Here is a 57,671-nt window from a genome sequence, read left to right on the forward strand (position 1 = left end):
GCTTCGCATCTTGAAAATAATGAATTTGAAAATAAAAAAATTCTGATTTACTGTGCAAGGGGAGGAAAACGCTCCGAATCTTTTTATGTGATTTTAAGACAGCTCGGATTTGATGTTTACAAATTAAACAGAGGCTATAAGGCATATAGAAAATATGTCAGCGGATATTTACAAAATATTCCGAATAATTTTTTGGTGCTCAGGGGGCCGAGTGGGTGCGGTAAAAGTGAATTATTACAAAATTTAAACCCGAGTCTTGATTTAGAAGGTTTGGCCAATCATTACGGAAGTTCTTTCGGTTCAAAAGGAAAACAGCCTTCTCTTAAGAAAAGTGGATAAAAACGACTCTATTTTTGTAGAGGCCGAAAGTTCCAGGCTCGGAAATTTACTGCTTCCCGGGAATTTGACAAAAAAAATAAAAATTTCCCCTCAAATAGAAATAAACGCCCCTTTGGAAGACAGAATTAAAAGAATTTTGAAATATTACGGAGATATCGATAAAAATGCTTTTAGCGAAAATTTAAATAAAATTAAAAAATATATATCAAATGAAAGTTATAACGAAATATTCAGCAGTTTTGAAAAAGGTGATTTGGAAAAAGTGGCAAAAATATTGCTTGTGGATTATTATGACAAAGTTTATAAAAAAAAAGAATCAGATTGTTTTATTTTAAATACGGATATTGAAACGACACTGAAAAAATTAAAAGAAATAAAAGAAAAATTTGTTAAAATTTTTTAAAAAGGAGATTTATGAAAATAGAAGATTTAGGACTTTTAAAACAGCTTGGATATTCTGAGAATAATATTAAAGAATTGGAAAAAATAAAAGAAAATACTCCAAATTTTAAGAAAATTAAAAATCATTTGGTTTCTTTAAATGATAAATTAAAATATTTAAACGGTTTTATTGCTTTTTCAAATTCTGTGCCGCATTTAAAAATCAAAATTGAAAATAGCGGGGAATTATTAAATGAAGCAAAAGAGATTATTGAAAAATGGGCTAAAAAATATAATGTAATTTTAGAAGAAGTAAAAGAAAATGTTTTTTATATAAAAGGTATTAATTGAACATATTGTTTTTATTGCTAAACTGATTTACAAAAGGTATGATTTTTAAAATTGTATCTTTTGTAATTATTTCATTCCCTTTTTGAATAATTGCAACCGAATTGGATTTAAGGAGGGGTTTTAGCATTCCTGAACCGTATTTATAACTGTTATATACTTCCCATTCTCCGTTTTCATAAAATCCGAGTGCCGTATGGTCTTTTTTTGAATTAACTTTAAAATCGTTTTTGTTTTTTGCAAAATAAGTCTCATGATAATATTTGTCTGCACCGCTCATTTTTCTTAAAACTGGTATTCCTATGCAAAACATATTTAAAAAACTGCTTAAAGGATTTCCGGGCATTGCAAAAATAAATTTTTTACCTATTTTTCCTATCATGGTAGGACGTCCGGGTTTTACCATTATTCCGTGAAAAAATTCTTTTAATCCCAAGGTTTTAAAAACATTAAACATAAAATCTTTTTCCCCGAAACTTATTCCGCCGCTTGTTATGATTACATCATAAAAATTTAGTATATTTTTTATTTCTTTTAATGTTTCTTCGTAAGTATCTGCTACAATTCCGATAATATCGGCATTAAAACTGTATTTTTTTAAGAGTGAATAAATTGAGTAAGAATTGATGTTATATATTTCATCTTCATCGGCTTTTTCATAAGGCTCTTTCAGTTCATTTCCGCTTGAAAGTATGGCAATAGAAGGTTTTTTATATACTTTTATATTTGTAATTCCCTGGCTTGCAAGCAGTGCGATTGTCTCAGGTGTTATTTCTTCGCCTTTTTTTATTAAAATTTCCCATTTTTGGATATCTTCGCCTTTTTTTCTTACATTGGCGCCTTTTTTTATTTCTGGAATTTCAATATATTCACCTGTAACTTTTAAGCAGTTTTCAATCGGAATTACAGTGTCTATACCTTTTGGGATTTTTGCCCCTGTCATAATTTTAACGCATTCATTGTTTTTTATATCAAAATCATCAAATTTATCTCCGGCATAAATAGTTTTTATAATTTTAAATTTTTTTTTGTCTGAATGCTTAAATCCAAACCCATCCATGGCGGAGTTGTCAAATGAAGGGTTGTTTTTAGCGGCTTTTACATCTTCGGCTAAAAAATAACCTAATGCTTCATTTATAAAAACATTTTTGGAAGTTGATAAAAAACTTTCTTTTAAAGAAACTTCCAAAGCCTCTTTATAGGGAATATTATTTAACATTATTTTTTCTTGGATTTTTTTACAGGGGTTACCAGTAAATTTATATAATTTCCTTCAAGTTTAGGCTCGTTTTGTTTTTCAGCCACATCTTTTATCATTTCCCAAACCCTGTTTATAACTTCAAAACCTTTCTCAGGTGTTGCAAGTTCTCTTCCTCTTAAAAAAACTCTTAGTTTTACATGTTTTCCTTTTTCAAGAAAATCTTTTATATGTTTAACTTTATAATTTATATCGTTGTCTTGAATTTTACTTGTAAATTTTACTTCTTTGACTTCAATTTTAACCTGTTTTTTCTTTGCTTCTTTTTTCTTTCTTTCCTGTTCGTATCTGTATTTTCCGTAATCCATGGCTTTAGCAACTGGAGGGTTGGCATTTGGGGCTACGCATACCAAATCAAGACCTTTATTATATGCTGTTTCAAGCGCTTTGGCTGAATCTACTATTTTAGGCTCACCTTGGGTGTCTACAAATCTTACTCTGTCTGTAAAATCAACTACTTCTTCGTTCAATAAAACCTTGTCTTTACTCATAATTTAACCTCGCATAATTTTTTGATCATTTCTACAAATTCTCCTTTGCTTAATTTATATTGTTCTCTTTTTTTTCTGTCTCTTATGGCAACCAAATCATTTTCCACCTCTTCATCACCTATAATTACTACATATCCGACTTTTTGTTTTTCAGCATTTCTTATTCTTTTATTGAGTGAATCACTGCTGTCATAAATTTCGGTAATAATATCGTCATTAAGAAGTTCTTTTTGAATTTCTTTTGCATAATTTACATGATTTTCATTAATTGGAACAAAAATCGCTTTAACAGGGGCTATAAAAGTAGGATATTCGCCTGCATAATGTTCTGTAAGGATTGCTATAAATCTTTCAAAACTTCCTATAATCGCCCTGTGAATCATTACCGGGCGTTTTTTGGTGTTGTTTTCATCAATATAATTTATGTCAAATCTTTCAGGCAGGTTAAAATCTACCTGAATTGTTCCGCATTGCCATTTTCTCCCTATTGCATCAGTAATTTTTATGTCTATTTTCGGACCGTAAAATGCCCCACCGCCTTCGTCTATTCCATAATTTCTGTTAAGTCTGTTTAATGCACCTTTGAGGGCATTGGTTGCTTTTTCCCAGATTTCATCGCTTCCTATTGATTTTTCAGGTCTTGTAGAAATTTCCATTTCATATTCAAAGCCGAATCTTTGCATTATGGCATCTACAAATTCGAGTACTTTTATTACTTCATCTTCTATCTGGTCGTCCCTGCAGAATATATGTGCGTCATCCTGGGTAAATTCCCTAACTCTTAAAAGTCCGTGTAAAACGCCTGATTTTTCGTGTCTGTGGACTGTTCCGAATTCAAAAAATCTAAGAGGCAGTTCTTTATAACTTCTTACTTTATGCCCGAAAATTTTGACATGACTTAAGCAGTTCATAGGTTTAATACCGTATTCTTCCGCCGGTTTGTTGGGGTCGTCGTTTTCAATTTCTGTAAAATACATATTTTCCTTGTAGTTGTAATAATGCCCTGAAATTTTCCACATATGGCTTCTTAGAAGTTCGGGACCTTTTACGGGCAGGTAATTTCTTCTTATATGTGCGGAATATAACAGTTTTTCAAGATTTCCCCTTAGAAGTGTACCTTTTGGCAGCCAAATAGGCATACCCGCCCCGATTTCTTCATCAAACATCCAAAGTTCAAGCTCAGTTCCGAGTTTTCTGTGGTCTCTTTTTTTTGCCTCTTCAAGCATTTTAAGATACTCTTGCAATGCTTCTTTTGTTGCAAAAGCGGTTCCGTAAATTCTTGTCAGCATCTCGTTTTTACTGTCTCCTCCTAAATAGGCACCTGCAACTTTTTGAAGTTTTACGTTTTGAAGGTATTTGGTGTTTGGCACGTGGGGTCCGCGGCACAGATCTTCAAAATCCCCCTGTTTATAAATAGAAACCTTGTCTTCGTTGATCATATCCAGAACCGCCTGTTTCAGTTCATCATCTTTAAATTTTTTTCTTGCCTCATCCATTGAAATATAATATTTTTCAATAGGAATTTTTTTCTTAGCAAGGGCTTTCATTTTCTTTTCAATATTTTTTAAATCTTTATCGGTAATGCTTTCTTCTGTTTTTAAATCATAATAAAATCCGTTTTCTATGCTAGGCCCCACATAAAATTTAGCATCGGGATAAAGCTCTTTTATAGCCTGAGCCATTAAGTGGGCAGCTGAGTGTCTTATAAGTTCGAGTGATTCAGAAGAGTTATCAAAAAATATTGGTTCTAAATTTTCAATACCCATTTCCTGAGCTGTTTGAATATCAATAATTTTATCATTATATTTATAACCGATTATATCGTTATGCATTTTTGTCCTTTGAAGTATTTTGAAGGTTTAATAGTAGAAATAATAATCAAATGTAAAATCCTACTTTATTAATTTTCCATTTTACATTTTTGATTTTCAATTAAATTAACCCCTTTTTTGGTATGAATTTTAACTTAATTAATTTTTAATGTCAACAAAAAATAATGGAGAATGGAGAAATATACCAACCCTACGGTTATTTTGACAATTTGATAATGAGTGAATAGTGAGTAGTGAATGGTAAATAAATGTAAATTTTTTTATAATAATTGGTATTAATAATGGAAAATTAAAAAACGAAAAGTAAAAATTATAAATAGAAAATTTTAATAAAATGTTTTTACATTTATTTTTTATTTCCAATTATACATTTTACATTGAATAAGGTGTCAGAGAAATTTTTGTGTTAAAAAGAAAAATCCCAAAAGAAGGGATTATCCTAAGAATGGATTAGCATAAAGTGCTATTAAAGCAAGTACAAGTGCATAAATAACTTGTGCTTCGATCATCGCTAATGCGATGAACATTGTACCCATTAATTTACCGCCAAGCTGAGGATTTCTTGCAGTACCAGCAATTGTTGCTGCAGCAGTATGTCCCATCCCGATAGCACCACCAAGTGCAGCCAAACCTAAACCTACAACGGCAGCTACTACGCTGTAAGCTTGAATCATAGTAGAATCACCTGCAAATGCAAATGCCAAAAATCCTGCCATTAAAAGAGTGATTTTTTTCATTTTCTTCTCCTGTATATTTTATTACGCTATGTCCGTTCGGCTTGCGTATCCCTACTTATCACACAGCGCATTGCAATTATAAATAAAAATTAATTTTTTTGCAAGGTATGTTTTTTAATAATAAGTATAAATAATTAAAATAAAATATTTTTTCAATTGTTTTTTTAATTAATTTATGATATAATAATCATAGATAAGTTTTACTTATCTTAAGCTTTATTTAAGTTTTAGGCTGTATAATTACACCGAATGTGTATTCATTAGGTTAATGAATGCACACATAAAATTAAAAGGAGAAAACATGAGACGCTTAGCAAAAATGTTGGTAGCTGGAGCGCTACTTGCAAGTGTCACAGCAACAATGGCATTTGCTGATTACAACAAAGGATTTAAGTATTACGAAAAATATGTGAAAAGAATGTCACATATCAAAGGTACTAAATTCCTTAAAATCATAGGTGCTCAAACACCTGATGATATTAATGCATTATTTAAAAATAATGCAAAACCGTTAATTTCTCTACTTGAAAAAAAAGGTCAAAAAAAAGCTGCTAAAGCTATTGAAAAAATCGTTAAAAAACATAAACTTAACGATTTAAAAGACTTTTTGGTAGGAATGGTTAACGGTAAAATTCCAGCTGGCTGATAACGCTTAACAGGGCTTCGGTGAAGCCTTACGTTTTCTTAAATATTTTGATATAATTTTTCCCTTCGATGGAGGGGATGTGATCCCGGTGGACACCCCGGGCTTCAAACCCGGTGGGGCGGCAGGTGACTGTTTGCCCGGAAGGTTCGATTCCTTCCCCCTTCCGCCAAAAAATTATAAATTTTATTTATAAATAATTAGTGTCTGACACTATTGAAATAAAAAAAAAGAGAAAGAAAATTATTTGTGAAAAGTTTTAACTGCTTTTTCTTTAAATTCTTCGATTTTTTGAAGAAGTTTTTTAAATATATTTTCTGTTTTATTGCCGTTTTTAATCTCTTTTTCAAGCTGTGTAATTTGTTCTTTTAACATTTTGTATGTTGTATCGCTTGTGCTTGTATATCCTAAAATTTCAGCTAAAGATAACTGTTTTTTTGCTTCATCCAAATATTTTAAAGCCTGATTTTTGTCTTTTTTAACACTCTCGCTTGCATTTTTAACAAGGGCTTGAGCTTTGATAAGCGGGATAGGAATAATGGTATCTGTTTCTACCAATGTTGAAAGTGCCATTGACAAAACATCTTTTGCTTCTTTGGCTTTTCCTTCATTTATATATTTTAATGCCAAATTAAGAGCAGCCGGATATGTTGCAATAGGTAAATTGATTGTTTTGATCACAATTTCGCTTCTCAGAGAATTTAACACTTCCCTTGCCTGAGGTAATTTATTTTCTGCTACAAGTATTTTTGCTTCACTTGCAAGTTTTTTTACGTCTTTTACATCTCCTTGATATTGATATGCGTTAATTTGAACATCAACAGGTAAAAGATAAGGTGTATTAGGTCTATTTAATAAATCGCTAAGTTCCCCAATAGCTTTTTTTATTGAGTCTTTTGCTTTTTTAGTATTTTTTCCGCTTATATATATTAATGTATCCTGGGTATATTGGATAGCTTTTACCGCTTCATTTGCAAGTTCAGTGTTTTGGGCTTTTTTTTCCGCTTTGATTACGGCTTTTTTACTCACCTGAGCGGTTTTTGCATCTGCGGCTAAACTAGATGATACCAAAATGGAAGCCAATACCACTGATGTTAAAATTCTTTTCATTTTTCCCTCCTAAAGTTTTATTTTTTAGAATTATATAATTTTAGTCGTTTATTGTCAACAATTTTATTTATATTTATTTATATTTTTTAAATACTCGATTATAACTTCTTCGACTGTCGATTTTTTTTGTTGAGGTATATAAACTTTGAAGTATTTATCATCAATATTTTCACCTGTTATAATATGCTTCATAAAAACGGCTTTTAAAAAATTAATTAGTTTAGTTTTGTCTTTTGTCTGATATGAAGGTGATTTCATAGAAGAATATTCTTTTGTTTTAGTGTCATAAAGAATTAAATATTTACATTCTTCAAAATGTGGACAAAATTTTGAAGTCATCCATTCTCCGTCGCTTGTTATAATTATTTTCATAAAAATCCTTTTTTTGATAAAATATTAACAAAAATACCGGCGGTATTTTACAAAGGAAAGAAATGAATCTGTTTAGACAAATTCCAAAAGTGGATAAACTTTTAAAAAATAAAAATCTTCAAGATATTCCAGAGAATGTTTTGCTTTATTCCATACATTCAGTTTTGAATGAACTCAGAGAAAAAATAAAAAATAATAAAATAGATAAAATAGATGAAAATAAAATAATAAATGAAATTGAAAAAAAAGCTTGCGGCATATTAAGCCCTTCTTTAATTAATGTAATTAATGCCACAGGTGTTACAATCCATACAAATCTCGGCAGAAGTTTGATAGATGAAGAGATTTTTGATGAAGCAAAGAAAGTCAGTACGCATTACTGTAATTTAGAATATGATTTGGATAAAGGAAAAAGGGGGGACAGGTATCATCACAGTGCGAAACATTTGAGTTTTCTTTTTGGGTGTGAAGATGCGTTGGTTGTTAATAATAATGCGGCGGCTGTATTTTTGATTTTAAACACATTTGCAAAAGACAAAGAGGTTATAGTGTCAAGAGGCGAACTTGTTGAAATAGGGGGAAGTTTCAGAGTGCCTGAAGTTATGAAAGCAAGCGGTGTAAAACTTGTTGAAGTCGGAACTACAAATAAAACAAAACTAAGAGATTATGAAGAGGCAATCAATGAAAATACAGCAATGCTTATGAAAGTTCACAAATCAAATTATACTATTGAAGGGTTTAGTGAAGAAGTTTATATTGATGAAATTGTCAATCTTTCCCGTAAACATAATCTGCTTGATTATTATGATTTGGGAAGTGCATATATTCCAAAGCTTCCTTACGGACTTTCAAACGCTGAGCCTTCAATTAATGATATAATGAAATTTTCACCTTCACTTATTAGTTTCAGCGGTGATAAACTTTTTGGAGGAGTTCAGGCGGGAATAATTCTTGGTAAAAAAGAACTTATTAATAAACTTAAAAAAAATCAGATATTAAGAATGTTCAGGGTAGATAAAATCACACTCTCTTTAATTCAGGCAACAACTTTAGCGTATATTAAAAAAGAATATGAAAAAATTCCAACCCTCAGACAGATTTTTGCATCTATTGATGAACTTAAAAACAGGGCAAAAAAAATTCTTAGCCTAACACCAGCCCTAAGGGCTAATATAAAAGAATCAAAAACATACGTAGGCGGCGGGACAATGCCAAATAAAGCCATTCCTACCGCGGTAATTGAAATTGAAGGAAATGCTGTGAATTGGGAGAGAAAATTCAGGGAAAAACTTGTTATCGGTAGAATAGAAAATGAACATTTTGTTCTTGATGTAAGAACAATTCAGGATGATGAAATAGAAAAACTTGCAAATATAATAAATGAATTAATAAGCTGTGAGGTGAAACAATGAGAAATATTATTATTGGAACCGCAGGGCATGTAGACCATGGAAAAACATCTTTGATTGAGGCTATGACCGGATATAACGGAGATGAGCTTAAAGAAGAAAAAGAGAGAGGAATTACAATTGATTTAAGCTTTACAAATATGAAAAGAGATGATGTAAATGTGGCATTTATAGACGTTCCGGGGCATGAAAAACTTGTAAAAAATATGATTAGCGGGGCGTTTGGATTTGACGCTACGCTTTTTGCAATAGATGCAAACGAAGGTGTTATGCCGCAGACCATAGAGCATTTGGAAGTACTTGATATTTTAAAAGTTAAAAATATCATTGTGGCTTTGACAAAAATAGATTTGGCAAGTGAAGAGACTATTGAAAAAAGAAAAAAAGAGATAAAAGAATTAATAGCTAAATTTAAGAATTTAAAGCTTCTTGATATTATCCCGACTTCCACTAAAATGCCTGAGACTATAGAAAATCTTAAGAATTATCTGTTTAACCTGCCTCCGAGAAATATTACACATTCCAAATTTTTCAGATACTATATAGACAGGGTGTTTTCCCTAAAAGGAATAGGAACTGTTGTAACAGGGACTGTTTTAAGCGGAAAAGTCAGACTTAAAGATAAAGTTTATATTAATGAAACGGCTACTGTTACAACGGTTAAAAACCTGCAGGTTCATGGTGAAAATGTTAGTGTTGCCCATACCCATCAAAGACTTGCCATTAATCTCAATATTTCACACAATGAACTTAAAAAAGGATATTTGTTAAGTACAAAAGGATACTTAAGAGGATTTAAATTAATTGATGTTTATATTGCACCGGTTGAAGGAAAAGAGATTAAGCATAATATGGAAGTTTTATTTATAAGCGGTGCAAAAAGAATACCTGCGAAAATTTTGATGTTTGATTCAAATGCAAAAGAAGGTTTTGCAACTATGAAGTTGCAGGAAAAAGGATTTTTTGTTTATGAAGATCCGTTTGTGGTGCTTCATAAAGGAAGGGTTATCGGAGGAGGCGAAATTTTAAATCCTATAAGCGACCCTATTAAAAGAAATAAAAAATTATTGCTGTTAAATGCTTTAAAACAAAGGGATTTCCAAAAAGCATTTTCTATTTTGGTTGAAAATCACAAAAAAGGTTTCGGACTTCTTCAAAGTTATCAGAGATTTAATTTTTCGCCCGATGAAGCTCTCGGTATTGCAAAAACATTAAAAAATGTCTTTATAGATGAAGAAAATTATAATATTTTTTCAATGGATGTAAAAAAAGAGATAGAAAATGTGATAAAAGAAACTTATGAAAAAAACAAATTTGCCTTTCTTTCTCCTGCATCACTGAAACTCAGATTAAAATGGGCGAGTGAAAAATTGATTGAAACTGTTTTAAATGAATTTGTGGAAGAAGGATTTTTAATAAAAGAAGGCAATATTTATAAAAGAAAAGATCTTGGTGAAGTGAATATTGAAAAATCAGTCGAGCACAGGCTTTATTCGCTTTTGGATAATTCCGGCTTGACTCCCGAAGCACCTTATAATATATACGAAAAATTAAATATTGACAGAAAAGTGGGCGATCAGGCTATGAAGAACCTGACTAAGGCTAAAAAAGTTGTAAGGCTTGCCCATAATTTGTTTGTAAGTGATAAAAATATAAATTATGCAATGAAAAAAATGCGGGAAATTATGGAGAAAAAAGGATATATTGATATTAAAACATTTAAAGAAGAGATGCCTATGAGCAGAAAATATATTGTGGCTTATCTTGATTATTTGGACAATATGGGGGATATTGTTAAAGTAGATAATAAAAGATATTTGAAGAAATAAGAAGGAAAAATTATTTAACAACTAAAGGAAACTCTTTAAATTCCTTAACAGTTGCTATTGCTTTAGCACTCACTCCTTCATTTTCCATTCTTTTTAAAAGTTCATTAACTTTTTCTTGAGAGGCGCTGATTAAAAGTCCTCCGCTTGTTTGGGCGTCAAATAAAATCATCTGCTCTTCAAAACTGAGTTCTTTTTCAAATTTTACTTTTCCTTCTAAAAATAGCTGGTTATTATAGCTTCCGGCAGGAATTATTCCCATGGATGCCTGATTAATCGCTTCTTTTAGGAAAGGCACTTTTTCAAATTCTATTTCTATAGTGAAATTATTAGCACTCATTTCATACAAATGTCCTAAAAGACCAAAACCTGTAACGTCAGTCATTGCATTTACACCGATTTCTCTTGCAATGAGACTTGGTTTGTAATTTAATGTCCTTAAAATTTCAGCTACTTCAGAAGCTGTTGTTTCATCTACTAAATCAGCTTTTATTGCTGTTGTTAAAATTCCCATTCCAAGCGGTTTTGTAAGCACAATTACATCATCTTTTTTTAATGTATTGTTCCTTATAATTTTTTGAGGATGAATTGTACCTGTAACGCTAAGTCCGTAAATCATTTCGGGAGTTTCTATTGTATGGCCTCCGGCCAATACCCCTCCGCACTCTTTTATTTTATTTTCACCGCCTTTTAAAATTTCGTTTAATACATCTTTTCCATGATGACAATTATCAAATCCGACTAAATTAAGTGCTGTTTTAACATCTCCTCCCATTGCAAACACATCGCTTAGGGAATTTGCAGCTGCAATTTGTCCGTAAATAAACGGGTCGTCAACAACAGGTGTAATAAAATCGGCTGTTTGTACAAGTGCTATATTATCACTCAATTTATAAACACTTGCATCCTCATTTCCTTCAAATCCGACTATTAAATTTTCGTTTTTTCCATCAAGAACTTTTGTAGCTTTGTTTAGCTCCTCCGGAGCCAATTTTCCTGCTCAGCCGGCTGCTCTTACATATTTTGTAAGTTTTGCGCTGTTGTTTAATTTAAGCATATATATCCTTTAAAATGTTATAACTTTGTCTGCTTCTTCAACCCAGGCAGCCAAGTCTTTCATTGTAGCTTTGATTTCAGGTGCAAAATATGGCTCGTTTTTAAATAATCCACATCTTGCCTGACATGTGCCGCATACTTTTAATTTTATACCGTTTTGATACATTTCTTTTAACATTGCAACCAAATCGTTATCGTAAGTTTCTGGTTTTTTATTGCAATCCCTTGCCATATCTACAGCATCGTTCATTAAAAAAATTCTTACATCGTTTCCTTTTTCAAATAAAACTTTTGCAAGTCTAAGCCCGTTCCAAGCAACATCACTTCCGTCATAAGGTTCGTGATTGAATATAATTAAAATTTTCATTTAACCTCCTTAATTTCTTTTATTTTTCCTTTATAACCTACGATTTCTATTGCGTGTAACAGTTTTTGAGGTGTTGTTTTTGTATCGTCAAAAATTACCGTTGCTGTTTTAGTGTTTAGTAGTACTTTTGCTTTTATAACACCCGGTGTCATTTTTAAGCTTCTTTTTACAGCCATTGTACATAATGGACAAGTCATTCCACTTACTTTAATAATAGCTATTTTTTCAGCACCAAAAAGTGAACAAAATAATATTAAATTTAAAATAATTTTTTTCATTTATTCTCCCATAAACAGATATTGAGCCCAAAAAGGGTAAGTCAGCATAATTAGTACAAAAACAGTACCTATACTTAAATATTTTACATAATTTTTGCAAATACTGCCACTGCAAACAGGCCTTTTTCTAAGTTTAAAGAAATAATTTATCCACAGATAAACAATAATTACAACAGCCGCAATTGTAAAGTATATTCTATATGGTGCAAAAATATGTAAAAATGAAAGACTGCCGACACTTACTCCAAAAATCAAAAAAAGCAAAGGCCCTAAACAGCATGTGCTAGCCAAAATTGCTGTTATTGCCGCACCTGCTATTAAAGCCCAAAAAGATTTTGACTCTTTACTTTCATTTTGAATTTCGCAACTGTAACCTTTTATAGCATTTATTATTGTATCTTTTCCTTCTTTTTTTTCATTAAAATAAATTCCTTGCGTTTGCAAAAATCTTTTTACATTTTGAATAGAAGAGAAGGAATTAAGTCTTATTTCAATAATTCCTTCTTCTATTTCCTCTAATGCCTCTTTTGTTTTAAGAACTGGTTCCGGACAAGCTAAATTTCTTAAATCCAGCTTTTTTACCATTAAAACAGTTCCTGAGAAGTAATTTTATATTCAAAACTTTTTGGAACATAATAATTTAACACATCATCATTTACCTCTGCATACGGATAACCAAACATATTTAATGGATATTGAACAGGTTTTGGATAAAGTATGAAATCTCTTGCATGATTAAATCCAACCCAGTTCATTTCCCATGAATGCAGATATTTTTTTACTAATTTTTGAACTTTTGGGTGGTTGTAAGGATATTTTTCAACTAATTCTAGTTTTGTAACATCAGCAGGGTCTGTAGGTATCCATCCGGCCCCTGGAATATAATATTCAGCCCTGCAGTGTTGCCAAGTGGTAATATTTGCAAAACCTTTGCTGTCACTTTTTCCAAGGGCCTTGTCAAAGTGGCTTTTTCCAAGTCTGATACCAAAAACCTCTCTTGCAGGAATGCCTGCCGCTCTTGTTAGGGCGGTAAAAAGTGAGCTTAAATCTGTACATTTTCCTCCAAACCATCCGTTTTTATAAATATATTCGGCTGTCGGTTTTTTTTGCTCCTGCATCATTTTGCCAACTTCACCTTTTCCACATCCAATAGTTTTTGGATTTCTGAATGTATGGGCTGTACACCATAAATAAATTGCTTTTACTTTTTCAAATCTGTCTTTTTTACCTTTTGTGATAAGTTCCGCCACTTCTTTTACAAGTCCGTCAGTAGGAATATGGGCAGTAGGTTCAAGATATTTTAACACTTCTTTTGGAAAAGGAAGATTTTTTTTGCTGGCTTCTTCTATTAATTTTAATGGAACACTTCTATCTTTTGTTTCAATTTCCATTTCCATGGTCAAAATTTTAGGCATAGCTGATTTTTCCCAATATGCATAAAAAGTATTTGCATCATATTCATTTTTATTGTTAATATCATAATCGTTATAATTTCCGCCAAATCTTAAAAATTTAACTTTTTGATATGGTGCATTATATGGAAGCGGGTTCCATAATCTTGCAGGATAAATTGACTCGTCGTATTTTATGTCAAAATAATATTCAACCCTGAATCTTCTTGTGTTTTCATCGTTAGCACTTACTATACTTGGCATAGAAGCTGCCACGCCTAAAGCCGCACCTGTTTTTAAAAATTCTCTTCTTTCCATTTTTACTCCTTTTAAATTTTTTGTATTTTTATTTTTGTTGAACTAAAATCTGGTATACCTCCGATCGGATCAACCAAAGGTAAATCATAAAATTTTTTGTCTAATTTACTAATTTTATTTACACAAATTCCCATTGCTCTTTTTTTATCAGGAATTACGTAATTATTTTTAGTAACATCTCCTAACATTACATCAGCAGCATTTTTTATAAATAAAGTATTTGCTCCGTGTTGCCAGTGTCCAAAATGATGCGAATAAGCACAGCATCCTTTGGCAACAAAATTTGTAATTTTAATTGTCGTAATTAGATTTTTTCCATCTTCATTTACTATTTTTACTTTGTCATAGTCTTTTAATCCTAATTTTTTAGCATCAATTGGGTTTATTTTTAATGTAATATCTGGTTCGTAATAAAGGGCTTTATCTAAACATATAGTTCTTGATTGTGTATGTAATGCCGATTTGTATGATGTTAAATAAAATCCAAATCGATTATCGGTTTTAATCAATTTTAATGTACCGAAATTTTTTTCTCCTATTATGGTATTTGTAGAAGTTGCAAGTTTTTCATTATATATATGTATTTTTTCAAAACCAAATATATAATTGTCATTTTCATCAAACCAATTGTTCTCTTTAAATACACCTCCTTTTGCTAAAACATTACATACTTTTTCCCATTCTTCTGATTGTAAAATATGTTTGTGTTTTGTAACAATATAATTTTTTTCTACATAATCAATAGTTTTTTTATCAGCCTTAGATATTTTTGCATTGTGTGCAAGATTGTAAATACCTCTTAGATAATAATCTTCTTGGGTATTTAAAGAAAATTTATTGTTTATAGCTTTTTCTCCATAACCAGGTAATTTTAATTTTTTAGAAAGGTCAATCAAAAATTTTTCTAAATTAATATTATTTTTTGTGAGAGGCTCTATTATAGGTGTTCTAACACCAGTAAAATGACCTCCAGGAGCATGTGGATTTAAAAAGCCATAATGTCCTTCTAAATACGATACATCAGGAATTATATAATCTGCATAGATATTTGTTTCATTAATAGTTGTGTCTATTGATACAAACAGAGGAACTTTTGTTTTATTTTTTAACGTAGATTCAAATCTGTATCCTCCAGGCATAGAATATATTATATTAGAGAAGTATGTAAATAAAATTTTTATATTATAAGGATATTTTTGGTCTATACCGCTCATTGCGGCTACACTTAATCCTCCTTTAGTAAATTCATACCAAGGTAATTTTGATGGGTATCCATGTTTTTTAAATTCTGCAGTTTCTTCATATTTTGCTTTTTCTCTTGAAATTTTAATACCTTGAGGCTTTTTCATTCCAGCAAATTTTGTTAAATCATAAACGCCTTTTTTCCAATCAGCTGCTTTTTTGCCTCTTCCTAAATATCCTCCTTTTCTGTTTACATTTCCAATTAATGCATTTAACATAGAAATTGCATAACTTGCATAAGTTCCGTTTATATAGTTTCCTCCTCCATGATACGCAAAAGCTGCACTGTGTGGGGCATTTTCCCAAAATTCTTTTGCCAATATATAAATGTTTTTTTTATTAACTCCGCATTCTTTAGCATAATCATCAATTGAATGTTCAAAAACAGAGTTTTTCATTATTTTAAATGCTGTAACTACCTTTATTCCTTTTATTTTACCTTCATATTCTAATTTTGGATTTTTAGCATTATTTGAAGGAATAATTTTTCCATTTTCATAAACCATAAAATCATCATTTTTTAGTCCAATATCTGACCCTCTTAAAAATTTTCCATAATTTTTGTTTTCTTTATCAATTATTACTAAATGTGTAGCATTTGAAAATGTTGATCTTTTTTTATTTTTAGCTTCTTTTAAAGAAGGAATTCTTAAAAAGTTTTTATCATACCAGTTATTTTCTATGAGTATTCTTATTATACCCATAGCTAATGCACCGTCTTTAGTAGGGGTTATCGGTATCCATTTGTGAGCAACTTTTACTGCTTTTGGAGCTTTTGGATCAATTAATACGATTTTTAAATCATTATTTGCAGTTCTTTTTGCAATTATACTTCCTGATGTATTTACTCCAGGCTGTAATGCTGAATAAATATTAGCACCAAATATTAACATATATTTACAATTTTGAAAATCTGCCTTCATTTCAGCTTCTTTTCCGTCTGTAAAAGCGTAATTACCCATTCTAAAGCCGATACCACATATATCAGTATGTGCAATATAATTTTTTGAACCGATAGAATTATAAACCCATCTTTTTATAAAATCTACTCTTCCTCCTTGGGAACGTCCTGTAAACCATACAAATTGGTTTCTTTTAGAACCTAATTCTTCAGCTTCTTTATTGATAGGTTCATCAGATAAAATATCTTTTATGCCTGGATAATATGTTTCATCCCCTAAATGTTTAAAATTTTTACCTCCGAAAGCTATTTCATTTATTAAAGTATCCCAATCTATAGGTTCGAATTTTCCGCTTCCTCTTTCACCGATTCTTTTTAAAGGTTTTGTTATTCTGTAAGGATTATAAACATATTCATTATTCATTTGCGGTTTTGCACACGTTGATGCTGAATATTTAAAACTTTTTTCTATATCTGTTGAATAAGAAATTTGGTTGAAATCTCTATTATATGGGTGATAAGGATTTCCATCAACTTGTACACATTTGTTGTCTTTAACGGCTATTCTTAAACCGCATCTTGCATTACAAGCTAAACAGACGGTATTTACTATTTTATCTGCTTTTGGTTTTTTTGTTTCATAAAATCCATATTTTTCTTTATAAATAGGTGTAACATCAGTAAAAGTCGCTAAATGGTGATAAAGTGCATATTTTAAAGTTGGATTGTTTTCTAGAAGTTCTTTTAATTTTCCTTTAGGATTTTTAAGATTTCCATAAACTAAAGCCCCGCCTGGGCAAATACTGACACATCTTGGAATGTCTCCTTGAATAATTCTGTCAAAACACATATCGCATTTTTTTGCTTTTTTATCAAAAACTATAGCGTCAAAAGGACAGGCTTTAGCACAACTTTGTTTATTTTCGGCACAATTGATATCACATTTGTCTTCATTTATTAATATAACTCCATCTTTTACACTAATTGCATTATATTCACATGCTTTTAAACAAGGTTTTGTATAACACTCAGCACAAATGTTTTTTTGTTTTGTAATTAATTTGGCTTTTGGATATTCTCCTATTTCTTCTTTTTCTATTTTGAAAAACACTACATCATAAGGAAGATTTTTTTCAAGTTGACATGCTGCCATACAGCTTTTGCAGTCTAAACATCTGCTTTGGTCATATATTAAAACAGGCATAAATTCATTTTCTTCAGCATTAGCAAATTTAAATGTTGTTGTGCTGATTAAAACACTAAATGCTCCAATTTTTAAAAATTCTCTTCTTTCCATTGTTTTCCTTATAAACTTATCGTATTTTTATGCAGTAAAAAGTCCATTGTGTCGTATGCATTTCCTATTTCTCCAACTTTTAGTTCTTCTGGAGGAATTTTGTAAAAATTCATACAAACACCGCATGAATAAATTTTTACGCCTCTTTTTTCAAATTCTTTTAAAATTTCTATTGTTTTTTCATTTTTAGTGGTTAAAAATACGCCTTTGTTTACGCAAACTATAATTTCAGGAAGTTTTTTAAATTCGAGTGTTGTTTTTAAAAATCCTTCCATTAATATATGCCCAAGTTCTCCTTCGCCAACTTTGTCGTCTTTTATAAAAAGCACCTTATCTAAAAATTTATCATTATCTTCTTCTTTTGGTGCAATGCTGCATTCATAACCTTTTACAATCCTGATTATGGTTTCACCGTTATCCAGTTTTTCTTCTTCTGCAACCAGTCCCTGGTTTGCCGCAAATCTTTTAACATTTTGAACGGATGAAACAGAATTTACCAAAACCTCCAAAATTCCTTCGTCCATCTCTTCGAGGGCTTTTTTTGTATCAAGCACAGGTTTTGGACATGCCGCATTTCTACAGTCTATTTTTTTATTCATTTGTTACTCCTTTTGTTGTTTCGTATCCGGCAAGAGCCGCTCCAAATGCCCCCATCATCTGAGGATATTCCGGTGTATATACTTCTTTTTTTAATTTTTTTGAAAGCAATTCCCTAAGAAGTGAATTTTTAGCACCTCCCCCTGTAAAAACAATTTTGTCTTCCGGTCTAATGCTTTTGGCCATTCCGGCAAGTCTATTAGCAATTGAATCAATAATTCCATATCCTATATTCTCAGGTTTTTCTTTTTTTGCTATAAGTGAAATTACTTCAGATTCTGCAAACACCGCACACATTGAAGAAATTTGAATAACTTTGTCGGCATTTTTGCAAAAATCCCCAAATTCATCAAGCGGAATCTGGAGTTTCGCAGCCGCCATTTCTATAAATTTTCCGGTTCCGGCAGCGCATTTGTCATTCATTTTGAAATTATCAAAATTTCCACCTTCGGTTACTTTTATTACCTTGCTGTCCTGTCCTCCTAAATCAATAACAGTTCTTACATCGGAAAAGAAAAAATAAGCCCCTTTGGCATGGGCTTTTATTTCACTGATTACCGGAACGTCAAACGCTTCTTGTATCATATATCTTCCATAACCTGTTGCGACCAAAGTTTCTATTGGCTTATCTTTTAAATATTCTTTTACCTGCTCGTCGGGATTTATAACGGTATCCAATACTTTAATGTCAATTATGTTTTTATTATCATCAATTCCAACAATTTTTGTATAGGTTGAGCCTATGTCAACTCCGTAATACATTAAAATCCTTTAAATTTAACGTTCTTTTTAAATGAAATACTTTCCAAAAACGCTTCAACCCTTGTTTTAATCTGACCCATATCTTCCATTGAATAGTCTGATTCAATTCTAAGTACAGGAATGTTTTCAGCCTGAAGTCTGTCTATTACTCTTTTTGATTCTACATTGTATGTATGGCAAAAAGAGAGTGAATAATAAATAATACCGTCAGCTTTTCTTTCTTTATACATTTTGATTATTTTATCTATTCTATCATCATTTGGAGTAAAGCATGCACAGTCTATTTTCATATATCTATCGAGCATATTATTCATCAAATCATCAATGTTTTTTGCATTTTCTGTTTGGATATTGTCTTTATAATATCTGTGGCCTATGCAGGCTTCTTCGTTTATTATTGCTCCTCCTGTAGTTTCTACTATATGGTGAAGTTTCCAGTTTGGAGGCGCCATAGGCGTACCTATCACCATAATTCTAGGAGTGTCTTTTGGCACGACTGAAACTTTGTTTTTGATTCTTTCTTCAAGTTCGTCGCATAGTTCATTTACTTTTTTTGTAAATCTCTCAGGGTCATCATAAAAAGAGATTTGGTTAATTAAAAGCCCGTCTTTCCCGCTAATTGGCACAACATCAGGATACATTCCCCTTAATTTGTCAAGACGCTGCATTGCTTCTCTTTTTTTGTTTATTATTTCAATTCCCTTTTTAAGCTCTTCAAATGTAAGTTCTTTTCCTATAATTGATTCTATATGTTTTTTAAAATCATAAACTTCACTTTTCCAAAGTTTTTTTTCTTTTTCTCTTTTCATTTGAGGAATATGCATTACATGAGTTGGGTGCAATTCGTTTAAAATTTCCCACGTTTTTTTCTTAGCTTCGCAGCTTGTTTCCCCGTAAATAAAATCTGAAGCCTGTGTATACGGACATGTTTTTTGAACTTTAAATCCATACGCAGATTTAATTAAAGGGCATATATTTCTCGGTAAATCCCTTTCGGCATCTGCAATAGAAAATTCAGCCCCGCCGCATAATCCGTAACATACTCCCTCAGCCCCGACAACAATCTCTTCCGGGACAAATATACAAAAAGTTCCAACTAAAGGTTTTCCTTCTTTTTTCTTTTCTAAAATTTCTTCTATTCTTTTACCGTGTATTTCACTCATTACATAATCAAAATATTCCATTGCTTTTGGTCTGTTTTCCTGCTTTAAATAAAACTCAGGATATATTTCACCAAGAGCAGCTAAGAGTTCATTGTGTTTTTCTACATCCATTCCTAATTCTTGATACATAGGTGTGTAATCTTTAGACATACTTATCCTTTTTTAATTTTTTAATTTTTATTTTTTTAGGATAAGCCTTATCCTTTTAACAACATTTTATCTTGAAGGTTTTAGAAGTACATCATGAAGCTTTTTTGAAGTTTATGCCTCATGTGTTTCCCAGCCTGGGAGCTTAATTAGAGAATTATAACTCTTTTTTTCTTAAAGTTTGCTTAAAGTTTAAATTATTGTAAATAATTTTTTAATTTTTTCATATCTATAATGATGTATTTGTCTTTGCCGATTTTTTTCAAAATTTTTTCTTTTATCAGCTGGTTAAAAAATTTGGAAGTAGTCTGTCTTTGCGAACCGATAAAAGTTGCCAAATCTTTTATGCTTAAAGATAAGTCTATTTCAATACCTTCATCAGTTTTTTTACCGCTTTTTTTTGCAATTTCCAAAAGAAATGAAATTATTCTTCTTTTGCAGTTTTCAAAAACCAAGCCTTTAATGATATCTTTTTCAACCATCATAATATTTCTGAATGAATTTAATACAGAATTACAAAACATAGGATTATCGAAAACGGCAGAATATTTTGTAACATCAAGAGATAAAACAACGGAGTCGCTTATAAATTCAATTATAGATTCCGGATGCATTACATATATATTATTTTTCGATAAAAAATATAATATAAATTCTTTGTCTTCATATAAAAAAGAAACTTTTGCTTCACCTTCTTTAAAAATTAACAGTTTTGTTTTTTCTTCAGGATAAAATATTTCCCCTTTTTTAAAATGCATTTTTACAAATTTTGATAAATCTTCTTTACTTAAAATTTTTTCTATATCAAAACTGTCAATTTTAATTCTGCAAAATTTCATTTTAACTCCTTTTATATGGAATTATAACAAATAATGAATTATTATTCATTTGTAATCAGAGCGTCTTTTATATGACACGGTTGTTTATAAAAAAGATATATTATTTTGATGAATAAAAATCCCAAAAGGAGGAATAATGACAAAAGTACAAACCACATGTCCTTATTGTGGGACAGGTTGTAATATAGATTTGATTGTTGAAAACGGAAGAGTCGTTAAAGCGGAAGGCACTAAAAACCATCCTGTAAATGACGGTGAATTGTGTCTAAAAGGTATGTTTGGATGGGAATATATACATTCTCCAAAAAGACTGACCAAACCTTTAATCAGAAAAAAAGATGGTAAATATTCAAGAGATGGGCGTTTGGAAGAATCTTCATGGGAAGAGGCATACGCTCTTGTTGCTTCAAAATTAAAAGAAACAGTTGAAAAATATTCATCTGATAGTGTTGTGGGTTTTTCATCAGCAAGATGTACAAATGAAGAAAATTATATTTTTCAAAAATTTATAAGGGCACTTGGTTCAAATAATGTAGACCACTGTGCTCGTTTTTGACACGGTCCTACAGTAGCCGGTCTGGCTAAAACACTTGGAAGCGGGACTATGACAAACGATTTAGCGGAATTTGCAACAGATACGGATGTTTTTTTGCTTATAGGTACAAATACAAGCGAATGCCACCCTATTATAGCTATGCAGGTTTTAAGAGGCCTTGAGAGAGGTGCAAAGCTTGTTGTAATTGACATTAAAAAAACAGATATGGCAAAAAAAGCGGATATATTTATCCAGATACCGAGCGGATATAATATACCTTTAATTAATGCAATGATAAATTATATTATTCAAAACAATTTATATGATAAAGAATTTGTTGAGAAATATACAAACGGATTCGAATGGTTAAAAGAAACAGTTAAAGATTTTACTTTTGAAAAAGTGGAAAAAGAAACAGGTGTGTCAAAAGAACTTTTGATTGAAGCTACTGAATTATATGCAAAAGGAAATCCTTCCGCAATACTTTATACAATGGGAATTACCCAGTTTATAGACGGAACATATAATGTAATGGATGTTTCAAACCTTGCAGTTGTTACAGGAAATTTAGGTAAAAAAGGAGGGGGTGTCAATCCATTAAGAGGCCAAAACAATGTTCAGGGTGCAGGTGATATGGGTGCTCTTCCTGGTGATTTGCCAAGCGGAAAAGTGACTAATCCAAAAGCCCGTGAAAAAGCTGAGGAAATTTGGGGATTCAAAATAAATTCTAACCCGGGATTAAAGCTTTCTCAGGTACCTCATGCAATTGATGAGGGAAAAGTGAAATTTTTATATATTTTTGGAGAGAATCCTGTAATGAGCGATCCGTGGACGGAACATTTTATTCACGCTTTGAAAAAAACAGATTTTATAGTTGTTCAGGATATATTTTTGACAGAAACAGCCCAGGAAGCGGATGTTGTATTGCCAAGTGCGTGCTGGGGTGAAAAAGACGGAACATTTAGTAACACTTCAAGAAAAGTTCAATTGGTAAGAAAAGCTGTTGAGCCTCCTGCAAATTTAAATCCGGACTGGAAAGTAATCTGTAATGTAGCAAACAGAGTAGGATTAAAAGGTTTTAATTTTAATACGGCTGAGGAAATTTGGAATGAAGTCAGAAAATTAAATCCTTTCAAATTTAAAGGTATTACTTATGAAAGAATGGCTAAATTAAACGGAATAAACTGGCCTTGCCCCGATGAAGAGCATCAGGGAACTCCTTATTTGTATGAAGATAACAAATCTTTTTTACCTGACGGAAAATTCAGACTTGTACCTATCGGTTATACACTTGATAAAAATGAAAGAATTGTTTTAGAAAATAAATTAAGAAAAACTTTTAATATTCCTGATGATTATCCTGTAGGCGTTGGGTGTCCTAGTGAACAGCCTACAGAAGAATATCCTTGTATGTACACAACAGGCAGGAAAGTTTACCATTATCATACAGGAACAATGACAAGAAAATGCAAACCTTTGGAAATGGGAGCAGATATTATGGGACCTGTTATTGAGGTCAGCGAAGATATAGCAAGAGAAAAAAATTTGGAGAATGGATGCTATGCCGTGGTTTATAATAAAAGAGGAAAGATTGCTGCGAAAGTGTTGGTAAATAAAGACTTAAGATACGGAACTATATTTACCACATTTCATTATGCGGAAGCAGACGGAAACGAACTTACCAATGCAGAAGAATCAGACCCGGTATCAGGAATGCCGCCGCTTAAAATGTCAATAGCGGATATTAAAAAAATTTCCGAAGAAGAGTTTTTAAAAATAAGAACAGAAATTCTTAGAGAAATAGAACCTGAAATTATTGAAAGGAGGGGTTAAAATGCAATCAACAAGAAAAAATAAATTTGTTATAGCCAATCCAGAAGTATGTATAGGATGTGCTACCTGTATGGCGGCTTGTTACAAGTCCGCATATGAAAGAGGAAAACTTGCAACCCCTCGCTTGATTGTAACAAGAACTTTTAACGGAGTAATGCCTAATCAGTGTAGACAGTGTGATGATGCGCCGTGTGCAAATGTCTGTCCTGTGGGTGCGCTCACATTTGGAGATGACTGTATAGAACTGCATGAAGAAATATGTATTGGTTGTAAATTATGTACTATTGCCTGCCCTTTTGGGGCTATAAGACCTGCAGCGGAAACAATGCCTTCGGTTGATTATGCTCTTGAACCAGATACTATGCTTACACTGGAATCTGTTGCGGGATTAAAAACGGTTGCAGTAAAATGTGATTTATGCAAAGGAAGAGAAGGCGGGCCTGCTTGTGTTGAAGCATGTCCTACAGGGGCATTGATGTTTTTGGAACCTAATAAACAGGAAAACATGATTTTGGAAAAATCTGAAAAAGCAGTGGAAAAAACAGTAGAAACTTCTCACCAACATAAAGGATAAAAAATGGGAGTGGTATATTCACTTTATATAATAGCCGCTGTTACTTCTTTGGTTTTATATAAAGAAAATAAAATAGCGCTGAAAGTGGGCTTTGGTTTAACGGCATTGGCCTCGGCTTATGCTGTTTTTTATTTTTTAATTCATCTGACATCAACCGAATCTTTATCTCTTGGAAATTATTTTATCTTTAATCCGCATTTTATGCTGGATCCATTAAGAAACTTTTTTTCTTTGGTAATTTCTTTTATAGGACTGGCTGCTTCAATTTATTCAATGAATTATGCCGAAGAATATTCAAAAGCTGGAAGTCTTGGGGTAATGGCGTTTTTTTACAGTGCATTTATACTTGCAATGCTTTTGGTTATTTCAGCGGCAAATGTATTTTGGTTTATGATTTTCTGGGAATTAATGACATGGGTTTCATATTTTTTAATTTGTTTTAATGATTCTCAAAAATCTCTAAAAGCTACCATTATTTATATGGGAATTGCCCATTTCGGTGGTGTAATGATATTAATATCTTTATTGTTACTCTCTTATCAGGCGGGTTCTTTGGAATTCAGTCATTTTTATAATCTTTCTCTTTCACCTGTAATGGCAGCTATTATATTTTTATTTGCATTTTTCGGTTTCGGCTCAAAAGCGGGTATGTTCCCGCTTCATGTATGGTTGCCTATGGCCCACCCGGCTGCACCTTCTAATGTATCAGCCCTTATGAGTGGCGTTATGATTAAAGTTGCAATTTTTGGAATGATTCAAACCTGTTTATGGTTGCCTTTGACTTCATGGATGGGAATTACAATATTAATTATAGGTGCACTTTCAGCACTACTTGGTGTATTATATGCCTTAATGCAGCATGATTACAAAGCACTTTTGGCTTACCATTCAGTTGAAAATATTGGGATTATCCTTTTAGGTTTGGGAACAGGCGTTTACGGTATGGCCATACATTCTCCTGTTCTTGCGGCAGTTGGATTTTTGGCAGGTTTATATCATGTGTTAAACCATGCAACATTTAAAGGATTGCTTTTCTTAGGTGCGGGAAGCGTATTATATACAACTCACACTAAAGATATGGAAGTTTTAGGCGGGCTTGCAAAAAAAATGCCTTTAACTGCTTTTGCGTTTTTAATTGGTTCTATGGCAATATCAGCACTTCCTCCTCTAAACGGATTTGTTAGTGAATGGTTAACTTATCAGTCTATGCTTCAGGCCGCCCTTGGCGACGGAATTTTATATAGATTTGCCTTTACACTTTCAATTGTGGCTTTAGCACTTACAGGTGCACTTGCTGTATTCTGTTTTGTAAAAGTATACAGTGTAATTTTTGGCGGAGTTCCGAGAAACAGAAAAATTTATGAAAAAGCAAAAGAAGTTCCTCTTTCAATGCTTACAGGAATGTATTTATTGGTTATAGCATGTTTCGCATTCGGTCTTGGAGCAACGAAGATAGTTAATTATTTGATGAATGTGGTTTCTTCATTTGCGGGGAACTATCAGGCGACGGCAGGAGGAAATTTAGTTTCACCTTTAGGTTCAATGGTTTCAACGCCGTTTATAGCCATTATGTTAATTTCTTTCTTGGCACTGCCGTTTATTTTTGTAGTTATATATATTAATAATTCAAAAACAAAAGTAACTATCAGAGAAACTGACCCTTGGGCATGCGGATTTAAATATTCTCCAAGAATGCAGATGACTGCCGCTCCGTTTACAGGAAGTTTAAGAAGATTAATGGACTGGTTATACAGATCAGATACAAAAGTAGAAGACCAGGGATATTTTAAACCTGTAAAATTTACTTATCATGCCAGGGATATCTGGTGGAATTTATTTTATTCTCCATTTATCAAAATTACGGCCTATTTATCAGAAAAAATGAAATATTTGCAAAACGGTAATACAAATATTTACATTTTATATATTTTATTGACGTTATTTATTTTCGTCGGTATAGCATATTTGCTATAAAAGGAGAAAGCTATGAACAGTATATTTTGGATGGTAATTCAAGTTGTCACAATAGTGGCGGTTATGCCTTTTTTTGACGGAATTGCAAGAATTGTCAGGGCAAGGATGCAATCAAGAAAAGGTCCTAACAGTGTTTTTCAGACATATTACGATATTTTTAAATTATTGAAAAGAGGAGGAAAAACAACCCCTAAATATTCCCACTGGTTTTTCAGATATGCACCTTTTATGCTTTTTGCAGCAAATGCGGCAATTTTAGCCGCACTTCCTATTACTTACAGCGATAATATCAATGCCGGGGCATATGCGGATATATTTGTAATTATTTACTTAGGTGCTCTTGTAAGATTTATTTTCGGTGTTGCTTCCATGGACAGCGGTAGTCCATTTGCCGCAATAGGGGGGAGCAGGGAGCAGATGCTCGCTGTTTTTGTAGAGCCGGTGGCGATTATCTGTTTAATTGTAGTAATGCTTCTTGCCAAAACATCAAATTTAGTTGTTATTCAAAATTTAGTAAGGGAAGGCGTGGTAGGATATCAAATCCCGGCGTTTGCCGTTGCGTCAATAGCATTTCTTTGGGCAAGTTATGTTGAAACGGGAAGAAATCCTTATGATTTGGCCGAAGCTGAACAGGAGGTTCTTGAAGGAGTTGCTGGAGAATATTCAGGAAGCGATTTGGCAATAGTTGATGTGGCATTAATGATAAAACAGGTTGCAATGATAGGACTTTTTTTATCTATATTTGAACCTTGGAATTTTACAAATCCCCTTTTGGCATTATTTATTTTTATTATTGAGATTGGAATTTTTTATGTAGGCGCAACATTTATAGATAATTTGGGACCTCGTTATAAATTGTTAAAAGGTTTCAAAAAAAATGCCTCTTTTGCATTTTCGGTTGCATTTGTTGCATTAATACTTTATGTGGTAGGAGTTTAAAATGGATATGGTAAGTTTTTTGGCAATTTTGATGATAATTGCATCATTTTTGGTGTTTTCCCTTAGAAATCTTAAATTTGCAACATATGCGTATATATTAGAAACTTTGCTTTTAGTTGGTATTTTTTTTACATTGGCAGGAAAATATCAAGTAAATTCACTTTACGGATGGGCGGTTATTGCTTTTTTTACAAAAGTTTTAATTGTGCCTTACATAATTTTAAGGCTTATTAATAAACTTGGTGTCAAGTCTGAAGAAACTCCGGTAGAAGGATTTTTTGTAAGTCCGGTTATTGCTCTCGGTTTTTCTTTGGCCATTGCAATGATGCTTTTTCCTGTTTTAAAGAGTTTTGCTTTACTTAAAGAAGATATACCTTTAGTAGCGTCTTTAACTATTTATTCATTGGGAATATTTGGACTGATTTTAAGAAAAAACGCCGTTAAACAGATTTTATCATTATGTCTTTTTGAAAACGGAACACATTTAACACTTGCGCTTGTTGCTTATAATTCTCCTGAAATTGTTGATATAGGAATTTTAACAGATGCCATTTTTGCAGTAATTATCATGTCAATTTTAGCAACAAGATTTTATAAATTTTTTGGTTCTTTAGATACTTCCAAAGCAAATACTTTAAAAGGATAGGTTATGAGTATGCATTTATTATTGGCTCTTGTAATGATAATTCCGTTAGCAACGGCTATTATTATATATTTTTTACCGAACAACTTTTCCACGCTTTCAATTTTTCATGTAATAGGCTCATTTGCCACATCAATAATAGCTTTTTATGCTATTTCAAATGTTATTCACGTTGGCATATATTTTCTTTGGGACAAACTTTTTTTCTTAGATTCTGTAGGAGGAGTATTTTTGACACTTATTGCTCTGACAGGGCTTTTGATTAATATTTATGCCGTAAAATATATGCAATGGGATTTGGAAGAAGGAAAAATAGAAATAAAAGATGTTAAATTATATTATTCGTTAATGAATTTATTTATATTTACAATGATTACATCAGTAGTTGCAAACAATATTGCAATAATGTGGGCTGCGATTGAAGCAACCACACTTTCATCTGTATTTATGGTAGCACTTTACAAAAACAAAAGAGCTACTGAGAGCGGATGGAAATATATAATTATTTGTAGTGTCGGTTTGGCTTTTGCACTTTATGCAACTGTATTAATGTATGGAGCAGGATATCATGCATTAAAAAACGGTGAAAGTGCGATGCTTTGGACATCTTTATATACGAATGCAAAACTTTTAGACCCGAGTGCATTAAAATTGATTTTTGTTTTTGCTTTAATAGGATTTGGAACAAAAGCAGGTCTTGCACCAATGCATACATGGCTTCCTGACGTTCACTCAGAAGGTCCTTCTCCGACTTCAGCTATTCTAAGCGCAGTTTTATTAAAATGTGCAATATTGGCGATAGTCAGATATTATTCTGTTATAGGAGAAAACGTAGGATTTACGTATGTTCAAATACTTACACTTGTTGTATCACTGCTTTCAATATTTATTGCGGCAATGTTTATAATTCGCCAAAAAGATATAAAAAGAATGTTTGCATACCACTCAGTAGAACACGTTGGGATAATTGCTTTTGGATTTGGAATCGGCGGACCTTTAGGCGTTTTTGCAGGGCTTTTTCATACAATGGCCCATTCTCTTTCAAAAGCGCTTGCTTTTTGTGTAAGCGGAAATATTATGAAAATTTATGGCACAAGGGATATGGACAAAATGGGAGGACTTATGAAAATAAACCCTTTAACGGCGGTGCTTTTTGCCATTGCAATATTTTCATTAATCGGCGCACCTTTGCTTGCTGTATTTGTAAGTGAGTTTTTAATGGTCAAAGCAAGTATCATGACTACCCAGTATTTGCCGGTATTTTTATTTGTTGTCGGACTTGGAATTATTGTTATAGGTGTTTTGGCTCACTTTAATCATGTTGTGTTTGGAAAACCAAGAGGAGAGGTTAAAACACAAACACTCGGAGCAAATGCTCATTTGCCTTTAATAGTTTTGGGGGCTTTGATAATAGCTTTTGGAGTTTTTTATATTCAAGACTGGTATTTATTGCTTGATAATGCAGTAAAAAATATTTTACATATTTAAGGAGAAATTATGGTTGGAGATAAATTTATAAACAGATTAAAACAAAAAATTAAAATTAAGGATATTGTGAGAAATCCTGAAGATCAGATTGTTATTACAGTCGATAGAAACGATTTGCCTGAAGCTGTGAGAATGCTTTATTATGATATGGGCGGATGGCTTTCAAGTATGGTTCCAACCGATGAGAGGGAAATAAACGGATGCTATGGGGTTTATTTTATTTTATCAATGGAAGGAAGTAAAATAAATCCTGAAGATGAATTAAGTCAAAATGACAAATGCTGGATTACCGTAAGAGCTTATTTGCCTTCTACAAATCCCATTTATCCATCAGTTACAAAAAAAGTTCCGGCAGCCGTCTGGTATGAAAGGGAAGCATATGATATGTTTGGGATTGTGGCAGAAGGTTTGCCTGATCCTAGGAGATTGGTACTTCCTGATGACTGGCCAGAAGAGATTCATCCTTTAAGAAAAGATGCAATGGATTACAGATACAGGCCCGACGCACTCGCTCCAGAAGATGAGCCTGATTATGAATTTATAACACCGGAAGGTGAAGGCACCGTTGATGTTCCATGGGGGCCTTTGCATATTACAAGTGATGAACCGGGTCATTTCAGGCTTTTTTGCGACGGTGAAACAATTATAGATGCGGATTACAGGTTATATTATCAGCACAGAGGTATGGAAAAGCTTGCCGAAAATAGAATGAATTATGACCAGATGGGGTTTTTGGCTGAAAGGGTATGTGGAATTTGCGGATTTGCACATTCAATCGCCTGTATAGAAGCGGCTGAAAGAGCTGTCGGAATGAACATTCCTTTGCGTGCCCAAGCGATTAGGGCGATGTGTCTTGAAATTGAAAGACTGCATTCACATTTATTAAATATCGGTCTTGCCTGTGAAGTTACGGGTAATGTAACAGCTTTTATGCATATATTTAGAGTTCGTGAATATACGATGCAGCTTGCGGAATTAGTTACAGGAGGCAGAAAAACTTATGGAAACGTAATGGTTGGCGGTGTAAGGCGCGATATGACGGCTGAAGAGATGAAAAAAGCGCTGGAGCTTGTAGATAAAATAGACTCTCTTACAAGAGAAGTCTGGGATGCAGTTATGGAAGATGATGCTCAGATTGCAAGATGGAAAGGTGTTGGAATACTTGATAGAAAAGTTGCAAGGGATTTTTCACCCGTAGGTCCGAATATCAGAGGGAGCGGATTTAAAAGAGATACAAGATACGACCATCCGTATGATATTTTTGAAAAATTGGAATTTGATGTGGCAGTAGAAAACGGATGCGATGTTTTGGCAAGGGAAACCGTAAGATACAAAGAAGTACTGGAATCACTTAAAATTATAAGACAGTGTATTGAATTTATGCCGAACACTTCAATATTTATCAAGCCACAAGATACTATTATTAAACCAGGAGCTTTTGCATTGGGAAACGATGAAGCTCCAAGGGGGGAAAATATTCACTGGGTAATGCATGGAAACGCTCAGAAAGTATTCAGATGGAGATGTAGGGCGGCTACATATAATAACTGGCCGTCACTCAGGTATCAATTCCAGGGTAACGATATTTCCGACGCAGCTTTAATTGTTACATCATTAGACCCATGTTATTCATGTACGGAAAGGGTCACAGTTATTGATGTAAAGACCAAAAAAGCAAGAATAGTGACTCAAAAAGAGTTAAAAAAATATGCGCAGACACTTAAAAACTCTCCATTAAAGAAATAGGAGTTAAAAATGAAACTTTTAGATATATCAAAAGAAATCGGGATAATAACATATGATTATCCGTTTAAACCATATGAAGTTCCCGAAGGTTTTCGTGGAAAACCTGAATATGATTATGAAAAATGTATAGGATGCGGTGCATGTGCAATAGCGTGCCCTCCTAATGCTTTAAATGTAAAATATGACAAAGAAAATAATAAAGTAATCTGGTCTTTTGACTGCGGAAGATGTATTTTTTGTGGAAGATGTGAAGAAGTTTGTCCTACCGGAGCAATAGCTCTTTCACCTTTATATGAAATGGCAGTAAGATTTGATTATAAAAATCTAAAAGAAGAGAGTGAACTTGAAGTTGTAAAATGCAAAATATGCGGTAAAGCTTTTACAACAAAAAGACTTATCAATTATGCCATAGAAAGAATGGAGGTTGCGGGTGCGGTAATTAATGAAGAAAAAATCGATTATTTGCATACATGTCCCGAATGTAAAAAATCTGGTGCCGTTGAAAAATTTATATCAGAAGAGCACTTTGGAGGTAAAAAATGAGTAAAAAACCAACAGTAATATTGCCAAATGAAATATTTGAAGCAAATAAGCTGGAAGATAAAATTAAACATTTACAAAATATAAAAAGAAGCTTTAATGTTTTTAGGATTGACTGTGGATCCTGCAACGGTTGTGAAATAGAAATATTTGCTGCTATTACTCCTATGTGGGACCCTGAGAGGTTTGGCTTTAAACTTGTTGCAAGTCCGAGACATGCGGATATTCTTGTTTGTACAGGGCCTCTTACAAGGCAGACTTATTATCCTCTTTTAAGGGCTTATGAAGCCACCCCAGACCCTAAAGTTGTGGTTGCTGTTGGGGCTTGTGGATGCAGCGGTGGTATATTTTATGATTCTTATGCAGTCTGGGGAGGTATTAAAAGCACAGTGCCTGTTGATGTGTTTGTGCCGGGCTGTCCACCTCATCCGGCAAGTATTATTTACGGACTTGCAGTCGGGCTTGATATTTTAAAACAGCGTCTTGAATATAAAAAACATGATGGAGATAGCGGGGATGCACCTGAAATTGAGAAATCTCTTTTAGACAATATTCTTTTTGAACGTGATGTTTATATGGAATCTAAAAGGCTTATGGGATATTTGTTTGGTAAAAAACTTTACAATAAATTCATTGATATTATGAAAAAATCAAAAGATCCTAAAAATCCGGAAATTACAAAAAATTCTTTTATAAAAAATATAAAAAATGAACAAGATTCAAGATACAGGGAATGTATGGTTACTTTATTCAATGAAGTTTATCTTCCTTTTTTAAAAAAACATTTTTATTTAAATATAGATAAATATAATATTATGGAAAAAATATGATTGAGGTAAACAGATTAACCAAAAGGCATGTGGACAAACCTAAAAAAATGCCAAGAGAGTTAGAGCAGATTAAAATATTTTCCACTCTTACAGGACATGGGGTGGGTACTATTGATTTTGTCGAGTGTGTTATGAAACTTGAAGATGAAGAATTTAATAATATTTTGGAAAATTCAAAAGATTATGCCAAATTTAAACTGGGTAATCTTTTGAAATACAGGGAAATAGAAATTTTTCCCGAACATATTGAGAAATTAAAAGATTCAATGGCTGAATGTGAATTAAAAAATCTTTTTTTATCCTTAAAAGAGGGATATTTTGTATTAAGGCTGAAATAATGAAAAAAGCCCTTTTGGTTATTGGTAATGATTTAAGAGGTGATGACGGCGCTGCATTATATCTTGGAAAACTGGTTGAAAAAAATTTACCTGAATGGAAAGTTTTTTTCGGTAATGATACACCTGAAGATAAAATTTATCAAATCAGGGATTTTAATCCCGATTTGCTGGTTGTTGCAGATTCGGTTGTAGGGCTTGAATCTAAAAGTGAATTTTTAGAAGTTAAATCATCTCCAGAATATATTTTTACTACCCATAATATTCCTACTCATATTCTTATTAATCTGCTTGAAAATTTTGCCAAAAAAGTCTTTTTTTTAGGAATAAATGTAAAAAAGGAAAATTTAAGCGGAATTAATATGAACCTTTCTGATGAAGCAAAAGAAAACTCATTAAATGCTTTTTTACAGATAAAAAAATTTAACTCTTTATTTAATTAAATTTTTTTAACCGTCTTTTATAAGACACAATTCTTTTTTAATTCATTATAAACTTTTATGTATTTAAATTTTAAAAAGGAGTAAAAATGGTAAAAGCACCTCATGAAACAATAGTTGCTTTATCTGACATGTCAAAACATAAAGCGGAACTGCCTATTTTAAGCGTTATTCTTCTTGCTATTATGGCCGGAAGCGCCATTGCAATAGGTGATATTTTCTGGGCTCATGCCACAGTGGGTGTTGGTGCAAAACTGGCACCAGGTATTGCTAATTTTATAGGAGGTTTTGCATTCTCCGCAGGATTGATGTTAGTTGTATTTTACGGAGGACATTTATTTACAAGTTCAGTATTGAGTGGTGTTAGCTGTTGTGAAAAAAAAGTTGGAATTTTTGGTGGAGTTGTAAGTTATTGGACAATTGTTTGGATTTTTAACTTTGTGGGAGCCGCTTTTACAGCCTGGCTTTATTACAAATCAGGGCTTCCTTTAAAATATCATGAAGCTATTTTAAAACATTTTGTTCATTTAGGAGAAGCAAAAGTATCTTTAACTTTTACAGAAGCCTTTATAAGAGGTATTTTTTGTAATGTGTTAGTTTGTATGGCTGTCTGGCTTGCTGTTGCATGTAAAGACGGTGCAGGTAAAGTCTGGGGTATCGCATTTATTATTGCGGCATTTGTTGCCAGTGGATATGAGCACTGTGTTGCTAATATGTTTATTATTTCAGAAGGTCTAATAGCAAAAGCACATTATATGGCTCAGTTTGGCGGCGATATTCATGCAGTTGCCAGTGCCCTTCATCTTCCGGCTGAAGCGATAGAACATTTAAATATAAAATCTTTTTTATTGGATAATGAATTACCTGTAACATTGGGAAATATTGTAGGTGGAGTTATTTTTGTCGGAATTGTGGCTCTTATGGCTCATAAACCCGATATTGAAAAAAGCGGTTGTAATAATCATTAATTAAATTATATCCGTCTTATTGACGGATATAAAATTAAACATGGCCGGAAAAAAATAAAAACTCCTTAGGATATTGCTTCATTCATTTTATTCCTCCTAAAAGCCCTTCTTCTTTTCCGGTCATATTTAATTTTATTTTTTTGTATAATACTTTTAAAGGAGTTTAAATGGATGCTACATATAATTTTGAAATTACAAAAATTAAAGGTGATAAAAAATTTAAATTCAATGATACCCTAATCAGGGAAATCAGATTGGATATTTATGTAAACAATGAAAAAATTGTTTCAATGATGGCTACCCCTGTTGACCAGGAAGCGCTGGCGATAGGATATTTGATAAGTGAGGGGATTATAAAAGATATTAAAGATATAGAAAATTTAAAATTAAAAAAAGACGGACTGATTGTTGATATAAAGGCAAAAATAAATAAAGAAAAAGCTAAAAAGCTAAGTGAAGAGGGTATAATAGTAAGCGGATGCGGAAAAAGTATCAGTGCAAATTTAGATATTGACCCTGCAAAAATAGATGCTGCAAAAATAGAGAGTGATTTTAAAATAAAAGCAAGTGAAATTTCAAAACAGATGGATGAATTTTATAAATCATGCCCTCTGTACGAACAAACCGGATGTGTGCATACTGCAAGAATTTATTTTGATGAAAATAACTATTTTGACGCAGAAGATATTGCCCAGCATTCTACTATTGATAAAGCGGTGGGAAAAGCTATTTTAAATGAATTTAATCCGCAAAATGGAATTATGATGGTAAGCGGAAGGCTCAGCAGTGAAATGGTGGTAAAAGCGGTTATGCATAAAATACCCGTTTTAATTTCAAGGACAGCTACAACCTGCCTCGGATTTAAAATAGCTGAAAAATTTAATTTGACGCTTGTGGGTTTTGCAAGGGGAGATAAAATGAATGTATATACCCATGATTACAGAATTGTTGTTTAAGGAGCAGGTATGATAAAAGAATTAATAGAAAAATATAAAAACGATGAAAATAAATTAACTTGTGCAAAAGCTTATGTTGTGGCTAAAAAAGCTGGGGTTGAACCTATCGTTGTAGGTAAGACGGCTGATGAAATGGGGGTTAGGATTACTGACTGCGGTCTCGGACAGTTTGGAGGGCTTGATTTTACGGACAATTATGAAGAAGAGATTGTAAAAGAGCTTGAAAAACTGAGTGATGATAAAAAAAGGGTTTTTTGCAAAGATGCAAGAAAACTTGCCGAAAAATATAATCTGAAAAAAGTAAGAAGTGCTATAAAAGATAACGGATTTGAAGTAATATACTGCGAACTGGGTGTTTTTAAAGAAAAAAAACGTCCACGTGCTTTTATTAAAACAAAAGTCTGGATAGAAAATCAAAAAGGTGAATTACTGTTTGGAAAAGGAAAAACTGAAATTTTAGAATTAATTGAAAAAGAAGGTTCGATTGCAAAAGCGGCTGAGAAAATGGGACTTAATTATAAAAAAGCCTGGTCGCATATCAAAACACTTCAGAAAAACCTTGATGATGAACTGGTAACCGTAGAAAAAGGTGTAAAAGGCGGCACATATTTAACTCCCAAGGCAAAGGAGTATATTGAAATTTTTAAAGAATTGGAAAGTGAAATTCAGGAATTTGCCAATAAAAGGTTTAAAGAGCTGTTTTTAAAAAAATTAAAAGGCCCTAAGAAGAAGAATTAAAAAGATGATTAATTATATCAACATTTAATTTATATTTTCTCTTTGGCAGTTTTGTAATAATATTTTTATCCTGCAAATCTTTAAACAGTTTTATCAAGGTAGGTTTGCTGATATCAATTCTTTTCATTATTTCAGGGTAGGATAGTGAAAAATTGTAATTATCATCCAAAGAATTTACTATAAGTTTTATAACTTCCAATTGTTTGCTTTCGCACACTAAAGAAGCTAATTTAAATAAAATAGTAGAGTTTTCCAATTCTTTTTTTTGGTATTTAGGAAGCAGTGTTTCATAAATACTGTCCAATAATTCTTTTATTTTTATCGGTTTTACTAAGTAATTTGAAACTTTTTCTTTTATTGCCTCAAGTAAATAATCTGTTTCGGTATAGGCGGTTGTTAAAATAAAAGGAATTTTAAAACCCTGATTTTTTAAAAAAGAGATAAATTCAATTCCGTTTTTATCTTCTATTAAAATGTCGCTTATAATTAAATCTATATGGTTTTCTTTTAATATTTTATAAGCTTCCTGTGTATTGCTTGCCAGATATATTTTTTTAACAAAATCTTTAAGAATTTCACCTAAAGTGTTTAATAAATTTTTATCATCTTCTATATATAAAATGTTAAAATTTTTCAAAATATCATAATTTTTCATTATTTGCCTTTGGCAAAATGATTTCAAACATTGCACATTTGTAAAATTTTTTCGTACACATTTTATGAATTATATTTTTTGCCTTTATTTTTCCTTCCATAAAGGATATAATCTGTTCCGCCATATAAAGCCCTATACCGGTTCCCTGCTGTTTTGTTTTAGTGGTAAAATAGGGCTCAAAAATTTTATCCATTACTGATTCATCTATTCCGCCCGCATTATCTATTATACTTATAATTATATCTTTTTTTGTTTCTTTTACCGTTATTAATATCTTTTTTTCTTTTATATCTGAATTTATCAAAGCTTCAATGGCGTTTGTTATAAAATTGATACATACATGCGAAAGCTCATTCGGATAGCCTAAAATTTTAATGTCTTTTTTAATATCTATTTTTAAATCAATGTTATTTTTTTGTAGAATAAAAGAAAGTAGTTTTTGAGTTTTTTCTAAGCATTCTTTTAAAGAAAATCTTTTTTTAATTTTATCGGGTTTAAAAAAATTTCTGAAATCTTCTATTGTTTTTGACATATTTTCTGCAATAATCAATGCTTCTTTTGTTTTGTTTTCAATATATTTGCTGTCAAGTTTTCCAAATTCGTTTTTAATCTGAAAAGATTCGATAATCATGGATAAATTTGCAAGAGGCTGTCTCCACTGATGTGCTATATTTTGAAGCATTTCCCCCATTGCTGCTAATTTACTCTGCTGGAACATAATTTTATCTTTTTTCCTGATTTCATTAATTTTCTTTTCTATTCTTTTTTCAAGTGTTTTATTCATTATTTGTAATTCTTTGGTTTTTTCTTCAACTTTTTTTTCAAGTAATGTATTGATATTTTTAAATTTTTCAATAATCAGAAATATTAATGTAATTGTAATGATAAATACAATAATGATGTTTATAATTGAAGCTTTCAGGGCAAAAGAGAATTTTTTATCTGTGTTGTTTTTTTGAATTATTGCTTTTTTGAGGTTTATGTTAATCAGGTTTGATAAATAAATATTAATTAGATTTATATTATTAGATAGTTTTTGAGTGTTGATTTCTCTTGTTGTTAAAAATTTGTTTAATTTATTGTCAATCTCTTTTTTCAGTGTTTTTATATTGTTGAATATCAGATATTCAAATGTGTTTTTTGGTATTGATTCTGTTTTTAGGTAGCTATTCCACTCTTTTTGTATTAAAATATTTGCGAGTTTTATAACGTTATTTGCTTCTTTAAAACCGATTTCTTTTCTTTTATATTGATTTATGGTTTCATAAATATTTATTTTATATAAATCTTTTATGTGAGAAAGCTTTACAGATGAAACAAGTCTTTTCTGAAAAAGTATGTCAATATCGTTTTTAAATGAAAATATAGTATACTGGGACATAAAAATAATACTTAAAAGCAATATCGAAATTATTGAAACAATAAGTTTTGTTTTATTTAAAAAACCGGTTTTTATAAATTTTTTTATCATTGTATTTCTTTAAAAACATTGTTTTTATACTTATATAAATATGTTTTGTTTAAAAGCTGATTGTTTTTATATTCAATCGGAATACCTTTAAGAATGTTTTTGGGTGTTTTTTTTATAATTTTTTTTAAATGTTCAGGTGTATAGGGAAATGTTAAATGATTAAATGCGTTAATTAAAATTTTTGTTGCAAGATATGATTCAAATCCGTAAAATGTCGGCTCTGTTTTTGGATTTAATCTGTGTAGAGATGTCAGATAATTTTTGGCTTCTGTTATATTTGCCTTATAATAGGGAACAACTTCTGAAAAAATAATATTGTTTTTATTTTCTGTCAAAGATATAAGTTTGTCGGGATTAACAAAAGAAATTGTAATAAATAAAACATTTTTATCTATTTTTCTGTAATTTTTAATAAACAGAGCCGCTATTTCCGCGGTTGAACCGAGAATAATAGCCTGCGGTTTTGAAGAAGAGATTGAATTTAAGGCTGAATCAATCAAATATGTGTTTCTTTCATATGTTCCCACACTTGATAATGAAAGTTTGTGTTTTTTTAATGTATCATATAAATGAAGATATATTTCATCACCGTAATCATCATTTTGATATAAAAGAGAAATTTTATTTATATGTTTTTTTAACAGATAATTTATAATGTGTTCAATTTCATCTTTGTAAGATGCTCTAAAATTAACTACATTTTTATTTTTTCTTAAAAATTCTGCACCTGTGAAAGGTGCAAAAACGAAAATTGAATGTTCATTCACAAAAGGTAAAACCGCTTTTACCGTAGGGGTTCCTGTGAGGCCGTATAACAGAAATGAGTTGTTATTATAAAAATTTATAATATTCGTTTTCATTAAATCGGGTTCGTATTTATCATCTTTAAAAATAAATTTAATTTTTTCTTTATCGGGAATACTGAAATTATTATAATATGCCAATGTTCCATATTTTATACTTTCTCCCATGTTTTTCATTATACCGCTAAGAGGAAGTGAAGATGAGATTATATATTTTTTTGGAGCTGAAAAAAGAATATAAGAAATAATAATAATTATCAAAATTAAAATTAAAAAAATTTTTTTCAAAACAAACCTTTTAAAAAATTTTACTTTTTAAGCTAACTTTAAGCTTTTTGGTGTTATAATAGCATTAATCAAAAATTAAAAGGCTGCAAATGATTGAATATGCTTTTTATACAACTGAACCTTTGGATTTTCCGTTAAGTGAAAATATAATTGTAATAAACGATTCAAATACTCCTACAATTATATCAAATTCAAAAGAAACAAACCCGATAGTTTATGCCCCTGAAATTAATTTTTATATTAAACATTCAAAAGCACATATTTTGGAAAAAATTGATGTAATAAATAAACTTTATGAAATCAGGGGAATAAAATTAGATTATGCGAAATTTAACGAATATAAAAAAGAAGTTAAAAACAGGCTTTTAATTATAGGGAATAAAGAAGAAGCGGAGAATTTTGATGATTTAAAAGAACTTGAGAAATATTATTCCCTTCCTGAATGGATAAAAGATATCAGTGGAACAATAGAAAATTTGAAATTTACAATTCAAAAAGGAAATGAATCAATTGATTTGGAAGTTGACCAGGCAATATGGTTTAACGCCCCTGAAATTGCCTTTAAACAAAGAGGAATAGTTGACCCGTCTGATATAGGTGTGGAAAAAGCAAAAGAAATAATCAGAAAAAGAGTAGGAATTTATGAATACAGAAATTATGTAACATACAATAAAGATGTATGTCAGTATCATCACAGGGTATTAGAAGAAACATGCGGAAATTGTGCTAATGTTTGCCCAACTAATGCCATTATAAAAGACGATGAAACAAAAGAGCTTGTTTTTTCACATATTGACTGTGACGGATGCGGCGGATGTGTAAGTGTCTGTCCGAGCGGTGCGTTGGATTTCAGCGCAATTCCAAGAGATTCTTTTTATGAAATTTCTAAAATTTTCAGCGGATTTATTCCTTTTATCGTGCCGGAGGATATGGTAAAAAATTTGGAAATTGAATTGCCTAAAAATGTAATTCCTTTTGTAATAGAAGGCAGAAAATTTTTGGATGAGGTTCATTTATTGACTCTGTTTCAGGACAGCGGGGTTCAAATAGTGTTTTTAAATGATAATTTTTCAAAAGGTGAAAAAGAGGCCATTAAATTAATAAATGAGATTTCAAACAGAAAATTTGGGAAAAATGCCGTTTTATTTACCGATAATCCTGAAGAAGCTGAGAAACTTTTGTATGAAGCAGAAAAAATACCTGAAGCAAAATATATGATAAATGAAAACAACTTAAATAAAAGGGAGATTTTTTCAATCAGACTTTCACATTTAATTGAAAATGATGATTTAGGGATTATCGATTTGCAAGATAATAATTTCATCCATTACGGAAAAGTAGAAATTGATGAAAGCAAATGTACTTTGTGTATGGGATGTGTGAGCGTCTGTAATGTCGGGGCATTAACCGCCCATGATGAAGACGGCACTTTAAAATTTGATGCTTCTATGTGTACTGCCTGCGGATACTGCGAGGTTGCATGTGCTGAAAAATGCCTTAAAGTAATTCCTGATAAGCTTGAATTAAATAAAGACTTTTTCAGACAGAAAACAATGGCAAAAGACGAACCGTTTTATTGCATAATGTGTGGAAAACCGTTTGCTCCCAAAAAAGCGATTGAGAGAATTGCGGCACAGTTATTACCTATTTTTACAGATGAATTAAAGAAAAAATCCATTTACTGCTGTCCTGAATGCAAATCGAAACTGTTGTTCAATGAATATATAGAAAGGAAAACCAATGGAAAATAAACAATTAGAAGAAGCCAGAGCCTTTTATTACGGCTTTTTTTCAAAACTGTTTACATTTTTTGATGATGAAAAAAGATTTGAAGGAGTGAAAGAAGCTGCAAAAATTTTATATCAAAATGCGCTTGAACCGAATTCAAAAGAGGCGCTGGCTCATTTTATTGAAAATTTTGATGAAAATAAATTAATTCAGGAATATGATGATATTTTTTATGATTTGGCAAACGACCCTGTTCCTACTACAGCCTCTTATTATGATGAAGAGATAGAAAATGGAAAAATGAGGGTTAAAATGGTTGATATTGTTTTATCGTCCAAATTCAGAAAAAATGAAAAATTTACTGATACAGAAGATGATATAGGCTTTATTTTGCCGTTTATGCATTATTTGATTTTAGAAAAAATAAACGGAGATGAAAAAGCGGTTTGGCTTGAGGAGAAAACATTTGATGTTTTAAATACTTTTATTGATGATTTTATTGAAAATGTTTATATGCATACTGCTTCAAATCTTTATAAAGATGCAGCCGTGGTATTAAAAGCTTTTATAGAAACAGAGAGAATGTATCTTGAAAAACCAAAACCAACTATTGAGAAAGTTTCCAAAAAAATTGATATTAAAACCGTTCAGGATGAAGAGGCAAGAATAAGAAAAGCTAAAAAGAAAAAAGAAAAAAATCTTGTTTGTAATTTGGAAGAAGGCGGGGATGTGGAAGATGACGTATAGAGATATCTGCAGAGCTTTATGAGCCCTGCCGTTATCTCTATATGAGATAAATCCAAAAAAGGAGTGAAAATGAAAAGAAGAAGCTTTTTAAAAAGTGCACTTGGTGTCGGTGCATTGAGCGTGGCTTCTTCAACGTTGGTTTTTGCCAAAGCCGACGATGAAGATGTTGGAAACGGGGTTGTAAAAGGACATTCCCCTAAAAAAGAGATTCTCTACAGAAAAACCAAAAATTGGGAAATTTATTACAAAAATGCAATATAAGGAGAGAAAATGAGCTCACAAGAAAAATTAAACGTTAGAGTGGGCAGAAGGGCGTTTTTAAAAATGGCTGCACTCTCTGGAGTTGCGGGTGCAACAATGCTAAACGCTGCACCGGCTCTTAGAGATGCAAGCGAAGAAGAATTAAAAAGCCCTTACCCAGGTAGTAAAAAAGTAAAAACTGTATGTACTACATGTTCAGTTGGGTGCGGAATTATAGCAGAAGTTTACAACGGTGTGTGGGTAAGACAGGAGGTTGCTCAAGACCATCCGATCAGTCACGGAAGCCACTGCTGTAAAGGTATTGATTCAATCGATGTCATCAGAACAGAAAAAAGAGTTAAACATCCGTTAAAAAAAGTTAACGGAAAATGGCAAAGAATCAGTTGGGATCAGGCTGTTAACGAAATTTCAGAAAAAATGTTAAATATCAGAAAAGAGAGCGGTCCTGATGCGGCAATGTTTTTAGGGTCTGCAAAAATGAGTACAGAGCAGGCTTATTATTTTAGAAAATTTGCCGCAATGTGGGGTACTAACAATATAGATCACCAAGCGCGGATATGACACAGCGCAACAGTCGCGGGGGTCGCGAACACATGGGGTTATGGCGCTATGACAAACCATTTGGGAGATATTCAAAATTCTAAAGCTATTATTATATTTGGTGCAAACCCAGCAGTAAACCATCCTGTAGGATTTAAACATATTTTAAAAGCAAAAGAAAGAAATAATGCTACTTTAATTGTTATCGATCCAAGATATACAAAAACTGCCGCAAAAGCAGATTTATATGCAAGGGTAAGACCTGGAACCGATATTCCGTTTATGTATGGAATGCTTCATTTAATATTCAAACACGGCTGGCAGGATGAATCATTTATTAAAGACAGAGTGTTTGGAATGGAACATGTTATAGAAGAAGCAAAAAAATGGACTCCTGAAAGAACTGCCGATGTAACAGGTGTTGATGTTGATACATTAATCCAAATTACAAGAGCGTACACTACAAGTAAGCCTGGAACATTAATTTGGGCAATGGGTCTAACTCAGCATTCAATCGGTTCTTCTAATACAAGAATGGCGCCGATTTTACAGTTATCTTTAGGTAATATGGGTAAATTTGGTGGCGGATGTAACATTTTAAGAGGACACGATAATGTTCAGGGTGCAACAGATATGTGCTGTTTGTCGCATTCATTACCGGGATATTACGGATTAAGTGAAGGAAGCTGGAAATATTTTGCACATAACTGGGGAGTTGATTTTAAATGGTTACAAAGCAGATTTGACACTCCAAAAATGATGCATACAAAAGGATTCACTCTTGCTAAATGGTGGCAAGGTGTATTACAGGAAGAAAAAATTTATCAAAAAACTCCAATCAGGGCTTTATGGGTTCAGGGTAACGGTATTACTTCTATTGCCCAGACAGCAAAAGTACAACAAGCTCTTGATAAATTGGATTTATTGGTTGTGGCCGAACCTTTTGCAAATGAGGCTGCTGTAATTACAAACAAAAAAGACAATGTTTATATCTTACCAACAGCAAGTCAGTTTGAATGTGAAGGTAGTGTTACCGCCACAAACAGAACAGCTCAGTGGAGAAGCAAAGTGGTAGATCCGCTTTATGAATCTAAAACCGATGAAGAAATTATGTTTACATTTGCCAAAAAATTCGGATTTTACAAAGAATTTGTAAGCGGTATGATGATGGGTGTAAAAAACGGCAAAGCCGTAAAAGTTAAAAATTCATTCAAATGGCCAGAAGATGCAACAAGAGAAATTGCAAGAACCATTAAAACTATCGGTTTAACCGGTTGGACACCTGAAAGACTTAAAAGACATCAGCAAAACTGGCATATGTTTGATGAAGTAACTCTTAAAGGTATTGGTCCGATGAAAGGCGAATATTACGGATTGCCATGGCCTTGTTGGACAGAATACCATTCAGGAAGCCCTGTTTTATATAACATTGATATTCCTGTAATGGAAGGCGGAATGGGATTCAGGGCAAGATTTGGAACTGAATATAAAGGTCAAGATTTATTGGCAGGACCTCATGCAACTATTAAAGGTGCGAAAGTAAAAGGAGGATATCCAGAACTTACAAAAGACAATATTGAAAAAGTTCTCGGTATCAGATTATCACCGAGAGAAAAAGCTATTATGGGTAAAAACTGGAAAGTCGACTTAAGCGGACTAATTGCAAAATATGCTCTTAAAGCCGGAGTTGCACCATACGGTAACGCAAAAGCAAGAGCATATGTATGGACATTCCCTGATAAAATTCCAATGCACAGAGAGCCGCTTCATACACCAAGATATGATTTGGCTAAAAAATATCCAACATATCCTGATAAAAAAGACCAATATAGAGTTGATACTAAATTTATTTCTATTCAAAAAACCGACTGGGCAAAAGAATTCCCAATTATTCTTACAACAGGAAGACTTGTAATGTACAGCGGTGCCGGACTTATAGAAAGAAGCAGTAAATATCTTGCTGCATTAGCTCCGGAAATGTTTGTAAGTATCAATCCAGAACTTGCTTATAATTATGGAATTAATGACGGAGATATGATTTGGATTCACTCACCCGAGGGAACAAAAATCAAAGTAAAAGCAAGATTTACTTATGCAGTAGCACCGGATAGAATTTTCTTGCCTTATCATTGGGCTGGTATTATGCAAGGTGTTGATATGAGCGAAAATTATCCGGAAGGCACAAAACCGTATGCAATCGGTGAGAGTGCAAATACAGTAACTAATTATGGATACGACATTGTTACCCAAATTCCTGAAACAAAAGCGGGGTTAGTCCGCATTGAGAAAGCATAAGGAGTAAGATATGTATGAATATGCAAGAATGAAATTTTATTGTGATGAAGACAGATGTATTGAATGTAATGCCTGCACAATAGCCTGTGCGGAAGCACATGAACTGCCTGTGGGTATTCACAGAAGAAAAGTAGTTACATTAAATGAAGGAATTGAGGATAAAGAATTTTCAGTATCTATAGCCTGTATGCACTGTACCGACGCACCTTGTTCACAAGTTTGTCCGGTCGATTGTTTTTATATCAGAGAAGACGGAATAGTACTTCATGACAAAGATAAATGTATAGGATGTGGTTATTGCTTATACGCCTGTCCTTTTGGTGCTCCTCAGTTTCCAAGAGACGGTGCATTTGGAATTAGGGGAGTTATGGATAAATGTACAATGTGTGCTGGAGGTCCTGCTCCCACTTTTTCTGAAAAAGAGTATCAGTTATATGGTCAAAACAGAATTGCAGAAGGAAAAGTACCTATGTGTGCTGCGGTATGCTCTACTAATGCATTAATTGTTGGGGATGCCGAGAGCGTTTCTAAAATAATAAGAGAAAGAGACGCAGCTAAAGGCAAAGGGCCTATGACTCCATACGGATGGGATCAGGCGTATAAATAAGGAGTTGTTATGAAAAAATTACCGCTATTTAGCGTAATAAGTTTTTCTCTTTTATATGCCGGGATTGTTCCTTTAGTGGAGCCAAATCAGGCTCCCGAGCATCCTGGGAGTAGATTGATTTCTCCTGAATTGATAGAAGCAATCCCTTCTTGGCATAAATATGGAGAACTGTTTTTATATTTACAGACACACTGGAGCAAAATTTTATTTTTAGTTGTTTTAATAGCGGTGCCTGCAGTTTTTTTGCTTCATTATTTGATTGTAGGTCCCAAAATTTTTTCCCATGAAGGAAGAAAATTTTTAATTTTTCCGACATGGCAGAGAATTATACATTGGATAGCTGCTTTGGCATTTATTTTATTGGTCCCTTCAGGATTTTTTATTATTTATGCTAAATTTTTTGGAGGAGGTACTCCTATTAGATTTATGAGATATCTGCATGACATAGGGGCATTTTTATTTGCACTGGTTGTAATTCCTATGACTGTAATGTGGTTTAAAGAAATGCTTCCGAGACTTTGGGATATTAAATGGATGATGATACTTGGAGGTTATTTGGTTAAAAGAAAACAGGAAATCCCTGCAAGTAAATTTAATGCTGGTCAAAAAATGTGGTATTGGCTTGCTATGTTTGGCGGAATTGTTATGATTATAACAGGTGTAATGATGTATTTTCAGGATTTCGACATAGCCCTCCTTAGAAAACTGAATTTATATCAGATAGATTTGTTAAGATTAGCTGTTATTATTCATTTAACATTGGCATTATTTATTGTTGCATTCTTTTTTACTCATTTATATATGTCTCTTTTTGCCATTAAAGGTTCAATTGAGAGTATGATAGACGGTTGTAAAAGTGAGGATGAGCTTAAACATTTACATTCTATTTATTACAAAAAAATTGTTAAAGAAGGCAAAGACAAAGAACTTGCCGAAAAATGCAAAGATTAAAAACAGACTAATTTTTTAGTCTGTTTATTTTTATTACTTTTTTGGATTTATCTCATAAAAAATATGCAAAAAATGCATAAAAAAATATGCATTTTTGTCATATAAAAGACATTTTTATTTTTTTTATATAGTAAAATATGCAAAATTTACATAAATAAAAGGAGAAGAAATGAAAAAATTTGCTTTAATTTTCAGTGTCATCGTTTTATTTGCCTTTGGTAAAAAAATAGTTGTATTCCATGCCGGAAGTTTAAGTGTCCCGTTTTCACAGATTGAACAAAAATTTGAAGAAAAATATCCTCAGTATGATGTGGTAAGGGAAGCTGCCGGAAGCAGGGCGTGTGCTCGAAAAATTACTGATTTACATAAAAAAGCCGATGTAATGGCGAGTGCGGATTATAAAGTGATAGATAATTTATTAAGACCAAAATATGCAAAATTCAATGCTTTGTTTGCAACAAATGAAATGATTATAGCCTATACGCCGCATTCAAAATATGCTGATAAAATAAATTCAAATAATTGGATGGATATTTTATTAAAACCTGGAGTAAAAGTGGGGCATTCCAATCCTAATTTAGACCCTTGCGGATACAGGACAATGCTTGTTGCAAAGCTTGCAGGAATGTATTACAACAGGCCTGAATTTTTTAATAAACTGTTCGGTTACGGAGACAGTTATGAAAACGGTGAGGAAAACAGAAATAAAGTAGTTGTCAGACCGAAAGAGACAGATTTATTGGGATTACTTGAAGCCGGAGCGTTTGATTATCTGTTTATTTATAAATCTGTTGCAATGCAGCATCATTTAAAATTTATTACTTTGCCTCCTCAAATTAATTTAGGTGATAAAAAATATGCTAACTTTTATAAAAAAGCTAGTTTTAAAGTTACAGGTAAAAAACCGGGAACTTATATTGTAAAAAAAGGCGCTCCTATGGTTTACGGAATAACAGTTGTGGAAAATAAAAAAGAAGGACTTCCTCCTCATGAAAAAGGTGCTGTTTTATTTGTAAAATATGTTCTTTCTCCCAAAGGTCAGGCAATAATGAAAAAAAACGGCCAGGGTGTAATAAATCCTCCTATAATTGAAGGCGATGACAGTATATTAAAAAATTATTAATTTATAAATTATGGGTTAATCCCTTTTTTCTTTTTTTATAACAAAAAATATGCAAATAATGCATAAAAAGGAGGAAAAATGAAAAAGATTTTATTTATATTTTTAGTTTTAGTAACCGAAATATTTTCAGCTGATATTAAACATATAAAAATTTGCGCGGGAGCGGGGCTTATAAAGCCGATAAATGAAATAGTGAAAAATTTTGAAAATGAAAATAATGCAGTAATAGATATTCATTACGGAGGTTCGGGAGAACTTTTTTCAATTTTACAGACTAACGGCTGCGATGTGTTTATTCCGGGCGCTTATTATTATACAAAAGAAGCTTTAAATAAAAATTTAGTTGATAAAAAAAGCGTTAAAATAATAACAAAACATATTCCCGTATTAGTGGTTCAAAAAGGAAATCCAAAAAATATTCATACTCTTAATGATTTAACTCGTCCTGATATTAAAATAATTTTAGGTGACCCGAGGGCTACGGCTATAGGAAAAGTCAGTATAAAAATTTTAAAAAAGAATAATCTTTATGAAAATGTCAAAAAAAATATTGCAATGTATGCTGGGACTGTTAATCAATTGCTTATATATATGGTAATGGGACAGGCTGACGCTGCAATAATGTGGGAAGATATGGTTTCCTGGGCAAAACAGAAAGGGAAATTGGAAATTATTAAAATTCCTGAAAATGAAAATATAATTAAAACAATACCTACTGCAGTTGGAACAATGAGTAAAAATAAAAAACTTGCCAATGAATTTAATAATTATCTCTCTTCTGGTAAATCAAAACAAATTTGGAAAAAATGGGGATTTGAAATATGAAAATATTCAGTTTTAAAACAATTAGCATAAGTATGTCTTTATTGATTACTTTTTTACTTTTGATTGCTGTTTTGAGCCTGTTTTTTGTTCCTAAAATAGGAGACATTATTAATGCTTTGCATTCCGAAGAAATGATTTTTTCTATTAAATTATCTCTTATAACGTCTCTTTTATCAACTTTTTTTGTTTTGATTTTTTCTGTTCCTATCGCTTACGCTTTGTCAAGATATGATTTTTTTGGCAAATCCATTTTAAAAACAATAATAAATTTGCCGATGGCTTTTCCCGAACTTGTATTGGGACTCTCTTTACTTTTACTTTTCAGCAAAACGTTTGTCGGAGATTTTTTTGATGAATTGGGGATTCAGATTGTTTTTACAAAAGCGGGCATTGTAGTAGCGCAATTTTTTACCGCTTTGCCTTACGGAATCAGAATTATTTATTCATCGTTTGAAAGTGTTAACAAAAGATATGAATATGTTTCAAGAAGTTTGGGATATAGCGAATTTGAAACGTTTAAAAATGTATTGGTCCCTTTGATAAGAAACGGGATATATGCTTCGGCAATTATAACTTTTGCAAGATCAATGGGGGCATTTGGAGCGGTTTTGATTTTAGCGGGGGGTTCTTATATGAAAACGGAAATACTTCCTATAACGCTGTTTTTAAATATTTCTTATGGAAATATGGGAATGGCTATTACCAGCGGTATCGTGCTTATTGTTATTTCATTTGTTGCAATATTGTCCGTTGAATATATGGAAGGAAAAGAAAATGTTTTTAAAGATTGAAAATATAAATATAACTTTAGGAAAATTTACTTTAACAAACGTTGATTTCGGCATAAAAAAAGGGGAATATGTAACAATAATAGGGCCAAGCGGAAGCGGTAAATCCATTTTGCTTGAAACAGTTGCGGGATTTTATAAGCCTAAAAGCGGAAAAGTATATTTGAATGATGAAGATATAACGGATAAACCGATTGAATCCAGAAACATCAGTATAGTTTATCAGGATTATGTTCTTTTTCCCCATATGAATGTATACGAAAATATAATGTACGGATTGAAAAAACACAATAAAAATAAAACACAAAACGATAAAGATATTAATGAAATAAGCAAAATTTTAAAAATAGACCATTTATTAAAAAGAAAACCTTTAACACTTAGCGGGGGAGAGATGCAAAGGGTAAGTATAGCAAGAGCTTTAATAGTAAAACCACAGCTTCTTTTAATGGATGAGGCTTTCAGCGCTCTCGATTATAAAATTAAAAAAGAAATGAGACAGTTGCTTAAAGAGGCGGCTAAAAAATATAATACCACCGTATTGCATGTAACCCATGATTTTGAAGATGTATGGACACTGGCTGATAAAACGGTATTGATGAGATTTGGAGAAGTGTTACAGGTTGGTACTCCCGAAGAAATGTTTTCAAAACCGAAAAACAGAAAAGTTGCCGATTTTGTAGGAACAAATATTTTAAATGCCAAAGTTATTGATAAAGAAGATAATTTGAGCGTATTAGAAATAGACGGATTCAAGCTGTATTCCATAGATGATGCAGATATAGGGGAAAATGTAAAAATTTCTATTCGTCCGGAAGATATCATAGTATCCAAATCCGGCTGTGAAAAAGAATCCGCAAAAAACTGTATTTACGGATTTATTGAAAAGTTAGAAAAAAAAGGTTTTTTAGTGGATTTAATAGTTGATGTAAATGATATAAAATTTGCTGTGCTTATTACATTAAATTCATATGAGAAATTGAATTTACAAGAAAAAACAAACGTATATTTAATTTTTAAAGCATCAAATGTGCATATATTTTAAATAAAATGTATAATTATAAAACTGCCTATATAAAAAGGTTACCGATGAAAAATAATATTTTTATTTTTCAAAATAAAAAAAAATTACGGCCGGTGTTTATGGTATAGTTTTATTTGTGAAGTATATGTTTTTATATGTGCTTTTGGTTAATCAAAAAATATTAAAGGAGATGAAATGTTTGTAGAATTAAATGACAGGGTTTATATAAACAAAAACAGGATATCAAGAATTAAAATAGATGAAGTTCAGGACGGAATAAGAGTGAGATTTTATGAAGGAAACGAGCAGATTGCAAAATCACACAGATTTAAAAATGTGGGAGAAGCCAAAGAGTGGATTAAAAATAAATTTTTAGGATAAGAATGCTTAAAGTTGAAAATCTTTTTTTAAAAAAAGGCGATTTTATTTTAAATCAGGTTTCTTTTGATGTAAATAATAAAGAATATGTTGTTATGCTTGGAAAAACAGGAAGCGGGAAAACCCTGCTTCTTGAATCCATCGCCGGTTTTCACAGAATTGAGGGAAAAATTTATTTTGAAGGCATGGATATTACGAATTTTCCTCCTGAAAAAAGAAATTTCGGGTTTTTATATCAGGATTTTCAGCTTTTTAAAAATTTAAATGTTGAAAAAAATATCCGTTTTTCTGAAAAATTTAAAGGAAAAGACAATAAACTGTTTAATGATTTAATTAATTTTTTAAATTTAAAGCACCTTTTAAAAAGAAAAATTGTAAATTTAAGCGGAGGTGAAAAACAGAGAATTGCACTTGCAAGGGCAATATATTCAAGGCCTAAAATACTGCTTCTGGACGAACCTTTGAGTGCGATTGACCCGACTTTAAGAAATGAAATAATGAAAAATTTAAAACAGCTGCCAAATAGATACAATATTTCTGTAATTCATGTAACGCATAATTTCAGGGAAGCTTCTTATTTAGCCGATAAAATAGGAATAATTTTAAAAGGGAAACTTTTGCAGTTTGATGAGAGTAAAAAAGTTTTAAATTCTCCCGATTCTTTGGAAGTTGCCAAATTTCTCGGATTTAAAAATATTTTTGAGCTGTCTTTATTAGGTTTTGAGAATTCTCATAAATATTTTTCGATTGACCCTAATTTAATTTATATAACAAGAGAAAAAAAAGAATATGATTACTGTTTTAAAGGATATATAGATGAAATTATGGGTATTACCGACCATTATAAAATTTATGTAAATGTTAATGGGGAAATGTTTTTTATAAAAATATCTAAAAATTATTTTAAAGAACTTGATTTGAAAAAAGGAGAGCAGGTATTTTTATGTTTTGATAAAAAAGATATTGTATTTATTTAGGAGTGTGGATGAAAAAAGTTTTTATATTTTTAAGTCTTATTATATTACTCTTTTTAACGCTTCCTTTATGTAAATTAATCTTTGGTATTTCTTTAGCCGGGTATATTCAAACAATTAACGATAAAGAAGTGATAAATTCTATTTTTTTAACAATGAAAGTTTCATTTTTTTCCACACTTTTTGTGTTTTTTACAGGGGTGCCTTTAGCTTATCTGATTGCAAGAAACAGTTTTTTTGGAAAAAGTGTGCTTGAGAGTGTTATAGACATTCCAACAATGGTGCCGCATACCGCTGCCGGTATTGCACTGCTTATGACGTTTGGGACAAGAAATATTGAAAATTTTTTGGATAAACTGGGGCTCGGTTTTGTCGATTCCACTACGGGTATAATGGCCGCTATGATGTTTTTATCATCACCGTATCTGATTAATTCTGCAAAAGAGGGGTTTAAAAATATTGACCCTAAAATAGAAAATGTGTCCCGCTCTCTTGGAGCCTCTTTTTTTTATACATTTTATAAAATAGTTTTGCCTCTGGCTAAAAAGGATTTAATTAACGGAATGCTTTTGATGTGGGCGAGGGGGCTCGGAGAATTCGGTGCTGTTGTTATTATTGCATATCATCCGATGGTGGCGCCTGTTTTGATATATGACAGGTTTATAAATTTCGGACTGAATTATTCAGCGCCTGTTGCCGCATTAATGATTATAGTTTCAATTGTTATTTTTTCAGTTATAAGATATCTGAATAATAAGTTTTTTTAATGATATAATTGCATTAAAAAAAGGCATTTAATGCAAGATATTATTAGGAACTTTTCTATTATAGCCCATATTGACCACGGAAAAAGCACGCTGGCCGACAGACTTATAGAATTTACGGGCGGAATTAATGAGAGGCAAAAAGAAGATCAGCTTCTTGATACAATGGATATAGAAAAAGAAAGAGGGATTACTATAAAAGCCCAGAGTGTAAGGCTTGAATATAAAGGGTATATTTTAAATCTTATAGACACTCCCGGACATGTGGATTTTTCTTATGAAGTGAGTAAATCTTTAAAATCAAGCGAAGGTGCCCTTTTGGTGGTGGATGCAACACAGGGGGTTGAAGCCCAGACGCTTGCAAATGTATATATGGCTGTTGAAAATAATCTCGAAATTATTCCTGTAATTAATAAAATTGACCTTCCGAGTGCCGAACCAGAAAGAGTGGCGGAAGAGATAGAGCAGACCATAGGTATTGACGCAAGTGAGGCGATATTTGTAAGCGCAAAAACAGGAATAGGAATAGAAGAGCTTCTTGATGCAATAATAGAAAGAATTCCTGCTCCAAAAGGGGATAAAAACGCCCCTGCAAAAGCCTTGATTTATGACAGCTGGTTTGATAATTATTTAGGGGCTATCTGTTTAGTTAGGGTTTTTGACGGGTCTATCAAAAAAGGTGATGAAGTTTTGGTAATGGGGACCGGTAAAAAACATAAAGTATTAGACCTTTTTTATCCACATCCTCTTAAAAAACTTAAAACCGACGAAATTAAAACAGGTGAAGTCGGAGTGGTTGTAATGGGGCTTAAAAATGTAGCCGATATCAGGGTAGGAGACACCATTACAAACGCCAAAAAACCTGCAAGCGAGCCGGCTGCCCCTTTTGAAGAGCCGAAAAGTTTTGTATTTGCAGGGATTTACCCGATAGATACCGATAAATATGACGAACTTAGAGACGCTCTTGAGAAATTAAAATTAAATGATTCGTCTATTACTTACGAGCCGGAAACTTCACATGCACTCGGTTTTGGGTTCAGGGTGGGGTTTTTGGGTCTGCTTCATATGGAGGTTGTAAAAGAAAGGCTTGAGAGGGAATTTGGAATAGAACTTATTGCAACAGCTCCTAGTGTTACATATAAAGTAAAACTGACTGATAAAAGTGAAATAGAAATCTCAAACCCATCAGACCTCCCTCCGCCAAATAAAATAGAAAAAATTTACGAACCCTATGTAAAAGCCACCATTTTAACTCCCAGTGAATATATAGGAAATTTAATTCAGTTTTTAAATGACAAAAGAGGAGTTCAGTTAAAAATGGATTATCTCTCTCCCGAGAGGGTACTCTTGGAATATGAACTTCCTTTGAATGAAATTGTTACGGATTTTTACGATAAATTAAAAACACTCACCCGTGGATATGCAAGTTTTGATTATGAACCAATTGGATACAAAGAAGGCGATTTGGTTAAAATGGATATAAGGGTGGCCGGGGAAATTGTGGATGCCCTTAGTATTATTGTTCCAAAAGAAAAAGCTGAGAGGAAGGGAAGGGAGTTAATTAAAGTTATGAAAGAATTAATTCCAAGGCAATTATTTGAAGTGGCTATTCAGGCAAGTGTTGGAAATAAAATAATTGCCCGTGAAACTGTAAAAGCATTAAGAAAAGACGTTACCGCCAAATGTTACGGAGGGGATATAAGCAGAAAAAGAAAACTGCTTGAAAAACAAAAAGAGGGTAAAAAAAGAATGAAATCAATCGGAAAGGTTAATATTCCTCAGGAGGCGTTTTTAAGTATTTTGAAAATCGACTAAATTAAACGGAAAATGGATAATGGATATTGACTAAATGGTTATAATATAAAAAAATAACTACAAAGATAAAAATATGACAGCTTCAGAGCTTCATTTTGCTAACGCACCGCTCAAATTTTACTAAAAATTGCAAACAGCTACGCAGGCCCTAAGGGCTCGGTGCAATTTTTTAAACGCAAAATTTTCGCTAAATTCCGCTACGCTGTCATATTTTTACTTTTACGTTATTTAGTTAATGTCAAAAATTATCTTTTTATTTTATACGCAAATATTAAGCTTATTATCAAAAACATAAAACTTAAAATTCCCACTCTCTCAAGCCCTATTAAATCGCTGAAAACACCTATTAAAAATGTAACAATTGCCGGTATCAGGAATGCAAGCATCATATAAACACCGTTTAGAGCGGTTGAATTTTTTTGGTGGTGGATGATAGAAAGCATCACAGGCCCGGTTGAAAAGAGGCTAAGTCCCAAAAGTATTAAAGGCAGATAAATTAAATGAAAATAAATAAAAAGGGGCATTGAAAATATTGCTATAAGTGTTGAAATAATCAATGTTTTTTTATATCCTAATCTGTCTCCTATGTTTCCTGCAAGAAAAGTACCAAGAATTGCGAAAAACTGAAAAAAACTTAAAGATATATTTGCTTTGTTTAAACTCTCACCCGTATGTGTTAAAAACAGAGGAAGATAAAAAGCGAAAAATATTTTTGCAAAACTCTGGAAAAATATAAAACCGGAAATTATCAGAAAAAATTTTTTATATTCTATAAAGATTTTAAAGTTCGCTTTTTGTTTTGTTTTCGGTTTGAAATTGCCTTTTATATCCTTTAATTTCCACCATAAAAAAGCTGATGCAAAAAAAGCAAAAAACACAGTTTTTAACAGTCCTCCAAGTCCCCAGATACTTATTGCCGCCGTTGCAATCAAGGGAGCTATGGTTCTTGCCAGCTCTCCCCCGACCATAAACATACTCATACCAAAACCCATTTTAGGGGTAACCTCTTTTACAATTCCCGGGGTTGCTATATGAAAAATCTGGGCTGAAATTCCCGCTAAAAAAAGTAAAATCAGTAAAATAATATAATTTGGTGCTATTCCTATTAAACTCATAAAAACAGCTGTGCTAACAGGTGTAAGAATTGTAAAAATTCTTAAATCTTTTTTTGAAACCAATAAACCAAGATACGGATTAAATAAAGCGGGAATTCTTCTCACAACATCAAGAAGTGACGCTTCAGTAACGCTGATTCCAAGTTTTTGAATTAAAAGCGGTAAAACAGGTGCTAAAAAAGAAGTGTAAATATCGTGTGTCAAATGGGCAAAAGAAAGAAGAAAAACATTAAATTTACTTTTCATAAACTGCCTTTTTAGGCATAATTGTAGCAGAAAGTTAAAGTTTGATATTTCTTATTCCGTAATTTTCCACTACAAAATCTATATCTTTGTCACCTCTTCCTGAAAGATTGACTAAAATTGTATCGTTTGGTTTTTCTTTTGCCAGTTTCATAGCATATGCAACGGCATGTGCACTTTCAAGGGCCGGAATAATTCCTTCATACTGGCTTAAAGCGTAAAACGAATCAACGGTTTCTTCATCGGTTATTGCTGCAATATTTAATCTGCCTCTTTCTTTTAAAAATGCCTGTTCAGGCCCCACTCCCGGATAATCAAGTCCGCTTGCTATTGAATAAACAGGGGCAGGGTTTCCGTTTTCATCTTTTAGCATTAATGTGTTAAATCCGTGAATCACACCTTCATCCCCATACATTAATGTGGCTGCATGTTCTCCGAGTTTTGTACCTTTTCCCAAAGGTTCCACTGCATAAAGTTCCACTTCATCATCAATAAATCCGCTGAATATTCCCATAGCATTGCTTCCGCCTCCTACACATGCAACTACATTATCGGGTAAAAATCCAAGCATTTCCAAAAACTGCTCTTTTGCCTCAAATCCCACAACACTTTGAAAATCCCTAACCATCATAGGAAACGGATGGGGACCAACAACACTTCCTATTGCATATAAAGAAGTGTCAAGCTGTTTTACATAACTTTCAAACGCACTGTCCACCGCTTCTTTAAGTGTTTTTAACCCGTGTGTTGCTGGAACAACTTCTGCACCGAGTATTTTCATTCTTACAACATTGGGGTGTTCTTTTTCGATATCAACTTCACCCATATGTATTTCACATTCAAGTCCGAAATATGCAGTAGCCGTTGCCAGTGCTACCCCATGCTGTCCGGCCCCGGTTTCTGCAATCAGTTTTTTCTTGCCCAAATATTTAGCCAAGAGGGCTTCTCCCATGCAGTGGTTTAGTTTATGTGCCCCCATATGGTTTAAATCTTCCCTTTTTAAATATATCTGTGCGCCTCCTAAGGCATCGGATAATCTTTTCGCATGATACACTGGCGTTGGTCTGCCTTGAAAATGCTTTTGAATTCTTCTGAGTTCACTTATAAAATCATGAGAGTGTTTAAGTTTAAGATAAGCTTTTGTGATTTTGTCAAATTCATCTTTTAATATATCAGGAATATAAGCTCCACCGAATCTACCGAAAAAACCTTCACTGTCAGGATATTTTTGTAAATGTGATTTTTTCATAACAGCCCTTTTTGTTTATTTCAATAAAAAAGAAAAATTAATGGAGATTTAAAAATTCTTTTATCTCTTTAACTTTGTCTGTTTTTTCCCATGAAAACTCTTCCCTTCCGAAATGACCGTAAGCTGCGGTATTTTTATAAATCGGTTTAAGTAAATCAAGTGTTTCAATTATTCCTTTGGGGGTTAAATTGAATATTTTTCTAACTGCAACTTCAATTTTTTGTTCATTTACTTTTGCCGTGCCGTGTGAATCAATATAAATACTGACAGGTTCAACCACTCCAATTGCATAAGCAATCTGAACAGTTATTTTTTCGGCAGCCCCCGCAGCAACCAAATTTTTTGCTACATATCTTGCGGCATATGCCCCGCTTCTGTCAACCTTGGTAGGGTCTTTTCCGCTGAATGCCCCTCCGCCGTGAGGTGCCGCCCCCCCGTATGTATCAACGATAATTTTTCTACCGGTAAGTCCCGCATCCCCCTGAGGACCACCTATTACAAATTTTCCTGTCGGGTTTATGAAATACTCAACATTTTTGCTTAGTATACTTGCAGGAATTACTTTTTTTATAACTTCTTCAATAACAGCTTCTTTTATTTCAGAATAGTTAACGTCTGGTTCGTGTTGGGTGGATACAACGACTTTTTCAACACTTACGGGTTTTCCGTTTACATATTTTACACTAACCTGAGCTTTTCCGTCCGGTCTCAGCCATGGAACTATTGCTTCTTTTCTTGCAATCGCCAGTCTTTTTGTAAGTTTATGGGCAAGCATTATGGGAAGTGGCATAAGTTCCGGGGTTTCGCTGCATGCATATCCAAACATCATGCCCTGATCGCCCGCTCCTATTTCTTCTCCTTTTTCAACCCCCTGGCGGATATCCGGACTTTGCTCTCCAACTCCGTTTAATACCCCAGCAGTTCTGTAATCGAATCCGAATCTTGCATCTGTATATCCGATTTCCCTTACCACCTCTCTTGCAATTTCCTGCATAGGGGCGTAAGTTGTAGTTTTAAGCTCTCCCGCAATAATACAAAATCCATTGCTAAGAAGTGTTTCACAGGCAACTTTTGCATTTTTGTCTCTTTCAATTATATAATCAAGTATTGCATCACTGATTTGGTCAGCCATTTTATCAGGATGGCCCTCAGTTACACTTTCGCTGCTAAATAAATATTCTCTCATAAATTCTCCTTATTTCATTTTCCATTTTCCATTTTCCATTTTACATTTTTCATTAAGTTGCATACTCCTATTTTGAAAGTGCTTAAAAAAGCATTTTCAAAAGACAAGAATATGCAAATGTAATTATACAATTGAAAATGTAAAATGTAAAATGAAATTAATATTATTTATTTAAACACTCTTTTGAAGCTTTAGCAA

General features: G+C 32.4%; 57 protein-coding genes and 1 tRNA gene (2 of these 58 only partly in view). 35 read left to right on the top strand and 23 right to left on the bottom strand.

The window, feature by feature from the left end; all coding sequences use genetic code 11:
- The 3 genes in view from DZ65_RS10395 to DZ65_RS0106075 are tightly spaced (at most 11 nt apart) and all read left to right on the top strand, a layout consistent with a single transcriptional unit that may run on beyond the window.
- Nucleotides 1–339, top strand: partial view of a rhodanese-like domain-containing protein gene (locus DZ65_RS10395; RefSeq protein WP_051433540.1) — the 3' portion only. It extends 213 nt beyond the left edge of the window; only the last 339 of its 552 coding nucleotides appear in the window; its start codon lies beyond the left edge, outside the window; the stop codon is at nucleotides 337–339.
- Nucleotides 332–742 (top strand): hypothetical protein, encoded by a 411-nt coding sequence (locus DZ65_RS10400; RefSeq protein WP_051433541.1) that lies wholly within the window; start codon nucleotides 332–334, stop codon nucleotides 740–742. Before DZ65_RS10395 ends, DZ65_RS10400 begins: the two co-directional genes overlap by 8 nt.
- A gap of 11 nt (nucleotides 743–753) precedes the next feature.
- Nucleotides 754–1,071, top strand: a complete 318-nt coding sequence (locus DZ65_RS0106075) for a hypothetical protein (RefSeq protein ID WP_024789895.1) — start codon at nucleotides 754–756, stop codon at nucleotides 1,069–1,071.
- Here DZ65_RS0106075 and DZ65_RS0106080 read toward each other — a convergent pair.
- The 4 genes from DZ65_RS0106080 to DZ65_RS0106095 all read right to left on the bottom strand — a co-directional run bounded on the left by DZ65_RS0106080 (nucleotide 1,064) and on the right by DZ65_RS0106095 (nucleotide 5,386).
- On the bottom strand, nucleotides 1,064–2,287 hold the full coding sequence (locus DZ65_RS0106080; RefSeq protein ID WP_024787762.1) for a molybdopterin molybdotransferase MoeA: 1,224 nt from the start codon (nucleotides 2,285–2,287) through the stop codon (nucleotides 1,064–1,066). The two genes, DZ65_RS0106075 and DZ65_RS0106080, sit on opposite strands and share 8 nt — an antisense overlap.
- Nucleotides 2,287–2,817, bottom strand: a complete 531-nt coding sequence (infC, locus tag DZ65_RS0106085) for a translation initiation factor IF-3 (protein WP_024789897.1) — start codon at nucleotides 2,815–2,817, stop codon at nucleotides 2,287–2,289. Before infC ends, DZ65_RS0106080 begins: the two co-directional genes overlap by 1 nt.
- Nucleotides 2,814–4,649: a threonine--tRNA ligase gene (gene thrS / locus DZ65_RS0106090; RefSeq protein WP_024787764.1), complete on the bottom strand. Its 1,836-nt coding sequence runs from the start codon at nucleotides 4,647–4,649 to the stop codon at nucleotides 2,814–2,816. Before thrS ends, infC begins: the two co-directional genes overlap by 4 nt.
- A gap of 434 nt (nucleotides 4,650–5,083) precedes the next feature.
- A complete protein-coding gene (locus DZ65_RS0106095; RefSeq protein ID WP_024787765.1) occupies nucleotides 5,084–5,386 on the bottom strand; it encodes a F0F1 ATP synthase subunit C in 303 nt (100 codons plus the stop codon).
- Between the two features lie 301 nt (nucleotides 5,387–5,687).
- On the opposite strand from DZ65_RS0106095, the gene DZ65_RS0106100 reads away from it, so the two are divergent.
- Both DZ65_RS0106100 and DZ65_RS0106105 read left to right on the top strand, forming a co-directional pair.
- Nucleotides 5,688–6,032, top strand: coding sequence for a hypothetical protein (locus DZ65_RS0106100; RefSeq protein WP_024787766.1), 345 nt, complete (start codon nucleotides 5,688–5,690; stop codon nucleotides 6,030–6,032).
- A gap of 70 nt (nucleotides 6,033–6,102) precedes the next feature.
- A tRNA-Sec gene (locus DZ65_RS0106105) sits at nucleotides 6,103–6,201 on the top strand.
- Between the two features lie 71 nt (nucleotides 6,202–6,272).
- Here DZ65_RS0106105 and DZ65_RS0106110 read toward each other — a convergent pair.
- Together DZ65_RS0106110 and DZ65_RS0106115 are read right to left on the bottom strand one after the other, a co-directional pair.
- Nucleotides 6,273–7,139 carry a YfdX family protein gene (locus DZ65_RS0106110; RefSeq protein WP_024787767.1) on the bottom strand — a complete coding sequence of 289 codons (867 nt, stop codon included), beginning with the start codon at nucleotides 7,137–7,139 and terminating at the stop codon, nucleotides 6,273–6,275.
- Nucleotides 7,140–7,202: 63 nt separating this feature from the next.
- A complete protein-coding gene (locus DZ65_RS0106115) occupies nucleotides 7,203–7,511 on the bottom strand; it encodes a NifB/NifX family molybdenum-iron cluster-binding protein (RefSeq protein WP_024787768.1) in 309 nt (102 codons plus the stop codon).
- 62 nt (nucleotides 7,512–7,573) lie between these two features.
- Here DZ65_RS0106115 and selA point away from each other — a divergent pair, with 62 nt between their 5' ends.
- On the top strand, nucleotides 7,574–8,923 hold the full coding sequence (gene selA / locus DZ65_RS0106120) for an L-seryl-tRNA(Sec) selenium transferase (RefSeq protein ID WP_024787769.1): 1,350 nt from the start codon (nucleotides 7,574–7,576) through the stop codon (nucleotides 8,921–8,923).
- Nucleotides 8,920–10,749, top strand: a complete 1,830-nt coding sequence (gene selB, locus DZ65_RS0106125; RefSeq protein WP_024787770.1) for a selenocysteine-specific translation elongation factor — start codon at nucleotides 8,920–8,922, stop codon at nucleotides 10,747–10,749. The genes selA and selB overlap by 4 nt, the downstream gene beginning before the upstream one ends.
- A 10-nt stretch (nucleotides 10,750–10,759) precedes the next feature.
- Here selB and selD read toward each other — a convergent pair whose 3' ends face one another.
- The 10 genes from selD to DZ65_RS0106175 all read right to left on the bottom strand — a co-directional run bounded on the left by selD (nucleotide 10,760) and on the right by DZ65_RS0106175 (nucleotide 21,104).
- Nucleotides 10,760–11,803 carry a selenide, water dikinase SelD gene (gene selD / locus DZ65_RS0106130; protein ID WP_084021797.1) on the bottom strand — a complete coding sequence of 348 codons (1,044 nt, stop codon included), beginning with the start codon at nucleotides 11,801–11,803 and terminating at the stop codon, nucleotides 10,760–10,762.
- A 9-nt stretch (nucleotides 11,804–11,812) separates the two neighbouring features.
- Nucleotides 11,813–12,169 carry a DsrE/DsrF/TusD sulfur relay family protein gene (locus DZ65_RS0106135; RefSeq protein WP_024791354.1) on the bottom strand — a complete coding sequence of 119 codons (357 nt, stop codon included), beginning with the start codon at nucleotides 12,167–12,169 and terminating at the stop codon, nucleotides 11,813–11,815.
- Nucleotides 12,166–12,447, bottom strand: a complete 282-nt coding sequence (locus tag DZ65_RS0106140) for a heavy-metal-associated domain-containing protein (protein ID WP_024787773.1) — start codon at nucleotides 12,445–12,447, stop codon at nucleotides 12,166–12,168. The genes DZ65_RS0106135 and DZ65_RS0106140 overlap by 4 nt, the downstream gene beginning before the upstream one ends.
- Nucleotides 12,448–13,032 carry a mercuric transporter MerT family protein gene (locus DZ65_RS0106145; protein WP_024787774.1) on the bottom strand — a complete coding sequence of 195 codons (585 nt, stop codon included), beginning with the start codon at nucleotides 13,030–13,032 and terminating at the stop codon, nucleotides 12,448–12,450.
- Complete coding sequence (locus DZ65_RS0106150) at nucleotides 13,032–14,156, bottom strand: transglutaminase domain-containing protein (protein WP_024787775.1); 1,125 nt, start codon at nucleotides 14,154–14,156, stop codon at nucleotides 13,032–13,034. The genes DZ65_RS0106145 and DZ65_RS0106150 overlap by 1 nt, the downstream gene beginning before the upstream one ends.
- Nucleotides 14,157–14,167: 11 nt before the next feature.
- Complete coding sequence (locus DZ65_RS0106155) at nucleotides 14,168–17,596, bottom strand: molybdopterin-dependent oxidoreductase (protein WP_024787776.1); 3,429 nt, start codon at nucleotides 17,594–17,596, stop codon at nucleotides 14,168–14,170.
- Between the two features lie 8 nt (nucleotides 17,597–17,604).
- The gene (yedF, locus tag DZ65_RS0106160) at nucleotides 17,605–18,195 is read right to left on the bottom strand and encodes a sulfurtransferase-like selenium metabolism protein YedF (RefSeq protein WP_024787777.1); all 591 of its coding nucleotides are present in this window, start codon (nucleotides 18,193–18,195) and stop codon (nucleotides 17,605–17,607) included.
- A complete protein-coding gene (locus tag DZ65_RS0106165) occupies nucleotides 18,188–18,955 on the bottom strand; it encodes an acyl-CoA dehydratase activase (RefSeq protein WP_024787778.1) in 768 nt (255 codons plus the stop codon). Before DZ65_RS0106165 ends, yedF begins: the two co-directional genes overlap by 8 nt.
- Nucleotides 18,955–20,268: a double-cubane-cluster-containing anaerobic reductase gene (locus DZ65_RS0106170; protein WP_024787779.1), complete on the bottom strand. Its 1,314-nt coding sequence runs from the start codon at nucleotides 20,266–20,268 to the stop codon at nucleotides 18,955–18,957. Before DZ65_RS0106170 ends, DZ65_RS0106165 begins: the two co-directional genes overlap by 1 nt.
- Before the next feature lie 194 nt (nucleotides 20,269–20,462).
- On the bottom strand, nucleotides 20,463–21,104 hold the full coding sequence (locus DZ65_RS0106175) for a Crp/Fnr family transcriptional regulator (protein WP_024790900.1): 642 nt from the start codon (nucleotides 21,102–21,104) through the stop codon (nucleotides 20,463–20,465).
- 136 nt (nucleotides 21,105–21,240) lie between these two features.
- On the opposite strand from DZ65_RS0106175, the gene fdhF reads away from it, so the two are divergent.
- The 14 genes from fdhF (at nucleotide 21,241) to DZ65_RS0106250 (ending at nucleotide 35,643) form a co-directional block, all read left to right on the top strand.
- On the top strand, nucleotides 21,241–23,472 hold the full coding sequence (gene fdhF / locus DZ65_RS11515) for a formate dehydrogenase subunit alpha (RefSeq protein WP_084021798.1): 2,232 nt from the start codon (nucleotides 21,241–21,243) through the stop codon (nucleotides 23,470–23,472).
- Between the two features lies 1 nt (nucleotide 23,473).
- Nucleotides 23,474–24,046 (top strand): 4Fe-4S dicluster domain-containing protein, encoded by a 573-nt coding sequence (locus DZ65_RS0106190; RefSeq protein WP_024787783.1) that lies wholly within the window; start codon nucleotides 23,474–23,476, stop codon nucleotides 24,044–24,046.
- 3 nt (nucleotides 24,047–24,049) lie between these two features.
- Nucleotides 24,050–26,020 carry a proton-conducting transporter membrane subunit gene (locus tag DZ65_RS0106195; protein ID WP_024791355.1) on the top strand — a complete coding sequence of 657 codons (1,971 nt, stop codon included), beginning with the start codon at nucleotides 24,050–24,052 and terminating at the stop codon, nucleotides 26,018–26,020.
- A gap of 12 nt (nucleotides 26,021–26,032) precedes the next feature.
- Entirely contained in the window at nucleotides 26,033–26,959 is a 927-nt protein-coding gene (locus tag DZ65_RS0106200) for a respiratory chain complex I subunit 1 family protein (RefSeq protein WP_024787785.1), read from the top strand.
- Nucleotide 26,960: 1 nt separating this feature from the next.
- On the top strand, nucleotides 26,961–27,605 hold the full coding sequence (gene hyfE / locus DZ65_RS0106205) for a hydrogenase 4 membrane subunit (protein WP_024790902.1): 645 nt from the start codon (nucleotides 26,961–26,963) through the stop codon (nucleotides 27,603–27,605).
- Between the two features lie 3 nt (nucleotides 27,606–27,608).
- On the top strand, nucleotides 27,609–29,090 hold the full coding sequence (locus DZ65_RS0106210) for a hydrogenase 4 subunit F (protein ID WP_084021920.1): 1,482 nt from the start codon (nucleotides 27,609–27,611) through the stop codon (nucleotides 29,088–29,090).
- A gap of 9 nt (nucleotides 29,091–29,099) precedes the next feature.
- A complete protein-coding gene (locus DZ65_RS0106215; RefSeq protein ID WP_024789925.1) occupies nucleotides 29,100–30,836 on the top strand; it encodes a hydrogenase large subunit in 1,737 nt (578 codons plus the stop codon).
- Between the two features lie 9 nt (nucleotides 30,837–30,845).
- The gene (locus DZ65_RS0106220) at nucleotides 30,846–31,379 is read left to right on the top strand and encodes a formate hydrogenlyase complex iron-sulfur subunit (protein WP_024789926.1); all 534 of its coding nucleotides are present in this window, start codon (nucleotides 30,846–30,848) and stop codon (nucleotides 31,377–31,379) included.
- On the top strand, nucleotides 31,376–32,206 hold the full coding sequence (locus DZ65_RS0106225; RefSeq protein ID WP_024789927.1) for an NADH-quinone oxidoreductase subunit B family protein: 831 nt from the start codon (nucleotides 31,376–31,378) through the stop codon (nucleotides 32,204–32,206). Before DZ65_RS0106220 ends, DZ65_RS0106225 begins: the two co-directional genes overlap by 4 nt.
- On the top strand, nucleotides 32,203–32,544 hold the full coding sequence (locus DZ65_RS0106230; protein WP_024787790.1) for a formate hydrogenlyase maturation HycH family protein: 342 nt from the start codon (nucleotides 32,203–32,205) through the stop codon (nucleotides 32,542–32,544). The genes DZ65_RS0106225 and DZ65_RS0106230 overlap by 4 nt, the downstream gene beginning before the upstream one ends.
- A complete protein-coding gene (locus DZ65_RS0106235) occupies nucleotides 32,544–32,984 on the top strand; it encodes a hydrogenase maturation protease (protein ID WP_024787791.1) in 441 nt (146 codons plus the stop codon). The genes DZ65_RS0106230 and DZ65_RS0106235 overlap by 1 nt, the downstream gene beginning before the upstream one ends.
- A gap of 86 nt (nucleotides 32,985–33,070) precedes the next feature.
- Entirely contained in the window at nucleotides 33,071–33,949 is an 879-nt protein-coding gene (locus DZ65_RS0106240) for a formate/nitrite transporter family protein (RefSeq protein WP_024787792.1), read from the top strand.
- A 167-nt stretch (nucleotides 33,950–34,116) separates the two neighbouring features.
- Nucleotides 34,117–34,905 (top strand): formate dehydrogenase accessory sulfurtransferase FdhD, encoded by a 789-nt coding sequence (fdhD, locus tag DZ65_RS0106245; protein ID WP_024787793.1) that lies wholly within the window; start codon nucleotides 34,117–34,119, stop codon nucleotides 34,903–34,905.
- A 9-nt stretch (nucleotides 34,906–34,914) separates the two neighbouring features.
- Nucleotides 34,915–35,643 carry a winged helix-turn-helix domain-containing protein gene (locus DZ65_RS0106250; protein ID WP_051428196.1) on the top strand — a complete coding sequence of 243 codons (729 nt, stop codon included), beginning with the start codon at nucleotides 34,915–34,917 and terminating at the stop codon, nucleotides 35,641–35,643.
- Here DZ65_RS0106250 and DZ65_RS0106255 read toward each other — a convergent pair.
- The 3 genes from DZ65_RS0106255 to DZ65_RS0106265 are packed head-to-tail and all read right to left on the bottom strand — an operon-like array spanning nucleotide 35,627 to nucleotide 38,860.
- On the bottom strand, nucleotides 35,627–36,298 hold the full coding sequence (locus tag DZ65_RS0106255) for a response regulator (protein WP_024791904.1): 672 nt from the start codon (nucleotides 36,296–36,298) through the stop codon (nucleotides 35,627–35,629). The genes DZ65_RS0106250 and DZ65_RS0106255 overlap by 17 nt on opposite strands.
- Nucleotides 36,285–37,769 carry a sensor histidine kinase gene (locus DZ65_RS0106260; RefSeq protein WP_024791357.1) on the bottom strand — a complete coding sequence of 495 codons (1,485 nt, stop codon included), beginning with the start codon at nucleotides 37,767–37,769 and terminating at the stop codon, nucleotides 36,285–36,287. The genes DZ65_RS0106255 and DZ65_RS0106260 overlap by 14 nt, the downstream gene beginning before the upstream one ends.
- Nucleotides 37,766–38,860, bottom strand: a complete 1,095-nt coding sequence (locus DZ65_RS0106265; RefSeq protein WP_024791358.1) for an ABC transporter substrate-binding protein — start codon at nucleotides 38,858–38,860, stop codon at nucleotides 37,766–37,768. The genes DZ65_RS0106260 and DZ65_RS0106265 overlap by 4 nt, the downstream gene beginning before the upstream one ends.
- 89 nt (nucleotides 38,861–38,949) lie before the next feature.
- Here DZ65_RS0106265 and DZ65_RS0106270 point away from each other — a divergent pair, with 89 nt between their 5' ends.
- The 14 genes from DZ65_RS0106270 to lepA all read left to right on the top strand — a co-directional run bounded on the left by DZ65_RS0106270 (nucleotide 38,950) and on the right by lepA (nucleotide 53,680).
- Nucleotides 38,950–40,611, top strand: coding sequence for a 4Fe-4S binding protein (locus DZ65_RS0106270; RefSeq protein WP_024791359.1), 1,662 nt, complete (start codon nucleotides 38,950–38,952; stop codon nucleotides 40,609–40,611).
- Nucleotides 40,601–41,335 carry a molecular chaperone gene (locus DZ65_RS0106275; protein WP_024791360.1) on the top strand — a complete coding sequence of 245 codons (735 nt, stop codon included), beginning with the start codon at nucleotides 40,601–40,603 and terminating at the stop codon, nucleotides 41,333–41,335. Before DZ65_RS0106270 ends, DZ65_RS0106275 begins: the two co-directional genes overlap by 11 nt.
- A gap of 69 nt (nucleotides 41,336–41,404) precedes the next feature.
- On the top strand, nucleotides 41,405–41,596 hold the full coding sequence (locus DZ65_RS0106280) for a twin-arginine translocation signal domain-containing protein (RefSeq protein WP_173391341.1): 192 nt from the start codon (nucleotides 41,405–41,407) through the stop codon (nucleotides 41,594–41,596).
- Nucleotides 41,597–41,605: 9 nt separating this feature from the next.
- Nucleotides 41,606–44,431: a formate dehydrogenase subunit alpha gene (locus DZ65_RS11310; RefSeq protein ID WP_255327426.1), complete on the top strand. Its 2,826-nt coding sequence runs from the start codon at nucleotides 41,606–41,608 to the stop codon at nucleotides 44,429–44,431.
- A gap of 10 nt (nucleotides 44,432–44,441) precedes the next feature.
- A complete protein-coding gene (gene fdh3B, locus DZ65_RS0106295; protein ID WP_024791364.1) occupies nucleotides 44,442–45,038 on the top strand; it encodes a formate dehydrogenase FDH3 subunit beta in 597 nt (198 codons plus the stop codon).
- Nucleotides 45,039–45,047: 9 nt separating this feature from the next.
- Nucleotides 45,048–45,989 carry a formate dehydrogenase subunit gamma gene (locus DZ65_RS0106300; RefSeq protein ID WP_024791365.1) on the top strand — a complete coding sequence of 314 codons (942 nt, stop codon included), beginning with the start codon at nucleotides 45,048–45,050 and terminating at the stop codon, nucleotides 45,987–45,989.
- A 169-nt stretch (nucleotides 45,990–46,158) separates the two neighbouring features.
- The gene (gene wtpA, locus DZ65_RS0106305) at nucleotides 46,159–47,112 is read left to right on the top strand and encodes a tungstate ABC transporter substrate-binding protein WtpA (protein ID WP_024791366.1); all 954 of its coding nucleotides are present in this window, start codon (nucleotides 46,159–46,161) and stop codon (nucleotides 47,110–47,112) included.
- A gap of 78 nt (nucleotides 47,113–47,190) precedes the next feature.
- Nucleotides 47,191–47,937: a molybdate ABC transporter substrate-binding protein gene (modA, locus tag DZ65_RS0106310; RefSeq protein ID WP_024791367.1), complete on the top strand. Its 747-nt coding sequence runs from the start codon at nucleotides 47,191–47,193 to the stop codon at nucleotides 47,935–47,937.
- Nucleotides 47,934–48,728 (top strand): ABC transporter permease, encoded by a 795-nt coding sequence (locus DZ65_RS0106315; RefSeq protein WP_024791368.1) that lies wholly within the window; start codon nucleotides 47,934–47,936, stop codon nucleotides 48,726–48,728. The genes modA and DZ65_RS0106315 overlap by 4 nt, the downstream gene beginning before the upstream one ends.
- Nucleotides 48,712–49,770, top strand: a complete 1,059-nt coding sequence (locus DZ65_RS0106320; RefSeq protein WP_024789940.1) for an ABC transporter ATP-binding protein — start codon at nucleotides 48,712–48,714, stop codon at nucleotides 49,768–49,770. The genes DZ65_RS0106315 and DZ65_RS0106320 overlap by 17 nt, the downstream gene beginning before the upstream one ends.
- 174 nt (nucleotides 49,771–49,944) lie before the next feature.
- Nucleotides 49,945–50,130, top strand: a complete 186-nt coding sequence (locus tag DZ65_RS0106325; protein WP_024787808.1) for a hypothetical protein — start codon at nucleotides 49,945–49,947, stop codon at nucleotides 50,128–50,130.
- A 2-nt stretch (nucleotides 50,131–50,132) separates the two neighbouring features.
- Nucleotides 50,133–51,104, top strand: coding sequence for an ATP-binding cassette domain-containing protein (locus tag DZ65_RS0106330; RefSeq protein ID WP_024791369.1), 972 nt, complete (start codon nucleotides 50,133–50,135; stop codon nucleotides 51,102–51,104).
- A gap of 8 nt (nucleotides 51,105–51,112) precedes the next feature.
- Entirely contained in the window at nucleotides 51,113–51,868 is a 756-nt protein-coding gene (locus DZ65_RS0106335; RefSeq protein ID WP_024787809.1) for an ABC transporter permease, read from the top strand.
- A 30-nt stretch (nucleotides 51,869–51,898) separates the two neighbouring features.
- Nucleotides 51,899–53,680: a translation elongation factor 4 gene (gene lepA, locus DZ65_RS0106340; protein WP_024791370.1), complete on the top strand. Its 1,782-nt coding sequence runs from the start codon at nucleotides 51,899–51,901 to the stop codon at nucleotides 53,678–53,680.
- 245 nt (nucleotides 53,681–53,925) lie between these two features.
- Here the strand turns inward: lepA and DZ65_RS0106345 are convergent, their stop codons facing one another.
- From DZ65_RS0106345 to DZ65_RS0106360, 4 genes are all read right to left on the bottom strand, one after another.
- Nucleotides 53,926–55,041 (bottom strand): MFS transporter, encoded by a 1,116-nt coding sequence (locus tag DZ65_RS0106345; RefSeq protein WP_024791371.1) that lies wholly within the window; start codon nucleotides 55,039–55,041, stop codon nucleotides 53,926–53,928.
- Nucleotides 55,042–55,075: 34 nt separating this feature from the next.
- Nucleotides 55,076–56,287, bottom strand: coding sequence for a tryptophan synthase subunit beta (trpB, locus tag DZ65_RS0106350; RefSeq protein ID WP_024791372.1), 1,212 nt, complete (start codon nucleotides 56,285–56,287; stop codon nucleotides 55,076–55,078).
- A gap of 37 nt (nucleotides 56,288–56,324) precedes the next feature.
- Entirely contained in the window at nucleotides 56,325–57,473 is a 1,149-nt protein-coding gene (gene metK / locus DZ65_RS0106355; RefSeq protein WP_024791373.1) for a methionine adenosyltransferase, read from the bottom strand.
- A gap of 163 nt (nucleotides 57,474–57,636) precedes the next feature.
- A protein-coding gene (locus DZ65_RS0106360; protein ID WP_024791374.1) for a hypothetical protein crosses the window boundary here: on the bottom strand, nucleotides 57,637–57,671 show its final stretch. 211 nt of this gene lie beyond the right edge of the window; the window shows 35 of its 246 coding nt (coding positions 212–246); its start codon lies off the right edge, out of view; it ends in the stop codon at nucleotides 57,637–57,639.

This window comes from Lebetimonas sp. JS032 (assembly GCF_000523315.1).
Lineage (GTDB): Bacteria > Campylobacterota > Campylobacteria > Campylobacterales > Nautiliaceae > Lebetimonas.

Coding starts and splice junctions, on each gene's coding strand:
- DZ65_RS0106075 (WP_024789895.1), top strand. CDS start 754: ATGAAAATAGAAGATTTAGGACTTTTAAAACAGCTTGGATATTCTGAG.
- DZ65_RS0106080 (WP_024787762.1), bottom strand. CDS start 2,287: ATGTTAAATAATATTCCCTATAAAGAGGCTTTGGAAGTTTCTTTAAAA.
- infC (WP_024789897.1), bottom strand. CDS start 2,817: ATGAGTAAAGACAAGGTTTTATTGAACGAAGAAGTAGTTGATTTTACA.
- thrS (WP_024787764.1), bottom strand. CDS start 4,649: ATGCATAACGATATAATCGGTTATAAATATAATGATAAAATTATTGAT.
- DZ65_RS0106095 (WP_024787765.1), bottom strand. CDS start 5,386: ATGAAAAAAATCACTCTTTTAATGGCAGGATTTTTGGCATTTGCATTT.
- DZ65_RS0106100 (WP_024787766.1), top strand. CDS start 5,688: ATGAGACGCTTAGCAAAAATGTTGGTAGCTGGAGCGCTACTTGCAAGT.
- DZ65_RS0106110 (WP_024787767.1), bottom strand. CDS start 7,139: ATGAAAAGAATTTTAACATCAGTGGTATTGGCTTCCATTTTGGTATCA.
- DZ65_RS0106115 (WP_024787768.1), bottom strand. CDS start 7,511: ATGAAAATAATTATAACAAGCGACGGAGAATGGATGACTTCAAAATTT.
- selA (WP_024787769.1), top strand. CDS start 7,574: ATGAATCTGTTTAGACAAATTCCAAAAGTGGATAAACTTTTAAAAAAT.
- selB (WP_024787770.1), top strand. CDS start 8,920: ATGAGAAATATTATTATTGGAACCGCAGGGCATGTAGACCATGGAAAA.
- DZ65_RS0106135 (WP_024791354.1), bottom strand. CDS start 12,169: ATGAAAATTTTAATTATATTCAATCACGAACCTTATGACGGAAGTGAT.
- DZ65_RS0106140 (WP_024787773.1), bottom strand. CDS start 12,447: ATGAAAAAAATTATTTTAAATTTAATATTATTTTGTTCACTTTTTGGT.
- DZ65_RS0106145 (WP_024787774.1), bottom strand. CDS start 13,032: ATGGTAAAAAAGCTGGATTTAAGAAATTTAGCTTGTCCGGAACCAGTT.
- DZ65_RS0106150 (WP_024787775.1), bottom strand. CDS start 14,156: ATGGAAAGAAGAGAATTTTTAAAAACAGGTGCGGCTTTAGGCGTGGCA.
- DZ65_RS0106155 (WP_024787776.1), bottom strand. CDS start 17,596: ATGGAAAGAAGAGAATTTTTAAAAATTGGAGCATTTAGTGTTTTAATC.
- yedF (WP_024787777.1), bottom strand. CDS start 18,195: ATGAATAAAAAAATAGACTGTAGAAATGCGGCATGTCCAAAACCTGTG.
- DZ65_RS0106165 (WP_024787778.1), bottom strand. CDS start 18,955: ATGTATTACGGAGTTGACATAGGCTCAACCTATACAAAAATTGTTGGA.
- DZ65_RS0106170 (WP_024787779.1), bottom strand. CDS start 20,268: ATGTCTAAAGATTACACACCTATGTATCAAGAATTAGGAATGGATGTA.
- DZ65_RS0106175 (WP_024790900.1), bottom strand. CDS start 21,104: ATGAAATTTTGCAGAATTAAAATTGACAGTTTTGATATAGAAAAAATT.
- DZ65_RS0106190 (WP_024787783.1), top strand. CDS start 23,474: ATGCAATCAACAAGAAAAAATAAATTTGTTATAGCCAATCCAGAAGTA.
- DZ65_RS0106195 (WP_024791355.1), top strand. CDS start 24,050: ATGGGAGTGGTATATTCACTTTATATAATAGCCGCTGTTACTTCTTTG.
- DZ65_RS0106200 (WP_024787785.1), top strand. CDS start 26,033: ATGAACAGTATATTTTGGATGGTAATTCAAGTTGTCACAATAGTGGCG.
- hyfE (WP_024790902.1), top strand. CDS start 26,961: ATGGATATGGTAAGTTTTTTGGCAATTTTGATGATAATTGCATCATTT.
- DZ65_RS0106210 (WP_084021920.1), top strand. CDS start 27,609: ATGAGTATGCATTTATTATTGGCTCTTGTAATGATAATTCCGTTAGCA.
- DZ65_RS0106215 (WP_024789925.1), top strand. CDS start 29,100: ATGGTTGGAGATAAATTTATAAACAGATTAAAACAAAAAATTAAAATT.
- DZ65_RS0106220 (WP_024789926.1), top strand. CDS start 30,846: ATGAAACTTTTAGATATATCAAAAGAAATCGGGATAATAACATATGAT.
- DZ65_RS0106225 (WP_024789927.1), top strand. CDS start 31,376: ATGAGTAAAAAACCAACAGTAATATTGCCAAATGAAATATTTGAAGCA.
- DZ65_RS0106230 (WP_024787790.1), top strand. CDS start 32,203: ATGATTGAGGTAAACAGATTAACCAAAAGGCATGTGGACAAACCTAAA.
- DZ65_RS0106235 (WP_024787791.1), top strand. CDS start 32,544: ATGAAAAAAGCCCTTTTGGTTATTGGTAATGATTTAAGAGGTGATGAC.
- DZ65_RS0106240 (WP_024787792.1), top strand. CDS start 33,071: ATGGTAAAAGCACCTCATGAAACAATAGTTGCTTTATCTGACATGTCA.
- fdhD (WP_024787793.1), top strand. CDS start 34,117: ATGGATGCTACATATAATTTTGAAATTACAAAAATTAAAGGTGATAAA.
- DZ65_RS0106250 (WP_051428196.1), top strand. CDS start 34,915: ATGATAAAAGAATTAATAGAAAAATATAAAAACGATGAAAATAAATTA.
- DZ65_RS0106255 (WP_024791904.1), bottom strand. CDS start 36,298: ATGAAAAATTATGATATTTTGAAAAATTTTAACATTTTATATATAGAA.
- DZ65_RS0106260 (WP_024791357.1), bottom strand. CDS start 37,769: ATGATAAAAAAATTTATAAAAACCGGTTTTTTAAATAAAACAAAACTT.
- DZ65_RS0106270 (WP_024791359.1), top strand. CDS start 38,950: ATGATTGAATATGCTTTTTATACAACTGAACCTTTGGATTTTCCGTTA.
- DZ65_RS0106275 (WP_024791360.1), top strand. CDS start 40,601: ATGGAAAATAAACAATTAGAAGAAGCCAGAGCCTTTTATTACGGCTTT.
- DZ65_RS0106280 (WP_173391341.1), top strand. CDS start 41,405: ATGAAAAGAAGAAGCTTTTTAAAAAGTGCACTTGGTGTCGGTGCATTG.
- fdh3B (WP_024791364.1), top strand. CDS start 44,442: ATGTATGAATATGCAAGAATGAAATTTTATTGTGATGAAGACAGATGT.
- DZ65_RS0106300 (WP_024791365.1), top strand. CDS start 45,048: ATGAAAAAATTACCGCTATTTAGCGTAATAAGTTTTTCTCTTTTATAT.
- wtpA (WP_024791366.1), top strand. CDS start 46,159: ATGAAAAAATTTGCTTTAATTTTCAGTGTCATCGTTTTATTTGCCTTT.
- modA (WP_024791367.1), top strand. CDS start 47,191: ATGAAAAAGATTTTATTTATATTTTTAGTTTTAGTAACCGAAATATTT.
- DZ65_RS0106315 (WP_024791368.1), top strand. CDS start 47,934: ATGAAAATATTCAGTTTTAAAACAATTAGCATAAGTATGTCTTTATTG.
- DZ65_RS0106320 (WP_024789940.1), top strand. CDS start 48,712: ATGTTTTTAAAGATTGAAAATATAAATATAACTTTAGGAAAATTTACT.
- DZ65_RS0106325 (WP_024787808.1), top strand. CDS start 49,945: ATGTTTGTAGAATTAAATGACAGGGTTTATATAAACAAAAACAGGATA.
- DZ65_RS0106330 (WP_024791369.1), top strand. CDS start 50,133: ATGCTTAAAGTTGAAAATCTTTTTTTAAAAAAAGGCGATTTTATTTTA.
- DZ65_RS0106335 (WP_024787809.1), top strand. CDS start 51,113: ATGAAAAAAGTTTTTATATTTTTAAGTCTTATTATATTACTCTTTTTA.
- lepA (WP_024791370.1), top strand. CDS start 51,899: ATGCAAGATATTATTAGGAACTTTTCTATTATAGCCCATATTGACCAC.
- DZ65_RS0106345 (WP_024791371.1), bottom strand. CDS start 55,041: ATGAAAAGTAAATTTAATGTTTTTCTTCTTTCTTTTGCCCATTTGACA.
- trpB (WP_024791372.1), bottom strand. CDS start 56,287: ATGAAAAAATCACATTTACAAAAATATCCTGACAGTGAAGGTTTTTTC.
- metK (WP_024791373.1), bottom strand. CDS start 57,473: ATGAGAGAATATTTATTTAGCAGCGAAAGTGTAACTGAGGGCCATCCT.